At 60.8% G+C, this 46,207-nt stretch carries 44 protein-coding genes and 1 pseudogene (1 of these 45 cut by a window edge); 25 read left to right on the top strand and 20 right to left on the bottom strand.

Annotated elements, in window-relative coordinates; all coding sequences use genetic code 11:
- Nucleotides 1–330, bottom strand: a pseudogene (locus AC1DNW_RS24700) (TIGR03808 family TAT-translocated repetitive protein); the annotation flags it as partial.
- Between the two features lie 226 nt (nt 331–556).
- On the opposite strand from AC1DNW_RS24700, the gene AC1DNW_RS24695 reads away from it, so the two are divergent.
- Complete coding sequence (locus tag AC1DNW_RS24695) at nt 557–2,854, top strand: EAL domain-containing protein (RefSeq protein WP_113309923.1); 2,298 nt, start codon at nt 557–559, stop codon at nt 2,852–2,854.
- Here AC1DNW_RS24695 and AC1DNW_RS24690 read toward each other — a convergent pair whose 3' ends face one another.
- A complete protein-coding gene (locus AC1DNW_RS24690; RefSeq protein ID WP_477854627.1) occupies nt 2,855–3,826 on the bottom strand; it encodes a glycerophosphodiester phosphodiesterase family protein in 972 nt (323 codons plus the stop codon).
- Between the two features lie 139 nt (nt 3,827–3,965).
- Between AC1DNW_RS24690 and AC1DNW_RS24685 the strand changes: the two genes are divergently transcribed.
- Complete coding sequence (locus AC1DNW_RS24685; RefSeq protein ID WP_113309925.1) at nt 3,966–4,532, top strand: dienelactone hydrolase family protein; 567 nt, start codon at nt 3,966–3,968, stop codon at nt 4,530–4,532.
- A 5-nt stretch (nt 4,533–4,537) separates the two neighbouring features.
- On the opposite strand, the gene AC1DNW_RS24680 is transcribed toward AC1DNW_RS24685, so the two are convergent.
- On the bottom strand, nt 4,538–5,134 hold the full coding sequence (locus AC1DNW_RS24680) for a DUF922 domain-containing protein (protein ID WP_113297119.1): 597 nt from the start codon (nt 5,132–5,134) through the stop codon (nt 4,538–4,540).
- Nucleotides 5,135–5,292: 158 nt separating this feature from the next.
- On the opposite strand from AC1DNW_RS24680, the gene AC1DNW_RS24675 reads away from it, so the two are divergent.
- The 5 genes from AC1DNW_RS24675 (at nt 5,293) to AC1DNW_RS24655 (ending at nt 11,003) form a co-directional block, all read left to right on the top strand.
- The gene (locus tag AC1DNW_RS24675) at nt 5,293–6,303 is read left to right on the top strand and encodes a ligase-associated DNA damage response exonuclease (RefSeq protein ID WP_113297118.1); all 1,011 of its coding nucleotides are present in this window, start codon (nt 5,293–5,295) and stop codon (nt 6,301–6,303) included.
- A 175-nt stretch (nt 6,304–6,478) separates the two neighbouring features.
- Nucleotides 6,479–8,104, top strand: a complete 1,626-nt coding sequence (locus AC1DNW_RS24670; protein ID WP_477854624.1) for a cisplatin damage response ATP-dependent DNA ligase — start codon at nt 6,479–6,481, stop codon at nt 8,102–8,104.
- Nucleotides 8,105–8,219: 115 nt separating this feature from the next.
- Nucleotides 8,220–9,143 (top strand): alpha/beta hydrolase family protein, encoded by a 924-nt coding sequence (locus AC1DNW_RS24665; RefSeq protein WP_113300314.1) that lies wholly within the window; start codon nt 8,220–8,222, stop codon nt 9,141–9,143.
- A gap of 145 nt (nt 9,144–9,288) precedes the next feature.
- The gene (locus AC1DNW_RS24660; RefSeq protein WP_113300230.1) at nt 9,289–10,101 is read left to right on the top strand and encodes a L,D-transpeptidase; all 813 of its coding nucleotides are present in this window, start codon (nt 9,289–9,291) and stop codon (nt 10,099–10,101) included.
- Between the two features lie 176 nt (nt 10,102–10,277).
- Nucleotides 10,278–11,003, top strand: a complete 726-nt coding sequence (locus tag AC1DNW_RS24655; protein ID WP_477854623.1) for a L,D-transpeptidase — start codon at nt 10,278–10,280, stop codon at nt 11,001–11,003.
- A 143-nt stretch (nt 11,004–11,146) separates the two neighbouring features.
- On the opposite strand, the gene AC1DNW_RS24650 is transcribed toward AC1DNW_RS24655, so the two are convergent.
- Complete coding sequence (locus tag AC1DNW_RS24650; RefSeq protein ID WP_477854622.1) at nt 11,147–12,109, bottom strand: LysR substrate-binding domain-containing protein; 963 nt, start codon at nt 12,107–12,109, stop codon at nt 11,147–11,149.
- A 123-nt stretch (nt 12,110–12,232) separates the two neighbouring features.
- On the opposite strand from AC1DNW_RS24650, the gene AC1DNW_RS24645 reads away from it, so the two are divergent.
- A complete protein-coding gene (locus tag AC1DNW_RS24645) occupies nt 12,233–13,633 on the top strand; it encodes an MFS transporter (RefSeq protein WP_113509693.1) in 1,401 nt (466 codons plus the stop codon).
- A gap of 62 nt (nt 13,634–13,695) precedes the next feature.
- Here AC1DNW_RS24645 and AC1DNW_RS24640 read toward each other — a convergent pair whose 3' ends face one another.
- Complete coding sequence (locus AC1DNW_RS24640) at nt 13,696–14,172, bottom strand: MarR family transcriptional regulator (RefSeq protein WP_113300315.1); 477 nt, start codon at nt 14,170–14,172, stop codon at nt 13,696–13,698.
- Nucleotides 14,173–14,299: 127 nt separating this feature from the next.
- Between AC1DNW_RS24640 and AC1DNW_RS24635 the strand changes: the two genes are divergently transcribed.
- On the top strand, nt 14,300–14,722 hold the full coding sequence (locus AC1DNW_RS24635) for an organic hydroperoxide resistance protein (RefSeq protein WP_007818814.1): 423 nt from the start codon (nt 14,300–14,302) through the stop codon (nt 14,720–14,722).
- Nucleotides 14,723–14,781: 59 nt separating this feature from the next.
- Here AC1DNW_RS24635 and AC1DNW_RS24630 read toward each other — a convergent pair whose 3' ends face one another.
- Nucleotides 14,782–16,080, bottom strand: coding sequence for a cytochrome-c peroxidase (locus AC1DNW_RS24630; RefSeq protein ID WP_477854621.1), 1,299 nt, complete (start codon nt 16,078–16,080; stop codon nt 14,782–14,784).
- Nucleotides 16,081–16,293: 213 nt separating this feature from the next.
- Here AC1DNW_RS24630 and AC1DNW_RS24625 point away from each other — a divergent pair, with 213 nt between their 5' ends.
- Nucleotides 16,294–17,838: an acid phosphatase gene (locus tag AC1DNW_RS24625; RefSeq protein WP_113312136.1), complete on the top strand. Its 1,545-nt coding sequence runs from the start codon at nt 16,294–16,296 to the stop codon at nt 17,836–17,838.
- Between the two features lie 63 nt (nt 17,839–17,901).
- Here the strand turns inward: AC1DNW_RS24625 and AC1DNW_RS24620 are convergent, their stop codons facing one another.
- The 3 genes from AC1DNW_RS24620 to AC1DNW_RS24610 all read right to left on the bottom strand — a co-directional run bounded on the left by AC1DNW_RS24620 (nt 17,902) and on the right by AC1DNW_RS24610 (nt 19,831).
- Nucleotides 17,902–18,897, bottom strand: a complete 996-nt coding sequence (locus AC1DNW_RS24620; protein ID WP_477854626.1) for an aldo/keto reductase — start codon at nt 18,895–18,897, stop codon at nt 17,902–17,904.
- Nucleotides 18,866–19,273: a MerR family transcriptional regulator gene (locus tag AC1DNW_RS24615; protein ID WP_113509697.1), complete on the bottom strand. Its 408-nt coding sequence runs from the start codon at nt 19,271–19,273 to the stop codon at nt 18,866–18,868. The genes AC1DNW_RS24620 and AC1DNW_RS24615 overlap by 32 nt, the downstream gene beginning before the upstream one ends.
- A 111-nt stretch (nt 19,274–19,384) precedes the next feature.
- Complete coding sequence (locus tag AC1DNW_RS24610) at nt 19,385–19,831, bottom strand: MarR family winged helix-turn-helix transcriptional regulator (RefSeq protein WP_113312139.1); 447 nt, start codon at nt 19,829–19,831, stop codon at nt 19,385–19,387.
- A 90-nt stretch (nt 19,832–19,921) separates the two neighbouring features.
- On the opposite strand from AC1DNW_RS24610, the gene AC1DNW_RS24605 reads away from it, so the two are divergent.
- The 3 genes from AC1DNW_RS24605 to AC1DNW_RS24595 all read left to right on the top strand — a co-directional run bounded on the left by AC1DNW_RS24605 (nt 19,922) and on the right by AC1DNW_RS24595 (nt 22,051).
- Nucleotides 19,922–20,665, top strand: coding sequence for a DUF899 domain-containing protein (locus tag AC1DNW_RS24605; protein ID WP_113312140.1), 744 nt, complete (start codon nt 19,922–19,924; stop codon nt 20,663–20,665).
- Nucleotides 20,666–20,698: 33 nt separating this feature from the next.
- Nucleotides 20,699–21,163 carry a DUF1579 domain-containing protein gene (locus tag AC1DNW_RS24600; RefSeq protein WP_113300240.1) on the top strand — a complete coding sequence of 155 codons (465 nt, stop codon included), beginning with the start codon at nt 20,699–20,701 and terminating at the stop codon, nt 21,161–21,163.
- 111 nt (nt 21,164–21,274) lie between these two features.
- The gene (locus AC1DNW_RS24595; RefSeq protein WP_113312141.1) at nt 21,275–22,051 is read left to right on the top strand and encodes a VOC family protein; all 777 of its coding nucleotides are present in this window, start codon (nt 21,275–21,277) and stop codon (nt 22,049–22,051) included.
- Nucleotides 22,052–22,337: 286 nt separating this feature from the next.
- Here the strand turns inward: AC1DNW_RS24595 and AC1DNW_RS24590 are convergent, their stop codons facing one another.
- Nucleotides 22,338–23,864 (bottom strand): ABC-F family ATP-binding cassette domain-containing protein, encoded by a 1,527-nt coding sequence (locus AC1DNW_RS24590; protein ID WP_477854620.1) that lies wholly within the window; start codon nt 23,862–23,864, stop codon nt 22,338–22,340.
- Between AC1DNW_RS24590 and AC1DNW_RS24585 the strand changes: the two genes are divergently transcribed.
- The 3 genes from AC1DNW_RS24585 (at nt 23,863) to AC1DNW_RS24575 (ending at nt 25,788) form a co-directional block, all read left to right on the top strand.
- Complete coding sequence (locus tag AC1DNW_RS24585) at nt 23,863–24,774, top strand: GNAT family N-acetyltransferase (RefSeq protein ID WP_477854619.1); 912 nt, start codon at nt 23,863–23,865, stop codon at nt 24,772–24,774. The genes AC1DNW_RS24590 and AC1DNW_RS24585 overlap by 2 nt on opposite strands.
- 30 nt (nt 24,775–24,804) lie before the next feature.
- Nucleotides 24,805–25,371, top strand: a complete 567-nt coding sequence (locus tag AC1DNW_RS24580; protein WP_113311691.1) for a metal-dependent hydrolase — start codon at nt 24,805–24,807, stop codon at nt 25,369–25,371.
- 114 nt (nt 25,372–25,485) lie between these two features.
- Nucleotides 25,486–25,788 (top strand): alkylphosphonate utilization protein, encoded by a 303-nt coding sequence (locus AC1DNW_RS24575; RefSeq protein ID WP_113311692.1) that lies wholly within the window; start codon nt 25,486–25,488, stop codon nt 25,786–25,788.
- Nucleotides 25,789–25,801: 13 nt separating this feature from the next.
- On the opposite strand, the gene AC1DNW_RS24570 is transcribed toward AC1DNW_RS24575, so the two are convergent.
- Nucleotides 25,802–27,367 (bottom strand): helicase HerA-like C-terminal domain-containing protein, encoded by a 1,566-nt coding sequence (locus AC1DNW_RS24570; RefSeq protein ID WP_113300246.1) that lies wholly within the window; start codon nt 27,365–27,367, stop codon nt 25,802–25,804.
- A gap of 233 nt (nt 27,368–27,600) precedes the next feature.
- On the opposite strand from AC1DNW_RS24570, the gene AC1DNW_RS24565 reads away from it, so the two are divergent.
- From AC1DNW_RS24565 to AC1DNW_RS24545, 5 genes are all read left to right on the top strand, one after another.
- Nucleotides 27,601–27,996 carry a hypothetical protein gene (locus tag AC1DNW_RS24565; protein WP_113311693.1) on the top strand — a complete coding sequence of 132 codons (396 nt, stop codon included), beginning with the start codon at nt 27,601–27,603 and terminating at the stop codon, nt 27,994–27,996.
- An 86-nt stretch (nt 27,997–28,082) separates the two neighbouring features.
- A complete protein-coding gene (locus tag AC1DNW_RS24560) occupies nt 28,083–29,441 on the top strand; it encodes a metallophosphoesterase (protein ID WP_113311694.1) in 1,359 nt (452 codons plus the stop codon).
- A gap of 82 nt (nt 29,442–29,523) precedes the next feature.
- Entirely contained in the window at nt 29,524–30,402 is an 879-nt protein-coding gene (locus AC1DNW_RS24555; RefSeq protein ID WP_113311695.1) for a MurR/RpiR family transcriptional regulator, read from the top strand.
- A 345-nt stretch (nt 30,403–30,747) separates the two neighbouring features.
- Nucleotides 30,748–32,913, top strand: coding sequence for a TonB-dependent receptor family protein (locus AC1DNW_RS24550; protein ID WP_477854618.1), 2,166 nt, complete (start codon nt 30,748–30,750; stop codon nt 32,911–32,913).
- 251 nt (nt 32,914–33,164) lie between these two features.
- Nucleotides 33,165–33,452 carry a hypothetical protein gene (locus AC1DNW_RS24545; protein ID WP_113311748.1) on the top strand — a complete coding sequence of 96 codons (288 nt, stop codon included), beginning with the start codon at nt 33,165–33,167 and terminating at the stop codon, nt 33,450–33,452.
- Nucleotides 33,453–33,485: 33 nt separating this feature from the next.
- On the opposite strand, the gene zwf is transcribed toward AC1DNW_RS24545, so the two are convergent.
- Nucleotides 33,486–34,994 carry a glucose-6-phosphate dehydrogenase gene (gene zwf, locus AC1DNW_RS24540; RefSeq protein ID WP_113300252.1) on the bottom strand — a complete coding sequence of 503 codons (1,509 nt, stop codon included), beginning with the start codon at nt 34,992–34,994 and terminating at the stop codon, nt 33,486–33,488.
- Nucleotides 34,995–35,140: 146 nt separating this feature from the next.
- On the opposite strand from zwf, the gene AC1DNW_RS24535 reads away from it, so the two are divergent.
- Nucleotides 35,141–35,758: a LysE family transporter gene (locus tag AC1DNW_RS24535; RefSeq protein WP_113300253.1), complete on the top strand. Its 618-nt coding sequence runs from the start codon at nt 35,141–35,143 to the stop codon at nt 35,756–35,758.
- 59 nt (nt 35,759–35,817) lie between these two features.
- Here AC1DNW_RS24535 and AC1DNW_RS24530 read toward each other — a convergent pair whose 3' ends face one another.
- The 4 genes from AC1DNW_RS24530 to AC1DNW_RS24515 all read right to left on the bottom strand — a co-directional run bounded on the left by AC1DNW_RS24530 (nt 35,818) and on the right by AC1DNW_RS24515 (nt 40,941).
- Complete coding sequence (locus tag AC1DNW_RS24530) at nt 35,818–36,525, bottom strand: hypothetical protein (RefSeq protein WP_113311698.1); 708 nt, start codon at nt 36,523–36,525, stop codon at nt 35,818–35,820.
- 220 nt (nt 36,526–36,745) lie between these two features.
- Nucleotides 36,746–37,516, bottom strand: a complete 771-nt coding sequence (gene tam, locus AC1DNW_RS24525) for a trans-aconitate 2-methyltransferase (RefSeq protein ID WP_113311699.1) — start codon at nt 37,514–37,516, stop codon at nt 36,746–36,748.
- A 16-nt stretch (nt 37,517–37,532) separates the two neighbouring features.
- Entirely contained in the window at nt 37,533–39,092 is a 1,560-nt protein-coding gene (locus AC1DNW_RS24520) for a TerC family protein (RefSeq protein ID WP_113311700.1), read from the bottom strand.
- A gap of 442 nt (nt 39,093–39,534) precedes the next feature.
- Nucleotides 39,535–40,941 carry a hypothetical protein gene (locus AC1DNW_RS24515; RefSeq protein WP_477854617.1) on the bottom strand — a complete coding sequence of 469 codons (1,407 nt, stop codon included), beginning with the start codon at nt 40,939–40,941 and terminating at the stop codon, nt 39,535–39,537.
- A gap of 111 nt (nt 40,942–41,052) precedes the next feature.
- Between AC1DNW_RS24515 and AC1DNW_RS24510 the strand changes: the two genes are divergently transcribed.
- On the top strand, nt 41,053–41,373 hold the full coding sequence (locus AC1DNW_RS24510; protein ID WP_477854616.1) for a hypothetical protein: 321 nt from the start codon (nt 41,053–41,055) through the stop codon (nt 41,371–41,373).
- Between the two features lie 53 nt (nt 41,374–41,426).
- Here AC1DNW_RS24510 and AC1DNW_RS24505 read toward each other — a convergent pair whose 3' ends face one another.
- The gene (locus AC1DNW_RS24505; protein ID WP_113311702.1) at nt 41,427–41,891 is read right to left on the bottom strand and encodes a cupin domain-containing protein; all 465 of its coding nucleotides are present in this window, start codon (nt 41,889–41,891) and stop codon (nt 41,427–41,429) included.
- Nucleotides 41,892–42,176: 285 nt separating this feature from the next.
- Here AC1DNW_RS24505 and AC1DNW_RS24500 point away from each other — a divergent pair, with 285 nt between their 5' ends.
- Entirely contained in the window at nt 42,177–42,995 is an 819-nt protein-coding gene (locus tag AC1DNW_RS24500) for a sugar phosphate isomerase/epimerase family protein (protein ID WP_477854615.1), read from the top strand.
- Between the two features lie 55 nt (nt 42,996–43,050).
- Here the strand turns inward: AC1DNW_RS24500 and tet are convergent, their stop codons facing one another.
- Nucleotides 43,051–44,229 carry a Tet(A)/Tet(B)/Tet(C) family tetracycline efflux MFS transporter gene (tet, locus tag AC1DNW_RS24495; protein ID WP_113311704.1) on the bottom strand — a complete coding sequence of 393 codons (1,179 nt, stop codon included), beginning with the start codon at nt 44,227–44,229 and terminating at the stop codon, nt 43,051–43,053.
- Nucleotides 44,230–44,306: 77 nt separating this feature from the next.
- Here tet and tetR point away from each other — a divergent pair, with 77 nt between their 5' ends.
- Nucleotides 44,307–44,918, top strand: coding sequence for a tetracycline resistance transcriptional repressor TetR (gene tetR, locus AC1DNW_RS24490; RefSeq protein ID WP_113311749.1), 612 nt, complete (start codon nt 44,307–44,309; stop codon nt 44,916–44,918).
- Between the two features lie 3 nt (nt 44,919–44,921).
- On the opposite strand, the gene AC1DNW_RS24485 is transcribed toward tetR, so the two are convergent.
- A complete protein-coding gene (locus tag AC1DNW_RS24485) occupies nt 44,922–45,830 on the bottom strand; it encodes an adenylate/guanylate cyclase domain-containing protein (protein ID WP_113311705.1) in 909 nt (302 codons plus the stop codon).
- Between the two features lie 106 nt (nt 45,831–45,936).
- A protein-coding gene (locus tag AC1DNW_RS24480) for a zinc-dependent alcohol dehydrogenase family protein (protein WP_477854614.1) crosses the window boundary here: on the bottom strand, nt 45,937–46,207 show its end. The gene runs 770 nt beyond the window's last position; only the last 271 of its 1,041 coding nucleotides appear in the window; the start codon falls outside the window, past its right edge; its stop codon occupies nt 45,937–45,939.

Genomic DNA, 46,207 nt, shown 5'->3' with positions numbered 1-46,207 from the left:
GGTATAGACGATCCGCGTCGCACCGGGCACGCCTGTGATCCGCGTATTGTCCGGCAGCGTCAGGTTGGAGATGCGATAGGTCCCAGGCGGCAGGAAGACCGGTACGTTCTCGAGCGCCGCTTTCTCGATCATCTGCTGCAGATTGCGGTTCTTCTTGTCGCCGCTTTCGGGAATGGCGCGATACTGCACAGCATCGATCGATCCGCGCAGGTAGGGCTGCCCTGCGCCGACGGGACCCGCAAAAGCGCGCGGCGCCATCATGGCGGCTGCAGAAGCAGCTGCCATGCCAAGTATATCCCGCCGGGAGATTTTGCTGAAATCTTTCTTCATGTCACAGCCTCACGCAGGAATCATGCCAGCAGAAATGTTTCTTTTCGACACATATCCGCAGAAGAAGAATAACCATCGGTCGAGTAGCAAACGCAACCTCTCGAATATTGTCGTCTTGTTCACCTTTCCATTTAAACACCCCGAAGGAAATGCTCGTTATTTTAGAAAGCGGTTTCAATTATGACTATTGTGGATAGGCCTGCGGTTACCGGGAGAGAACAGCGTCATGAATGGAATGGGTGTCCGACGTTGGGAATCTGGTGATAACTTCAGTGCCGAGACACAACGTATCGTAGCTGCCACAGAGGCAATGATGGCGGCGACTGCCCATCATCTTTCCGAAGGCATAGAGAACCTCCGCCTCAAGGCGATCGTCCACGAGCTTCCCGATTTTCTTTACGTCAAGGACCGTGACGGCCGCTTCGTCTTCGCCAATGCTGTCATGGCGCGCAGCCACGGGCTGGAGAACGCTGCCGAGATCGCCGGCAAGCGTGACTTCGACCTGTTCGATTTTGAGACGGCCCGCCGATATTTCGATGTCGAGCAAGACATCATGTCGGGCGGCGAGCCCCGCATCGACATGGAAGAATTCGTGCCGCTGCCGGATGGCGGCATCATGTGTCGTCTGACCTCCAAGATACCGCTGCGCAACGACCGCGGCGAGGTGGTTGGCCTCATTGGCGTGTCTCGCGATATTACCGAGCGCAAGCGGCAGGAGGAGCTCTATCGCGGCCAGGCGAACCTTCTGGAAATGATCGCCCGCAACGAACCGTTGCCGATGATCCTCGAGGCGCTGGTGCTCATGATCGAGCGCCAGATGACCGGCATTTCCGGCTCCATTTTGCTGCTCGACAGCGAGGGTACGCGGCTCTACCACGGCGCGGCTCCCAATCTGCCCGGCGCCTATAGCCGCATGATCGACGGCGTCGCTATCGGCCCGAAAGTCGGCTCCTGCGGCACGGCAGCCTGGCGCGGCGAAACCGTTATCGTCGAAGACGTCATGGCCGATCCGCTCTGGGAGGATTTCCGGGCAATGGTCAGCCAGTTCGGCTTCCGCTCCTGTTGGTCCACGCCGATCTGCACGTCGCAGAAGAATGTGTTCGGCACCTTCGCGCTTTATTCAAAAGAGACGCGACGCCCGACCGAACACGAGATGACGCTGGTGGCACTTGCCACCCATATCGCCGGCATCGCCATCGAGCGCAAGCGAGTGGATGACCGCATCCATTTCATGGCCCATCACGATGATCTGACGGGCCTGCCGAACCGCGCTTTTCTCAAGGAGCGAATGGCGAAGATCCTCGATCAGGCTCGCCGCAACAACCGCAAGGTCACTGTCGCCTATATCGATCTTGATAATTTCAAGGAGATCAACGACACGAGCGGTCATGCCGCCGGCGACGAGGTGCTCAAGGAGACCGCTGCCCGCATGGCGAATTGTTTGCGCGCCTCTGATATGGTCGTGCGCCTCGGCGGCGACGAATTCCTCGTCGTGCTCGTCCACCAGTCCAGCCACGATGCCGGCATGATGCGGCGATTGCGTGAACTGCAGAAGGCGATTTCCAAGCCGGTCCGCTCCGAGGTAGGTGAGATCGCCGTTACCTCCAGCATCGGCATCGCTGCCTTCCCATGGGACGGCGCCACACCGGACGAGTTGCTCACCAACGCGGATCGCGCCATGTACCGTGCCAAACAGCTAGGCCGGAACACGCTGCAATATCACGACGGCGTCGTGAGCAATTCCGCCGGCCTGCCACTCAGTGAACAGGAGGAACTGCGCCAGGCGATCGTCGCCAACCAGCTTTTCCTGCTCTACCAGCCGCAGGTCGATGTCGCGACCGGCCGCATTACCGGCCTCGAAGCTCTGGTGCGCTGGAACCATCCGGAGAAGGGCGTGATACCGCCTGTCAATTTCATTCCGCTTGCGGAAGAAACCGGTCTCATCGTGCCGCTCGGTCTCTGGGTGCTGAACGAGGCCTGTCGCCAGGCCCGCACCTGGCAGGATATGGGCCTGACGCCACTGACCATGGCCGTCAACGTCTCGCCCAAGCAGTTTGCCGATCCTGATTTCGCCTCCCACGTCGCCGAAGCGATCGATAGCCATAGGCTCAATGCGCGCTGGCTGGAACTGGAGGTGACTGAAAGCGTCATCATGCAGGATGCCGCCCGCGCGCTCGCCATCATGCTGTCGCTGCGTGCGCTCGGCGTGCGCCTGTCGATCGATGATTTCGGCTCCGGCTATTCCTCGCTTGCCGCGCTGAAGACCTTTCCCTTCGACCGGTTGAAGATGGACCGCTCATTGGTCGAGGCCCTGCCTGCCGACAAGACCGCCGTCGCCATTGCGTCGGCCGTCATTTCGCTCGCACAGACGCTGAAACTCTCGGTGCTCGCCGAAGGCGTGGAAACCGATGCGCAGCTGGAATTCCTGCGCCATGTCAGATGCGAGGAGGCGCAGGGCTATCGTTTCTCCAAGCCTGTCGCGCCGGAAGAGATCGTCGTCATGCTGCTGGCGCGTGGCGCCTGATCACTTCATCAGATCGGCAATCGTCTCGATCTCGTTCGTCCATATGCCGCCGGAGTAATTGGCTGGCAATTGCGCGAAGCGTTMGGCATTGTCGATACCGGTCGAAAAGCCGCCGCCGTGATAGGGGCCGATGACGAAGACCTGTGTATTTGCATCCTGCATGCGGTTGAGGAACCTGTCCGGCCAGCCCCAGAGCCATGGCGCATAATTGATCGGAACCAGCATCATAACATTCTTGCAATCATCAGGCAGAATGCCCGTCCAGCCGTAGCCGATATAGCCGGTAAGGCAGCCCATCAGGCTGGCGCGTGAAGCCGTGCGGATATCGGACGCCAGTTGCCGGAGCTGGTCGATCGGCTCATTGCCGCCATAGACGATGATCTTCGCGCGCCGTTCGGCAGGAAGGCCGTTCAGCACGGCAGCCAGCTTCTCGCCCTCCAAGGGGTCGCGGCTTTTGACATTGATGAGCAGATGTTTGTCCKGGAAGGTGGAGAAAACCTCGTCGAGCGTCGGCATCAGGCCGATGCCCTTGCCGCGGAAGKGGAAACTCTTGCCGCCATCGGCCGTATAGCCATAGCCGATGTCGAGTGTCTTCATCTCGGTCATGGAATGTTCGCGCGTGACGCCATGTCCGTCCGTGCGGCAGTCGAGCGTCCAGTCGTGGAAAACGGCGAATTGTCCGTCCGTCGTTGGGTGCACATCGATCTCCACTACATCGGCGCCGGCATCGAAGCCCGCCTGCATCGAGCGGATGGTATTCTCAAGATAATCGTGCTTCGGCGGCAGCATGCGCGTGGCCGTGCAGGTATCGTTCTTCAGATCCGTCTCGTCGAAGCGCTGGGCGATGCCGCGATGCGCCAGAAGCAGTGGCTTGCCCTCTCTATGTTCGGCTAAAAAGCTGGTATTATTGAGATAAACTGCGGCGGCAAAGGCGAGAACCGCCACGCCTGTATATTTGAGCTTCCGTCCCATCATCCCCTCCGGTCGTGCCTGGCAAATGGCTAGAAAGCGATTCCGGTGGATCTTTGGCTCATTTGGGGCTTTTATGGGTAAAGGCTCGCCTTCACGTTGCAGAAACCCTATGTTGACCCCGCAAAGCAGGGAGGTAGCGATGGCGGCGATTGTACTTTTTCATTCGGTCTACGGATTTCGGTCCCTTGAACGCGATGCTGCGGAGCGTCTGCGCGCGGGCGGCCATCAGGTGATCACGCCCGATCTCTATGAGGGCAGGGTAGGGCGCACCCTCGAAGAAGGCTTCGCCTTCAAGAAAGAGATTGGCTGGGCCGAACTTTGCAGGCGCGCTGAAAAGGCGGTCGCCGACTTGCCGTCCTCGGCCGTCCTCGGCGGCTTCTCCATGGGCGCAGGCGTAGCCGCAAGCCTCTGGTCGGGCCGACCGCAAGCAGCCGGCATTCTCTTGCTGCATGGTATCGCAGAAATTCCGGCCAATGCGCGCGAAGGCATTCCCCTGCAGGTCCATCTCGCAGAGCCCGACGAGTTCGCACCGGCGGACGAGGTAGCTCCGTGGCGCGCGCATGCTGCAAGAGCCAATATCGGCCTGGAGATTTTCCTCTATCCCGGCGTCGGTCATCTCTATACCGATCCGTCGCTGCCTGACTACGATGCAAAGGCGGCGGAGGCCACCTGGAGCCGCGTCGACGCTTTCCTCGCCGCGCTCTGAACCGGTCAGGAACCGTTCACCAGCTTCAGGATGAGCTGTTGGATGTTGCCGCCTTCGCTCATTTCCACGCGGTCGAAATCCCGGCCGCGCTGGCGCTGCTTGTTGGAGAGTTCCCCGAGCCGGACCGTCAGTTCGGGCCTGATCTTCTTGCAGCCGGGATCGTCAGGCACCGAGAAGCCGTTGCTCAGCGTCTCGATCTCCTTGACCATTTCGATGATCGTCTCGCCATGCCAACGCTCATGCGTGCGCACGCCGGTGATGAAGCTATCCCAGCTTGCCTTGGTGGCCGCCGGCAGGTCGTTTGGCGCTTTCGGCAGCGTGTAGATGATGGTGAGCTTCGGCTTTGCGAAAGTCAGCGTGCAGGCACTGCCCTGCTGTTCATATTTGCGCGTCCAGGTCAGCTTGAAAGTCGTATGCGCGATGACCCGTCCCGGCCCGACCTGCGGCCCGCGTTCGCCGATCGACCGGTAAAGCTCCATGCCGGTGCGGCCGGTGATTGCGTAAGCCTTCACTTCCTCACTCGGCTGCCAGTCGTTTGCCGCGGCCGCGGCAGGCAGCATCAGCCCGAGCGCCACCAATGCATATCCGAAAACAGTCTTCATACGCCTCTCGTTTGCTTACCCGCTGCAGCGCGGGCGAAGCTAACGAGGCTTGTGGGCGGATGCAATGGCGGGGCGACGCGCATGGCCCGCCTTCACTGCTAAATTTGGCGCTGCGTATCCCACTGGCGCAAAACACATTTCCCACTATCTTTGCTGTCATGAGACCAGACGCGCTGCTCTATCCCGCCCCCGAAGGGCTCTATTGCCCGGAAGGCGGCTTCTATGTCGATCCGGTGCGGCCGGTGGAGCGGGCGCTGATCACTCATGGCCATTCTGACCATGCTCGTCCGGGCCATGTGAACGTGCTCGCCACCCGCCAGACGCTGGACATCATGCGCATCCGCTACGGCGACGGCTTCTCGGCCAGCGAACAGCCGGTCGCTTTCGGGGAGGAACTCGTCGTCAATGGCGTGAAGGTGAGCTTTTATCCCGCCGGCCACGTGCTGGGCTCGGCCCAGATCGCCATCGAGAAGAATGGTACACGCATCGTCGTATCAGGCGATTACAAGCGCCGCCCGGACCCGACCTGCGAAGCCTATGTGCCGGTGCCCTGCGATGTCTTCATCACCGAGGCGACCTTCGGCCTGCCGGTCTTTCATCATCCCGATCCAATAGACGAGACCGGCAAGCTGCTCGCCTCACTGCGCCAGTTCCCCGAACGCACGCATCTCGTCGGCGCCTATGCGCTTGGCAAGGCGCAGCGCGTCATCCGCCTGCTGCGCGATGCCGGTTACAGCGAGCCGATCTACATCCACGGTGCCATGGAAAGGCTTTGCGATTATTACGTGAGCCAGGGCATCGATCTCGGCGAACTCCTGCCGGCCACCATCGAAAGCCGTGATAAGTCCGTCTTCAAGGGCGCCGTCGTCGTCGGCCCGTCCTCTGCCTTTGCCGACCGCTGGGCACGTCGCTTCAACGACCCGCTGCCTTCCTTTGCCTCTGGCTGGATGATGGTGCGCCAGCGCGCCAAGCAGCTCGGCGTTGAATTGCCGCTCGTCATATCAGACCATTGCGATTGGCCGGAACTGACCGAGACGATCACCGAACTTGCCCCGCAGGAAGTCTGGGTTACTCATGGCCGCGAGGAGGCGCTGGTCCGCTGGTGCGAGCTGCAGGGCATCAAGGCCAAGCCGCTGCATCTGGTGGGTTATGAAGATGAGGGGGATTGAGGATGGCGTTTGCGGCTGAAAACCCCTACCCAACCCCTCCCCACAAGGGGGAGGGGCTTTCGTGCCGCACCCTCGGCATTCCGTTTGCAGCGACCTGGAAGCATCTGCAGTTTAGCCCCTCCCACCTGTGGGGAGGGGTTGGGGAGGGGACTTTCTCCGAAGTCGGAGGTTCAATATGAAAGCCTTCGCCGACCTCCTAGACCGCCTGGTCCTCACCCCCAGCCGCAACGGCAAACTGAAACTGCTGACCGACTACTTCCGCGACACGCCGGACCCCGATCGCGGCTACGGCCTTGCCGCCATCGCCGGCACGCTCGAGGTGCGCGACGTCAAGCCCGCCATGCTGCGCGAACTGGTTCTGGAACGCATGGACGACGTGCTTTTTCGTTATTCCTATGACTATGTCGGCGACCTTGCCGAAACCATCTCGCTGGTCTGGGACAATGAGCGCGATATCGACCGTTCCGCGCTTGCCCAGCCGCGCCTGGGAGAAGTCGTCGTCAAGATGAACTCCCTCGGCCGCACCGAGGTGCGCAGCTTCGTGCGCGACCTGCTCGACCGTCTCGATTCCTCCGGCCGCTTCGCCTTCATCAAGCTTGCGACCGGGGCGCTGCGCATCGGCGTGTCCGCCCGCCTCGCCAAGCAGGCGCTGGCCGATCTCGGCAATAAGGATGTCACCGAGATCGAAACGCTTTGGCACGGACTGCAGCCGCCCTATGAAAGCCTCTTCAAATGGCTGGAGGGCGGGGAAGAAAAGCCGGTGCTTGCAACACCTGCGATTTTCCACTCGGTCATGCTCGCCAATCCGGTGGAGGAGGGCAATCTCGATGCTCTCGACCCCGCCGAATATGCCGCCGAATGGAAATGGGACGGTATCCGCGTCCAGCTTTCCCGCTCCGGTGAGACGCGCAGGATCTACTCCCGCTCCGGCGACGATATCTCCGGCGCCTTCCCCGATATACTCCAATCGATCAGCTTTGCCGGCGTCGTCGACGGCGAGCTTTTGGTCGGCGGTACGGCGCGCTCCAACAACCCGACCCGCACCTTCTCCGATCTGCAGCAGCGCCTCAATCGCAAGACGGTGACGGCAAAAATGCTGGAGGAATATCCCGCCTTCATCCGCGCTTACGACATGCTTTTCGACGGTGAGCAGGATGTGCGCGGCAAGAACTATATCGAGCGCCGCGACCGTCTCGCCGAAATCATCGAACACGCGCCTCACGACCGATTCGATCTGTMGCCGCTGGTGCCGTTCTCGACCTGGGAGGAGCTGGACGATCTGCGTGCCGCCCCGCCCGATCCCGTCATCGAAGGCGTGATGATCAAGCGCCGGGACAGCATCTATCAGGCCGGCCGCATGAAGGGGCCGTGGTTCAAGTGGAAGCGCAACCCTTTCAATGTCGATGCGGTGCTGATGTACGCCCAGCGCGGCCACGGCAAGCGCTCCAGCTATTATTCGGATTTCACCTTCGGCGTCTGGGCGGAAGGGGAGGACGGCGAACAGCTGGTTCCCGTCGGCAAGGCCTATTTCGGCTTCACCGATGCCGAGCTCGAAGTGCTGGACAAGTTCGTGCGTAACAACACGACCGAGCGCTTCGGACCGGTCAGGGCTGTCAGGGCCGACAAGGAATTCGGCTTTGTGGTGGAAGTTGCTTTCGAGGGAATCAACCGCTCTACCCGCCACAAGTCCGGCGTTGCCATGCGCTTCCCCCGCATCGCAAGATTGCGTCCCGACAAGCCCTCTTACGAGGCCGATCGCCTGCGCACGCTCATTGCTATGATCGACGCCAAGGCGGGTTGATGACATCTGCCTGCGCAACAATGACGCAGGCCCCCCGTTTTCAACAGCATGTGTATTGGCGGCAACGCGCTTCCGGTGCAGATTTTTTGAGCCGGGAAAATGATGGATGCCGCGTATGAACTCGCAAGAACGAAATGCTTTTTTCCGTCGACGCCGCGGTCTGCTTGCAGGCATGGCGGGCTCTCTTTTGCTGCCCAGCCTTGCGAATGCCTTCGATGTTCCCGACGTTCCAAGACTCGCCAAGCATGACTATGCTGGTGTCCGCCATCACTTCCGCACCAAACTGCTGCAGAAGGGGCCGGCGCCGGACAAATACGAGCCGCTGACGGCACCCGCCGATGCCGACCGGATCTTCTACCGCTCCGGCTACGGCGGCGAGCTGGAACTGACGGCCTGGGTTTCCAGATACAAGCGGGAGCATAAGGCCAAGCCCGGCATCCTCTTCCTTCATGGGGGCAATGCCATGGGCATGGGCCACTGGCAGCTCATGAAACCTTACGTGGATGCCGGTTATGTGGTGATGATGCCGTCCGTGCGCGGCGAAAACGGCCAGATGGGCAATTTTTCCGGCTTCTATGACGAAGTCGACGACGTGCTCGCCGCGACCGAGCGTCTGCGCCATCTGCCGGGCATCGATCCCGAGCGTCTCTTTATCGCCGGTCACAGCATCGGCGGCACGCTGACCATGTTGACGGCGATGAGTACGCGTCATTTCCGGGCGGCCGTGCCGATTTCGGGTAACGCGGACGCCTTCCGGTTCTTCAACCGCTACCCCGAAGACATTCGCTTCGACGATTCGAACGCGCATGAGTTCGAGGTGCGCACGGCGCTTTGTTATGCGCACAGCTTCAAATGCCCGGTGCGTGTGCTGCACGGCACGGAGGAATCGCATTTCAACGACCGGGCTGACCTGCTCGTCGCGCGCGCCCGTGCGGCGGGCACGCGTATCGAAGCTGACCTGGTCACCGGCAACCACACCTCGGCGCTTCCCGCCGAGATCGAACAGAGCATCCAGTTCTTCCACGGTGTCGCGGCCTGACAGCCGCCGGATGCTGATCCGGCAAGGGCCTGCATCCACTGCTTATTGGTGCCGTTTCGGCCTCTGCCACCAGCCTCGCGCCAGCCGCGAATGCCATCCTGCGAGCAGATATGCTGTCTCTGTTATCGCTGATGAGGGTGGTTTCATGAATTTTCTGCGCCGGGCTTTCCCGTTTGCCGGGCTCGCGGCTGCTGCAATGACGCTCAGCGGCTGCAATATTCTCATTCCGGATGTCGCAGCCGATTCGCCTGCGCGCTTCGTGCAGGAAATCTCCCCCGTCTTTTACGAGCCGCCGGGCGTCGATCCGCGCCGCGTCAAGCCGATACCCGACCAGCCGGTGCCGCAGACGCGCGAACTCTATAAGACCCAGTTCCACCAGACCTATGGCCTGCCGGTCAGCAATCCGCTGAACCTCAACATGGGCATGTACGGGCAGGTCAGGGACGGCGATTTCACGCTGCCGGCCATTCCCGCCAGCCGCATCCAGCCGGAATATCTGCGCCAGGAGGTCGATTACCAGACCAATGAGCGCCCCGGCACCGTCGTTGTCGATACCAAGGATCGCTTCCTCTATTTCGTCGAAGGCAATGGCAAGGCGATGCGCTACGGCGTCGGCCTCGGCCGCGAGGGCTTCGCCTGGAAGGGCCGCGGCGTCATCCAGTGGAAGCAGAAGTGGCCGCGCTGGACGCCGCCGGTTGAAATGGTTTCGCGCCAGCCGGAAGTCCGTCCCTTCTCCGCGGAAAACGGCGGCATGAATCCGGGCCTCGCAAACCCGCTCGGCGCCCGCGCCATGTATATTTTCAAGGACGGCCAGGACACGCTCTATCGCGTCCACGGCACCCCCGACTGGCAGTCCATCGGCAAGGCGGTTTCCTCCGGCTGCGTACGCATGCTCAATCAGGATGTGGTCGATCTCTATGACCGCGTGCCGGCCAAGTCCGAGATCGTTGTGATGTAGGGCTGCAACAGGGCAGGCGAGATCGTCTGCCCGGAGCCGGACACGTCTGCGTGATGCTATGGTTTATTCAGCATAAGCCGATAGATTTTTTCCTTGTCGATTTCGGCATTGGACGAATCAGGGGTCAGCTGCGCTTATGGCGAGCCCCGTATCACGAAGGAAATTAGTTCCGCGTCATGAGCCTCGATAAATCCCTCTMCCGTCGTAGTTTTCTTTCCTTTTCGGCTTTGACAGCGGCTTCCGCGCTGGCAGGCTGTGCCTCCACCTCGAATACGGTCGAGAATGGCGGCATGTCGATCAGCTACCGTTCGCCCTTCCGCGCGTTCCAGACGACGAGCGCGCCCGGCGAAGCAGAACTTGCCGTCATGTACGGCCCAATCGAAGACGGCGGTTTCCTGATCCCCGCCGTTCCCTACCAGCAGATCGATCCGCGCTACTATCGCCAGCAGGTCGTGGATCCGACCGGCCTGCCGCCCGGCACCATCGTCGTCGATACGCCTTCGCGCTTCCTCTATCTCGTTCAGCCCGGCGGCATGGCGATGCGCTACGGCGTCGGTATCGGCCGCGAAGGCTTCGCATGGGCGGGCAACGGCGTGATCCAGTGGAAGCAGAAATGGCCGCGCTGGAAGCCGCCGAATGAGATGGTCGCCCGTCAGCCGGAACTTGCGAAATACTCGATCGAGCGTGGCGGCATGGAGCCTGGCCTCTTGAACCCGCTCGGTGCGCGTGCGCTCTACATCTTCTCGAACAATGAAGATACGCTCTACCGCCTGCACGGCAACCCGGAATGGCGCTCTATCGGCAAGGCCGTCTCGTCGGGCTGCGTGCGCCTGCTCAACCAGGACATCATCGACCTCTACGATCGCGTTCCGAACAAGACCCCGATCGTTGTTTGGCAGTGAGGAACGGTCGGGCGAAGCCCGAGCAATCGATCCAGTGAATCGATTGCAGTGACGAACGCCCGAAGCGCAAGCGCAGGGCCGGAGGGTGCCTCGCCCAAAACACAAAACCGCCCAACACGGGCGGTTTTCTTTTGACTTGATAGTTACGCCGCCTCAGCGCAAATCCCAGCCTTGCACCCGGAAGCAAGCAGCGCCTTATCCGCCACCTMGACAAACAGCCGCCGAAACCACGCCGCCCGCTCATCGGCCCGGTCAACCCGCCGATAGAGCATGGACACCGGATCAGCCGGCAACTCGATCGGCGGCATCGAAACCTCGAGATGATGGAGCTGCGCCATGCAGCGCCCAAGCGATTCCGGCACGACGGCGATCGACGGCATGGCTCTGAGCGCCGGGGGAACAGCCGAATAGCGCGGCACGGTCGCCACCACATTGCGGCTCAGGCCCACCTTGTCGAGGGCCGCGTCCACTGCGGTGGTTGCACTGCCGACGAAGGAGATGGCGATGTGCGGCGCGGCGGTGAAATCCTCGACGCTGAGCGGTGGCTTCAGCTTCAATTGCTGCGGATCGTAGATGGCGATCGAACACTGCTCGAAAAGCGGCATGCGGACATGCCAGGAGGCCGGTTCGCTATGAACGGAAATGCTGAACTCGTACGCGCCGTCATCGAGCATCTGCGCCGCATCGCGCTTGTCGGCTGCGACGCCCACGAGCCGCGCAGCCGGCGCAAGCTCACGCAGCCGTGCGACCAGCGGGCCGAAGAAGGCGGTCTCCAGATTGTCGCACATGCCGACGCGGAATTCGCCCCGCCAGGTTGTCGGATCGAAACTCATCGGTGGGCGGATGGCCCGTTCGATGCCGGAGAGCGCATCCTCGATTGCCGGTGCGATGGCCAGCGCCCGAGCCGTCGGTTGCAGGCCGCGGCCGACCCGCACGAACAGTTCGTCGTCCAGTGCTTCGCGCAGCCGCTTGAGCGCGGCCGAAAGCCCTGGCTGGCCGAGCAGCAGCCTTTCGGCTGCGCGGCTGACATTGCGCTCCTGCATCAGCACCGAGAAGGCGAGCAGAAGGTTCAGGTCGATTTTGCGAAGGGTGGCGTCATTCATCATTATTGGTAATACCTGGCATGGCTACTATCAATTTGCAATAGGATTTGAAGCTGTACATTTTCTCGTTCCCTGCCGCCCGCCAGCCTCCCGGCGAAGGCGGCAGCAAAGAAGGAACTGAGATCGATGACCAATTCCCCATCTCGACGCGGAGCCAGCTTGGCATTGCTGCTGCTCTGCGCTGCGAACTTCCTTGACGCCATGGATGTTTCCACCATCGGGGTCGCCCTGCCTGCGATCCAGACCGAACTTGGTATGCCTGCAACCTCGCTTCAATGGGCCGTCAGTGCCTATGTGCTGGGTTATGGCGGCTTCCTGCTACTCGGCGGCCGTGTCGCCGACCTCTTCGGCCACCGCCGCGTCTTCCTTTGGTCGCTCGGCATCTTCGCGGCCGCCAGCATCGCCGGTGGCTTCGTGGACAGCGGGCCGACGCTGATCGCTGCACGTCTGGTGAAGGGCATTGCTGCCGCCTTTACCGCGCCGGCGGCACTTGCCTTGCTGCTCTCCGTCTTCGGCGAGGGCGAGAAACGGGCAAAGGCGCTCGGCGTCTTCGCCTCCACGGGCGCCACCGGCTTCGTGCTCGGCATGGTGCTCGGCGGTGCCGCCACCCTCGTGAGTTGGCGGGCAACGCTCGTCATGGGCGCTCCGGTCGCAATCCTCACGCTGGCGATCGCCCCCTTCGTCCTGCCTCCAGATGAACGGCGCGGCGAGGGACGCAAGCACTTCGACTGGGCTGGCGCGCTGACGATTACCCCCGGCCTTCTGCTTTTCGTCTTCGGCATCACCAATGCTGCGGCCGCAGGCTGGAACGATTTCTTCACCTGGGGTTCGCTCGTGGCGTCACTGGTGCTGATCGCTCTCTTCCTGATCGTGGAATCGCGCCATGTCGATCCCATGGTGCCGCTGCATATCTTCCGCAAAGCGAAGCTCAGCCATGCCAATGCCGTCGCCGCGCTGTTTCAGGGGGCCTATGTCGGCTTCCAGTTCATCGCAACGCTCTATTATCAGGATGTCATCGGCTGGTCGGCCTTTGCCACCGGCTTCTGCTTTGCCTTCGGCGGCGTCTGCGTCATGTTCCTTGCGCCGCGTTTTGCCACCGTTGCGCAGAACCGCGGCACGACCGGCCTGATGGCGGTCGGCGTCGGCCTGCAGGCAACGAGCTATATCCTCTGGGTGGCGCTGGTCGGCCACATCGATCCGATCATCCTGGTTGCTCTCAACCAGATCCCGCTCGGCGTCGGTTATGCCATGACCTATCCGGCAATCCAGGTTGCCGCTCTCTCTGATGTCGAAGAAGACAAGTCCGGTCTTGCCTCCGGCCTGCTCTTTGCCTCCTTCCAGATCGGCGGCGGCATCGTGCTCGCGGCGGCCTCCGCAATCTTCGCGGCTGCCCCGCATTTCGGCTGGGATCCTTACGTCGGCGGTATCGTGTTCGTGGCGCTGCTGGCGATCCTGATCACTCTGCTTGCCGCTGTCGGCCCGAAGACCGCAACAGTTCGACCGCAAGCCTATCAGGCAGCCGAGTGAGGTAAACTGCCCGCGCCGGCTTGGCGCGGGCATCCCGTTTCAGCCGGTGATCATGTCTCGGCCTATATGCTTGCGTTGAGATTGCCCCGCAGCCGGTGCAGCATGTCGCGCATGACGGCCATTTCCTCCAGCGTGCAGCCGATCGCCTCGCCGATCGAAGACATGATCGTATTGATCTCGCCCTTCATCGATTGACCTTTCGGCGTCAGCGACACGATGACCTGCCGCTCGTCGCGGGAATCGCGGGTGCGCCTGATAAGGCCGTTCTGCTCCAGCCGCTTGAGGAGAGGGGAGAGCGTACCGGAATCGAGATCGAGCTGCTCGCCGATCGTTTTCACCGGCAGTTCTGCCTTTTCCCAAAGCACCAGCATGACGAGATATTGCGGATAGGTGAGGCCCACCTTGTCGAGTATGGGCTTATAGGCGCGGGTAAAGGCGTGCGCCGTCGCATAAACTGCGAAACAGAGCTGCTTCTCCAACCGCTTTTCCTCTTCCGGTATCTCGATCACTTTCGCCGTTCTCGCCTTCATGTCTGCCATCCCCGAGGTCTTCATTGTCCTCTTTTCAAATTCCGAATGCAATTTGCAAAATTCACTTGCGTACAATTTAATTGCGCGTTATTAAAAACTCAACCCGAACGAACGGGGCCAACCAAAGGAGATTGTCATGCCTATTCTCTATACCACCAAAGCTTCCGCCACTGGTGGCCGCGCAGGCCGCGCCGTTTCCGAAAACGGTGTTCTCGACGTCACGCTGACCGTGCCGAAGGAACTCGGCGGCGACGGCGCAACAGGCACCAATCCCGAACAGCTTTTCGCGGCCGGTTACTCGGCCTGCTTCCTTGGTGCCTTGAAATTTGTAGCCGGCAAGGAAAAGGTCAAGATTCCCGAGGAAACAACGGTTTCCGCAACCGTCGGCATCGGCCCGCGTGAAGATGGCGGTGGCTTCGGCATCGAAGTTGCGCTGACGGTCAACATCCCCGGCGTCGATCGTGAAACCGCCGAAAAGCTCGCTGCCGCAGCCCACATCGTTTGCCCCTACAGCCACGCCATGCGCACCTCGACCGAAGTTCCGGTCACGGTTGCCTGATTATTCTGTGATATCGATCGACAAGGGCCGGGGCATCGCTCCGGCCTTTGCTTTTGAATTCAATGTATTGCTTGCCGCGTCGGGCCTGGAAGCTGGTCCGCATCGGTCAGCGTGCCCAAGAAGGCGACGATATCGTCGATTTCCGATTCCGTCAGTGCGGGTGGATCGCCGGGCTTGCGGCCGAAGGGCGGGTCCTGGTTGAGATTGTCCCAATAGACCTGCGGAACGTCATCATATTTGCGGATCGTGCCGTCGGCATTTTTCGGGTACCAGCGGCCGGGATCGCTGTCGCGCGTGGCGTAGAAGGAAACGACGTCACGCAGCGAATGGAAGTAGCCATTGTGGAAGAAGCTCTTCTTCAGCGCCACATTGCGCAGCGTCGGCGTGCGGAACAGCGCGCAATAGTCCGCCCGGTCCTTGAAGTCGGTACGCTCAGGTCCGCAAAGGCCGAGATCATGATAGTTCGGATTGCTGTTGGCCGGGATCGCCATGTTGCGCGGCACAGCCAGCCCTAGGAAGCCGAAATCGGAAAATTGCGGCGGCTCGCCGTCATTGGCGGGCTCGCTCAGATGGCAGCTTGAACAGTTGCCCTTGGCCGGATCTTCAAAGAGTTCGCGGCCATGCAACTCCTGCGCCGTCAGTGTGCCCTTGCCGGCGAGGAAGGCGTCATAGCGGCTGGAGTAGGGGTAGAAATCCGGCCCGCTCTGCTCGAAGGTGCTGAGCGCCTCAACTGCACCCTGAAAGGCATCCCCGGCATTGCCGAAGACATCCTGGCCGAAAATCGCCCGCAAATCCTCGGCATAGGACGCCTTGTTGAGCGAGGCGACGACCTCAGCTTCATCCTTGTTGCCCATTTCGAAGGGCGACAGCAGCGGGATCTTCGCCTGATCGGAGCCGTGGTCCACGCGCCCATCCCAGGTCAGGCCGCCGGTCGGCCYGTTGTCGATGCTCTCGTCGCCTTCGTCCTCGGAATCGTAGAAGTGTTCGGTGAAGGAGGGTGTGGCCTGCAGGTAGCGTAGCGTCGGCACGGCACGCATGCCCGGCTGGTCCATATGCGGCCCGCCCATTTCGACCGGCGTTGCGCCAGCCGGAGCGAAGCCATGATGTGGATCGTGGCAGGAGGCGCAGGCCTGCACGCCGGAGGCGGAAAGCGAGGCATCGAAGAACATTTTGCGGCCGAGCTCCGTAAGCGCTTCGGCGCGCGCATAGGCGTCGGCTCGCGACATGGGGCCGGGGTGCACGCCCCCGATGACGGTCGCGCTGCTTTGCCGCAGGGGCAGAAGGCTCAAACCGAGCGCGGTGGCGGCCAAACCGAGCGCCAGACCGGATCGCAAGAGCCAGATAATCTTTGCCGCCATATGAAAGATTCCAATGAGTTAACATCGTCTACCCCCATGATCGAACCTGACTGCAACAGATTGATGACGCGCGCCTTTCGACCGCAGGTGCGACCTGCCCAATGTCACAAAGTTGATAGACGGCGGGAATAGCGTCTCGCTTGCGCTCGGTCTTTCTATTTCCGCCGGGCGCTCCTCTAGCCACGCCCCCTTAGCCATGAGGTATCCCCCGCCATGACCAGACTGAAGTTCCTGCGCAATCTTTCGCTGGCCGGTTCGGCCCTGCTGCCGCTGGTATCAGCCACAGCCGCCCTTGCCGCACCTGCAGGCATGGACAAGATCGAGAATATCGTTGTCATCTACGCCGAAAACCGCAGTTTCGATAACCTCTATGGCAGCTTTCCGGGCGCCAATGGCCTCGCCAATGCCAGCGAAAGCCAGGCACGCCAGCTCGATCGCGACGGCGCGCCGCTGGCGGAGCTGCCGCCTTCCTGGGGCGGCCTGACCGCCAAGGGTGTGACGCCCGCAATCACCGAGGCGCAGTCCGCTCACCTCGCCAATGCCGTCTTCTCGATCGACGATCCCAGAGGCTTCGCGCAGGCGACAAATGTCATCACCCGTGACCTCTGGCACCGCTTCTATCAGGAGCAGATGCAGATCGACGGCGGCAAGAACGACAAGTTCGTCGCCTGGGCCGATTCCGGCAGCCTCGTCATGGGCCACTATGACGGCTCGATCCTGCCCATGTGGCAGGTCGCCAAGAAATACGTCATCGCCGATAATTTCTTCCAGGGCGGCTTCGGCGGCTCCTTCTTCAATCACTTCCAGTTGATCTGCGCCTGCGCGCCCTATTATGCCGATGCGGACAAGAGCCCGGCCAAGCCGACCATCGCCAAGGTGGATGCTGACGGCATCTCGCTGATCCCGGCCGACAACGGCCCGAAATCGGCCCTCGACGGCGCTCCGAAATTCGTCTCCGACGGCAACCTCACGCCGGATTTCTACGCCGTCAACACCATGCAGCCGCCTTACCAGCCGAGCGCCAACGCCCCTGCCAAGGATGGCGATGCCGCCTACGCCGATCCCTCGCAGCCGAACACCTTACCACCGCAGCACGAGATCACCATCGGCGACCTGCTATCGCTGAAGGGCATCACCTGGGCCTGGTATGGCGGCGCCTGGCAGGCAGCCCTCGACGGCAAGAACGCCACGCCTGTGCCGAACTTCCAGTTCCATCATCAGCCGTTCAACTATTTCGCCAATTTCGCGCCGGGCACGCCCGCCCGCGCCGAGCATCTGAAGGATGGCGGCCTCGGCGGCGAAGCCTTCACGAAGGATATCGACGACGGTAAGCTGCCGGCCGTTTCCTTCTACAAACCGCAGGGCAACCTCAACGAGCATGGCGGTTATGCCGATGTTTCGAGCGGCGACCAGCACCTCGCGGACTTGGTCTCGCATCTCGAAAAGAGCCCGCAATGGGAGCACATGCTGGTCATCGTCACCTATGACGAAAACGGTGGTTTCTGGGATCACGTTGCCCCGCCGAAGGCCGATCGCTGGGGGCCGGGCAATCGCATCCCGGCCTTCGTCATCTCGCCCTACGCCAAGGGCGGCATGGTCGATCATACCCAGTACGACACGACCTCGATCTTGCGCCTGATCACCGCCCGATACGACCTGCCGGTTCTGCCGGGCCTGCTCGCCCGCGACAAGGCGCTTGCGTTGAACAATGAGCCGCCGATGGGCAACCTGACGGCAGCGCTTGATCTGACGCGCTGATCGTCGCGACAACGCTATGTCTTCTCCCCACAGATTGGGGAGAAGACTTCGACTTCCGGATGTTTATCCGTTGAGCGTCCGCATGCCGATTTCGCCGTAGCGATCTCCGACGGCGCGGGGCAGGGCCCTGGCGATTTCCTCGATATCTCCAGGTGTAAGATCAACGCCAGCCGCTCCAAGATTCTCGTCCAGTCGCGCGCGGCGGCGGGTGCCGGGAATGGGCACGATATTTTCGCCCTGAACCATCACCGACGCGAGAGCCAGTTGCGCCGGTGTAGCGCCCTTGCGGCGCGCAATCTCTTCGAACACGGCGACGAGTTCGAGATTGCGCCTGAAATTGTCACCCATGAACCACGGCGAGGTCCGCCTGTAGTCATCGGGCGCGAGTTCATCGACGGACTTGATCGCGCCGGACAGGAAGCCGCGTCCGAGCGGMGAATAGGCCACAAGCCCAATCCCGAGTTCACGAAGCGTCTGCAACACGCCGTCTTCCGGATCGCGCGACCATGGTGAATATTCGCTTTGAACGGCGGTAATGGGATGTACGGCGTGTGCCCGGCGGATTGTGTCAGCGCGGGCTTCCGACAGGCCGATATGTCTGACCTTGCCGGCTTCGACGAGCTCCTTCATCGCACCCACTGTCTCTTCAATCGGCGTATCGGGATCGACACGGTGGAGATAGTAGAGATCGATATGGTCGACGCCGAGCCGCCATAGAGACCCTTCGCAGGATGCTTTTGCATATTCGGGCCGTCCGTTGGCCGTCTGGGCGCTGACGCCTGGTATCGCTCCAGCTGCGCGCACGATGCCGAACTTGGTTGCCAGCACCACTTGGTCGCGCCGGTCCTTGATCGCCTCCCCCACGAGTTCCTCGTTGGTGTGCGGGCCATAGCTATCGGCCGTATCAAGCAGGGTTACGCCACGATCAAGCGCATGGTGGATCGTGGCGATCGCCTCGCCCCTGTCGGCGGCGGTCGCGCCATAGGCCMAGCTCATACCCATGCAGCCGAGTCCGATCGATCCGACCTCAAGTCCTTGCCCGAGCCGGCGTGTCTGCAACGTTCCGTTTGTCATCTCTCATCCTTTCATCTGCCTCTTCGTAGGAGGCGATTTTGCCGTCGAGGACGCGAAGGCAGGTTTCGAGATCKGCCACATGGGCCCGGACACGCTCACGATGCTCCCTAAGCATCTCGCGACGCTCGCTGAACGTTGCTTTCCCGCGACCGGCAAGCTTTGCATAAAGCAGCATGTCGCGGATCGGCATTCCGGTCGTCTTCAGACGGCCGAGAAACTCGATCCAGGAAAGGATTGAAGCGTCGTAGTCGCGTTGTCCGGATCTGTCGCGGTCGGCATAGGGGAGCAGGCCGATACGCTCGTAGTAACGTAGCGTATGAGCCGACAGACCGCAGCGTTTTGCGAGGTCACTGATCTTCATGAGACACCTGTTCTCGTCACGACGCCAAGGAAGCTACGGCTTCGAGCGCACTCTAAGTCAAGAGGCTTTTTGCAGCTGATTTACAGCCGTCTTATCMCGAGCTTTGTAAGATCACGCGAGAAACTGCAGGTCTCGCCTCAGTCCATCCGCATCGCCATTTGGCAGCTTCGCTTCCAGTGTCGCATGCGTGTTCTCCCATATCGGCAGCGCCTTCTGCAGCGCAGCCCGCCCATCATCCGTCAGGCAGAGGAGGCGACCGCGCCGGTCTCTCGGGTTCGGCACCACATTGACAAATCCCTTGCGCTGCAGCGGCTTCAACGCCGCCGTCAGCGTCGTCTGGTCCATGGCGAGCAGGCTTGCGACCGGCCCCATCGGCGGCGGCTCCGGCCGGTTGAGGGACATCAGCAGGGAGAATTGGCCGTTGGTCAGGCCGACAGGCCGCAGCGCATCATCGAACAGCCTAGCAAGCGCACGTGCGGCGCGCTGCACATGCAGGCACAGGCACGTGTCCCGCACCAGAAGCGTCGTGGAAAAAGGAATCGCGATCGGGTTTGACATGATCTATTTCTATTGATATCAATCTATTTAGTCAAGAAGAGGAGACTATCTGCCGGAAAATGCCGGCAGCGCCGGAGGAGGGCGCAGATCATGTTGAACAAGGTGACTCAAAATCCCGTCGTTTCCCGCGAGGAGTGGCTTGAAGCTCGCCGAGCTTTGCTCTTGAGAGAGAAAGAGGCGACCCATCTGAGAGACAAGGTGAATGCCGAACGCATGGCTTTGCCCTGGGTGAAGGTCGACAAGGACTATACGTTCGACACGCTGCAGGGGCCGAAATCGCTCGCCGACCTTTTCGATGGCCGCAGCCAGCTGATGGTCTACCACTTCATGTTCGGCCCCGAATGGGAGGCCGGTTGCCCCGGCTGCTCATTCCTCGGCGATCATCTCGATGGCACGCTGCCCCACCTCAACCATCACGACGTGACACTCGTTTCCGTAGCCCGCGCGCCGCTCGCCAAGATCGAGGCCTATAAAAAGCGCATGGGCTGGAATTTCCCCTGGGTTTCGTCCTTCGGCAGCGATTTCAACTTCGATTATCACGTATCTTTCACGCCCGAGGATCTTGCCAAAGACAAGGTCTTTTATAATTTCTCTCCGATAGCACCCGCTGACGCCAATGATGAACTGCCCGGACTTTCGGCCTTCTACAAAAATGAGAAGGGCGAAGTGTTCCATACCTATTCGAGCTATGCCCGAGGCGCGGAGGAAATCCTTGGAACATTGATGATCCTGGATCATGCCCCCAAGGGTCGCAACGAAGATTCGACCATGGATTTCGTGAAGCGTCACGACGAATATGAGAAAGCCACCCAAGCTTCATCCTGCTGTCACTAGACCCAGCCAACCATCATCCGGAGGAGAAGGACGATGAAGACTGCAGAAGTGCTGAAGGAGCATGCTTTCCTGGAAAGAATGGTGGGTGATTGGACCGTCGCCGCTTCAGACATGACCGGAGATAAGCCTTGGGACGAGACCGTGCGCTCCCTGCAAGGTATCTGGTTCATTGCCGAAGGGGCCGGTGAAATGAGCGACGGCAAGCAGGCAACGACGATCCTTACCCTCGGCTACGACTCGAGTAAAAGCAAATATGTCGGCAGCTGGATCGGCTCGATGATGGACTACATGTGGACCTATGAGGGCGAGATCGAGCCCCCGGGTAACGTTCTGTCGCTCTACACCAGGGGCCTGGCTTTCGAAGGCGATGGCCTTGCCGACTATCGCGAGCAGATCGCCTTTCTCGACGACAACGTCAGAACCTTCACATCGAGCGTCAAGGAAGCTGACGGCACCTGGAAGCAGTTCATGGAAGTCAAATATACCCGCAAGGGCTGAAATCGCCGGGGCACATCAAGGCCAATTCCAGCAAGAGTGCGAGAGCGGTTTTGCGTCCGGAATTGCTTGAAAACAAGAGACAGAACTCAAGCGTGGACCGAGGAGGACACGATGTCCAATACGCATGGCAAGTTCATATGGTGCGAACTGATGACGCCGGATCCGGATGCGGCGGCGAAATTCTACGGCTCGGTCGTGGGCTGGACGTCGGGTAAAATGCCGGCGGCAGACCAGCCGGAATACACCATCTTCGAAGCAAACGGCGTCAGGGTCGCCGGCATGATGCCCTTTCCGGCAGAGCTGGAAGGGCAGGGCATTCCGCCGAACTGGACCGGTTATGTCGCCGTAGACAATACTGATCAATCGGCACGCGACTTCTCGGCAAACGGCGGTACCGTCCGCCGCCAGCCGGCGGATATTCCAGGCATAGGCCGCTTTGCCGTCGTAGCCGATCCTGATGGAGCAGTGCTCTGCATCATGACGCCGCTGCCGATGGAAAATCCGCCGCCGGAACTGCCTTACGACACGCCCGGCCATGTCGGCTGGCGCGAGCTCTACGCCAATGACGGCGCCAAGGCCTTCGACTTCTATTCCAAGCGCTTCGGCTGGACGAAGGATCAGGACTTCGACATGGGGCCGATGGGCATCTACCACATTTTTGCCGCGCAAGGAAAACAGACCGGCGGCATGATGACCCGTCCGCCGGAAGTCGGCATGGCCTTCTGGTCCTATTACTTCACAGTGCCGACACTCGACGCCGCGATCGAGCGCGTCAATGCCGGCGGCGGCAAGGTCGTCAACGGCCCTATGGAGGTCCCCGGCGGCTGGGTCTGTCAGGCGATAGATCCGCAAGGCGCCTATTTCTGCCTATCGGCGGGCAAGCGGTAGGTGTTGTGTTAATGGAGGCACGCATCTCGCGTGCTTCCTCGTTTCTGTAACGAATACAGGAACGAGGGCAGGGAAGGGTGTGCTGTGTGGCCCCCTCATCCGCCTGCCGGCACCTTCTCCCCGCTGGGGAGAAGAGACTCGTGGAGAGGGCTTACCTAGTTCAGCCCGGTGCCTGGGGCAAAGGCGGGCGGCATAACCCTTCTCCCCAGCGGGGAGAAGGTGCCCGAAGGGCGGATGAGGGGGCCACACGGCACACCAGAAGACGAAAACCCGTCTCCAAGCCCAGTTATCCCGCCCCACCCACACTCGCAAAGAACCCTTCCGGGCTTTCCACTTCCACCAGTTTCTTCCGCTCGATCAGCCAGAAGCGGTTGCCCACCGCCCGCACAAAGCTACGATCGTGAGAGACGAGCAGGCAGCTCGCCTCCTGCGCCATCAACTCGCCTTCCAGCGCTTCCTGCCCCTCGATGTCGAGGTGGTTGGTGGGTTCGTCCAGCAGGTAGAAATTCGGCTGCGTCAGCCGCAGCACCAGCATGCCGAGCCGTGCCTTCTGCCCGCCGGAGAGCAGCTTCACCGGCTTGCCCTGCATCTCGATCGTCATGCCGGCACCGGCAAGCAGCGAGCGCGCCCGTTGGTCGCCGACATCGAAGCGGCGGATGATCGTCTGCAGCGGCGTATCCGCATCGCTGAGATCGGCAAGCAGCTGGTCGCCATAACCGAGCACAAGCGAGGGCGTCGCCTTGATGCCCGCCTTTGCCGTTTCCGGCTCGGCGATCGCAGCCCGCAGCATGGAGACCAGCCGCGACTTCCCGGCGCCGTTGAGGCCGAGCAGCACGATGCGGTCGCCTTGGCAGATGAACTGCTTTCCCGTGCGAAAGAGTAGCGTGCCGTCAGGCGTGGTGACCTCCGCGTCCTCAAGTGTGACAAGAACCTTGGCATGCGTGCCGCGATTGGCGAGGCGGATTGCGCCTGCCGAACGTTCGAGATGGGCAGGTTTGGTGGCCTCCTCCAGCTTCTCGGCACGCTGCTTCAGTTGCTTCGTCTTCACGACCAGCAGATCGCTGCCGGAATTGATGCCGATATTGTTGAGCTTCGCCGCCTGTTTGCGAAGCTGCTCGACCGTCTTCATGTCCTTTTCGTATCGCCGCGCATCGGAAGCATCCGCCTCGTCGAGCGCGGTGCGCGCCCGGCTGTAGGGCAGGGAGAAGACAGGCGATTGCTCTGGCCGCAGGAAGAGTGTCCGGTTGGTGGTCGCATCGAGAAAGGCACGGTCGTGGCTGCAGATGATAACGGGCGTGTCCCGCGGCAATGCGTTCAGCCAGCCTTCCAGCCGCGCGATCTTTTCGAGATCGAGATGGTTGGTCGGCTCGTCGAGCAGCAGCACGTCCGGCTCGTTCACCCATGTGCGGGCGATCAGCGCCAGCCGCTGCCATCCGCCGCTGAGCTGTTTTAGCGGTCGCTCGCGCAGCTCCTCCGGCACTTCGAGCGATTCCAGCACGACGTCGGCGCGCCAGCTCTCGCTTTCGGCCTGCTCAGGCGGAAGGGCCAGAAGCACAGCGTCACGGAAAGTGGCGTCGAGAAGGGCCGGCGACACATTCTGCTCCACATGGCCGATGGTCAGCCCGCGCGCCTTGGTGATCTCGCCTTCGGTCGGCTCCAGCGTCGCGGTCATGAGCCGCAACAGCGTGGATTTGCCGMGTCCGTTCGCGGCCACGAGGCCAATCCGGTCGCCGGCATTGACGACGAGATTGAGCTTCGAAAACAGCGGCGCCGACAGCACGATACCGAGATTGCGGATATTGATGAGGGTCATGATCGTATCCTGGTCTTGCCAATCGATCGCACCTATCCGGGGCTTCAGCCATCAACGGAAAAGCGCGTTTTGCTTGGCGGATTATGAAATGCTTGCAGCTCGAATGGCGGGCATTGAGGTGCAGCAGTGCCACAAGGGGCGGACCAGGAAGAGATTTGCGAGAAACGGTCTCTGGTCAGCCCTGCAAACGCATCTGCAGGGCGTTGACTGGGCCACGCTGGCGATGATGCCGGAAATACATATTCACGCGCGGCCCTCCTTTCTTTCTCGATTTCAAGACGGAAATACCATTGCTCGCGGTTGGAAACAAGGGATCATKATAGCAGTAAACACGCTCAGATGGTATGAAAGGTCATCATCATCCGGGATTGGGGGACGCGGGATGATTTCCATTTCGAGGGCAGGCAGTACAGAGGATTTCGTGGTTGCCGCCGGCTTCTGCGAGGCGCTCGGTGCCCTGGATGTTGAGATGGGGCGTGATCATGGCGTTCCTGCCGAGATCGTCATGACGCTTTTCCACGGCGAAAATCATGAAAGCCTCGCCCGGAAATACAGTTCCAACGAAGCGATGATGTTTCTCGCCAGATGGGAGGGAGCACCGGCAGGCTGCATCGCGCTCGCACCATTCGAGGCCGACGCCATGGAGATCCACAAATTCTACGTGGATCCCGCCTTTCGCGGCCGGGGCATCGGCAATGTGCTGATGCAGCGGGTGTTCGACGAAGCGAAGAAGATGAGCAAACGCACCACCATGCTCGTCAATACAGCCGCCTATTTGAAGAGCGCACTCTCCCTCTACGAAGCCTTCGGTTTCGTCCACTGCCCCCGTTTCACACCGTGCCTGCCGAAATCAGCCACACCGAAGTCTTCATGTCGCGGCCGCTTTGATCCCGACACAATCGCTGCCTAGCGATGTCAGGATATTTTCAAGGGAGGCGGCATGCTCATCGCCCATCTGCCGGCAGGCTATATTCTTGGAACTGCCGCGCGACGCAGAGCGTCGTCCCCTGCCATCATCGCGGCGGCTCTGATCGGCAGTGTCGCGCCGGATTTTGACATGGCCTATTTCTACGCGTCGGGCGGCAAGATCCATCATCATGCCTATATCACGCATTGGCCGCTCTTCTGGCTTGTCTCGGCGATCCTGATCCTGCCGCTCCTGAAGTGGCTGCGCCCGGCCTGGCTTCCGGCAGGTTGCGTCTTCTTCGCAGCCGCCATGCTGCACATGGTCATGGATACGGTCGCGGCACCGCTCTATTGGTTGGCTCCTTTTTCGTTCCGTGAATTTGAGCTAGTTCGAGTAACGGCAACCCATTCCAACTGGATCATCAGCTTCCTGCTCCATTGGACATTCCTGCTGGAAATTTCCATCTGCCTTTCGGCGCTCGCACTGTTCCTGATGCGCCGTCGCATATGGCCGCCGTGTCGCCGACATCTGCCCACCGGCCCCATTCCGGAACATGGCGCGCAAGTTAGCGGTTATCGCAAAGGCCGGAACGCGCCCTGATCCCAGCCGGATGCATTTCGCCTGGCTGTTTGCCACACTAGTTGCACAGCATCGTGTGATCGTTATAAGCGGCCGTCGATGGACTGAGGAAATTCCTGATCGAGGGCGAATGCAATGGCGGGTGGTGACGACGAATATGTTTATGACGAGGCGACGGGCGAATGGCGCCCGGCTTCCGAAATGGCCGCAGCTGCACAGGCTGCGTCCGAGGTTCGCGACGCCGCCGGAAACGTGTTGAAGGACGGCGATTCCGTCACGTTGATCAAGGATCTCAAGGTAAAGGGCGCCAACCAGACCTTGAAGCAGGGCACGGTCATMCGTTCCATCCGTCTGACGGATAATCCGGAAGAGATCGACTGCCGTCACGATACGATCAAGGGCCTCGTCTTGCGGACGGAATTCGTCCGCAAGCGCTGACCTGACCTATCTGCTACCGCTTCAGGCTTCCCAATATGCCCCGCACCAGCGCCCGGCCGACCTGGGTGGCCACCGTACGCGCCACACTCTTCATGGCTGCTTCCACGACTGTTTCGCGCTGGTAACCGGAGCGGCCGCGTGATTGGCCGCGATCTGTAGGCTTGTCGTCATCGCTGCCGCCGAAGCCGGGCAGCGTCCAGCCGGAGGTCGTGCTGCCCTCCTGCGGCGCCGGGGCCTCTTCCTGCGCCCGCTTGGCAGCCTCGGAATCGGCGGCTTTCTTGGCACGTGCTGCGAGCAACTCGAAAGCAGATTCGCGGTCGACATCCTCGTCATAGACGCCGAGCACGGGGCTATGGTCCATGATCTGCTGGCGCTCGGCATCGTTCACAGGTCCGACGCGGCCTGACGGCGGCCGGATCAGCGTGCGTTCGACGATCGAAGGTGCCCCCTTGGCTTCGAGCGTGGAGACGAGCGCCTCGCCGGTGCCGAGATTGGTGATGACGGTCGCGCAGTCGAAGGCCGGATTGGGGCGGAAGGTATCGGCCGCCGTCTTCACCGCCTTCTGCTCGCGCGGCGAATAGGCGCGCAACGCATGCTGCAGGCGGTTGCCGAGCTGGGCGAGCACCGTTTCCGGCACGTCGAGCGGGTTCTGCGTCACGAAATAGACGCCGACCCCCTTGGAGCGGATGAGGCGCACCACCTGCTCGACGCGCTCGGTCAGCACCTTCGGCGCGTCGTTGAAGAGCAGATGAGCCTCATCGAAGAAGAAGACCAGCTTCGGCTTGTCGGGATCGCCAACCTCCGGCAGCTCTTCGAAAAGCTCGGAGAGCAGCCACAGCAGAAAGGTGGCGTAGAGGCGCGGGTTCATCATCAGCTTGTCGGCGGCAAGCACCGAGATCTGCCCGTAGCCATTGTTCGAGGTGCGCATGATGTCGGAAATCTTCAGCGCCGGCTCACCGAAGAAATGCTCGGCCCCCTGCTGCTCCAACACGAGAAGTGCGCGCTGGATCGAGCCGACGGAAGCCTTGGAAATCAGGCCGAACTGGTTGGAAAGCTCGGAGGCATTTTCGCCCATGTAGTTGAGCAGCGCCGTGAAATCCTTGAGATCGAGCAGCGGCAGGCCGGCCTTGTCGGCGATCTTGAAGGCGATATTGATGACGCCTTCTTGCGGCTCGGAGGCATCCATCAGGCGGGCCAAGAGCAACGGCCCCATCTCGGCGACGGTCGTGCGAACCCGGTGGCCTTTCTCGCCGAAGAGATCCCAGAAGATGACCGGAAACTGCTCGAATTCATAATCGGTAAAGCCGATCTGCTCGGCGCGCGTGGTGAGAAAATCCTTCGGCTCGCCCTTGGCGGCGATACCCGAAAGGTCGCCCTTGATGTCGGCGGCGAAAACCGGCACGCCGGCCCTCGCAAAGCCCTCCGCCAGCACCTGCAGCGTCACCGTCTTGCCGGTGCCGGTGGCGCCGGTCACGAGCCCGTGGCGATTGCCGAATTTGAGGTCGAGATATTCGCCCTTGTTGATGCTGTCATCAGGATTGCGGCTTGCGCCGATGAAAATCTTGCCGTCCTCGAGCATGTAAAAATGTCTCCTCGGTCGATGCCGCAGCTCAGTTCCAGAATATGCGAGGATCCTCTTTTCGCACATTCATGCAAATATCGTTTCTCTGTTATAAGCAGGCGACGGGAGACGGACAACTGTCTGCGTTAAAAGGAAAAGCAGAAGCGGATACCGCAAAGAGAGCCGCTTGAGTTGCCGCCTCGATTCGATTACGTTGACGTTGACGTTAACGTCAAAACAGGAGGCAGACGATGAATGAGATTGTGACTGAAATCGCCAATCGCGTGGGTATTGCGCCTGATCTGGCCGAAAAAGCGCTCGGCATGATGCTCGGCTTCCTGCAGCGCGAAGCGGCCGACGGCCCGGTCGCCGAGATGATCGAAAAGATCCCCGGCGCCACCGAACTCGTTGCCCAGTTCAACGGCGAAGGCTCCGGCGGTGGCGGCGGTCTGCTCGGCGGCCTGATGGGCGCGCTCGGCGGTGGCGGCATCATGGGCCTCGGCCAGCAGCTGATGAGCGAAGGCCTCGGCATGAGCGAGATCACCTCGCTCGCCAAGGAAACCATCGCCATTGCCAGGCAACATGCCGGCGACGATGTGGTCGACCAGGTGGTCGCCTCCGTGCCAGGCCTCAGCCAGTTCGTCTAGGACGATCCATCATTTCGATAAGCCCCCGGCTCCGTCCGGGGGTTTTGTTTTTAAAGCTTTTCCATCTTTCATTTTCGTGTGTTTTTATGACCGACGCATCCTCCATCAAAGCGCTGCTGCCAAAGGCTGCCGGCCATCAATTCGTGCTCTATGGCGATTCCTGCTCGGGCGTTGCCGGCGCCCTGCACGAGCGGACCTTTGCATCGGTGAATGCCGTCCTGCGCAGGCTTGAACCGCAGCCGCAATTCATTCTCTTTCCCGGCGATGAGATCATAGGCCTGACGGCGGATGAAGCCTCGTTGCATGCCCAATGGCGGCATTGGCTTGATGTCGAGATGGCCTGGCTCGACCGCACCAAAATTCCGATGTGGCACACGACCGGTAACCACACGACCTATGACGAGATGAGCGAGGCAATCTTTCGCGGCACGCTCGGCCTTCCGGCAAACGGACCGGCGGGGCAGGAGGGGCTGGCCTATTGGGTTCGCCGCGGCGATCTGCTCATGGTCTTCGTCCATACGCTATGCAGCGGTCTCGGCGGCGAAGGTCATGTTGAAACGGAGTGGCTGGAAGCGACGCTGAAGGCGCATGCCGATGCCCGCTACAAGCTGGTGCTCGGCCATCACCCGGTCTTTCCGGTCAATGGTTACGCCGGCGCCTATCAGCGCGAGATCGGCCATGAATATACCGAGCGCTTCTGGGATATTCTCGTAGAGGCCGGCGTCTTTGCCTATTGCTGCAGCCATATTCTGGCCTTCGATGTCCAGGCCCATCGCGGCGTGCTGCAGATCTGCACGGCGGGTGCCGGCACGGCGCACCGGATGCCGGAAGGCGTCGAATATCTCCATTGCATCCAGGCAGCGCTCGATGAGGATGGCTTGCGCTATCAGGTTCTCGATACTGAAGGCACGGTACGCGAACGCCTGCAATGGCCTCCTATGCCTGCGGGCGAGGACAAATGGCATGGCATTGTTTACGGGATAAGCGAAGCGCGCTGGTCGGGCCCGGTGGGCACGGACCGTATCGTCGAATTCCGCCTGGGTGGCCGGACGGCGCCTGAGCCCTGCGCATCGCAGCAGACGATCTTTTCGGCTTTCGGCGAAAAAGGGCTGGCACCGCTATGGCTTGGCCTGCGTGGCAGGCAGCAACAACTGACGCTCATCCTCGGCCGCGATCCCGGCCGAAGCCCCTACTATTTCTTTGGCCCAGACCTGCCACCCGGCGAGGATTTCACTCTTCAACTCCTCCTGCATAGCGGCATGGGGCCAGGTGGGGTGCTCTGGCGCGGGACAGGCAGCGAGGCCTGGTCGTCCTCTGAAGCAATTGCCTCGACAGGATTCGAGCGCCTTGTCTGGCCGTCTCGCTGGAGCGTCGGTCATGGCCAGAAAGGTGAGGGTGATCGGCCGTTCATGGGGGAAAGCCTGAACCTGCATATTGCAGGTTGAGGAAGACACGGGTGGTTTCCTGTTCCTCTCAGCTCTAAAGTCGGTTATTCGGCCTTTCTGAATATCATCTAGGGAAGGGCGGATGAACGGAAGCGATCGATCGTCATCGGTGCTGAGAGAGCATTTCGAGCAGCACAGGACCAAACTGAGCCGTTCAGAGCTGGCCGTGGCGGAGCATCTGGTGAAGATGCCGATCGACGTGCTGATTTTTCGCAGCGCCGAGGAGATCGCCGCCGAGACCGGCACCAGCGATGCGACGGTCATCAGGACTGCCAAGCGTCTGGGTTTTACCGGCCTGCCGGAGCTGAAGCGGGTATCGGGCCGGGTCATGGCGCGCACCATTTCCACCAGTGAGCGTCTGGAGCAGCGCTTTCGCGCAACCGGTGACGATCTGGAAAAGGTTGCCGGGCAGATGTTTGCGACCGCCCGCGAAGTGCTGAGCTCCACCGAGGAGCAGATCGACGGCGCAATGCTCGCCTCTGCCATTTCGGTCATCGAGGAGGCCGACACTGTCTGGTGCATCGGCATGGGCACCGCCGAGGTCGAAGCACGCCATTGCGCGATTGCTCTCAGCCGCGCCGGCGTGCGGACCCGCTGTTCCGGGGCGTCGGGCTTTACGCTTGCCAATGAGCTGATCGATGTCAGGCCTTCTGATGTCATCGTCATGTTCCATGCCGTGCGCGAGACCGCTGAACTCAAGCTCATCGTCCGGCAGATCCAGGATATCGGCTGCAAGATCGTTCTGGTCTGCGGCGTGCAACTGCGCGCGACATATGCCGATAAGGTTTCGGCCGTTTTGACCTGCATCGGCGCGCCCTCCAGGCTTGCAAGCTGGAGCATCGGCGCCATCGTCATCGCCGATCTCCTTGTTTATGGAGTCGCGGTCCGCAACCAGCAGCGGGCGACGGATGCCAAGCGCCGGCTCGCCGACCTGCGGGATCAGGCACTCAGGAACGATTGAGTTTCCCGGCAAATTCTCGGCATTCCCGGCGCATGAAAATAAACATGAGGAATAGAGTTATGTTTATTGAAATGCGCACTACAATATTGTAGTGAACGCGACATTGACGTCGTGAGCGGCGTCGACTGTCGGGGTTATCGCATGACGTGCCTGTTCAATTGCAGCAAGACGGCGATACGCCGTCCTTTCGCCTATGAGACCGTGCCCAGACACCGGCGCCCGCCGAGCGGCTAATATCAGATAATCCTTCAATAAAAACCGTCACTTGCACTGGAATGCCCGGCATTTCCGGCAAGGCGGCCTGTTGTCGAAATTCTCCTTTTCAAACGCCTACGGAAAATCCCCATGTTTGCCCCCAAATTCCAAGGAAAGCATCTCGCTCTCACCGTCGCCCTTCTGGCCTCCGCTACATCGACACTCGCACAGGAAGCTGCCAGCGGTGTGACCCAGCTCGAAACGATCAAGATCACCGGCAACTGGCTGGAGGAGCCGAACGAGGACAAGGTGCTGAAACATCCGGGCGCCCGCACGATCCTGGATCGCGAGCAGTTCGAAGAGCGTGGCGCACAGGATATTCGCGATGCGCTGAATCAGATCCCCGGTGTTCAGGTACAGGAGGCCAACGGCACGGGCGGCAGCGATGTGTCGCTGAACCTCGGCGTGCGCGGCCTGACTTCGCGCCTTTCGCCGCGCTCCACCGTGCTGATGGATGGCATTCCGCTGGCCTATGCGCCTTATGGCCAGCCGCAGCTTTCGCTCTTCCCGCTGACACTCGGCAACGTCGAAACGATCGACGTCGTCCGTGGCGCAGGTTCCGTGCGCTACGGACCGCAGAATGTCGGCGGCATCATCAATTTCGTCACCCATCCGATCCCGGAGGATTTCACCGCACGCTTCTCCTCGGGCGCAGAGATCGCCGGTAACAACGGCCACGTGAAGGCGACCCCGAACTTCCTGATCGGCGGCACGAATGATGACGGGCTCGGCGCTGCGATCCTCTATTCCGGCATCCATGGCGAGGGTTATCGCGACGCCAACGACCGCACCGATATCGACGATATCATCGCCAAGGGCAGCTACGAGTTCTCAGATACGGACAAGCTCGGCATCCAGTTCCACCACTACGAGGGTGAGGGCAAGATGCCCGGTGGCCTGACGAGCGCCCAATATGATGCCGATCCCTATCAGTCCACCCGTCGCTATGATGATTTCAGCGGCCGCCGCAACGATATCTCGCTGCGCTACCAGCATGATGACGGCGACAACAATTTCGAAGTGCTGACCTATTATGTGGATTCCTTCCGCACCAGCAATGTCGAGCAGCAGKGTACGGGCGCCAGCGCCGGCCTCTACCGCCTGACCTCGGCCCCGCGCAGCTACAGCTATTTCGGCATCGAGCCGCGCTATTCGCGCCTGATCGAGCTCGGCGGCATTACCCAGGAAGTGACGGTCGGCTATCGTTATCTCTGGGAGGAAAGCTCTGAAGTCGCCGCCCGCTCGGCTTTTTATAACAGGGCTTCGGGCATCAATCCGACCACGCGTGCCGCACCGACCTATCAGACGAGCGACGGCGGCACGATCGCGCATGCCTTCTACATCGACGACAAGATCGAGATCGGTGATTGGACCATCACACCAGGCATTCGCTATGAGATGATCAGCACGCACAACGATGTCGTGAATTTCGCCACCAGCGGCGCAGTCACCAGCGCGATCTCTCCCTCGGTCGAGGCGAACGAAGCCCTGCCGACATTGTCGGCTTCCTACCGGCTCACCAACGAGCTGACCGTCTTCGGCAATGTCGGCGTCTCCTTCGGCCCGCAGCAATATAGCCAGCTTGCCTCCACCACCGACGGCCTGCATCCGGAGAAGGCAACGACCTACGAAATCGGCCTGCATTATGAAGGCGACAACTGGAATGCCGAGCTGACGGCGTTCAATATCGATTTCGACAAGGAGCTTTATCTCGGCCGTACAATCGTCGGCGAAGGCATCTGGACCGATCTCGGCGCCACCCGCCACCGCGGCATCGAGTCCGCCATCAACTACGATATCGGCGATGTCGTGCCGGCGCTCGACGGCCTGTCGCTGTCTGCAAGCTATACCTATACGGAAGCGACCTATCAGGCCGGCGCCTTCGAAGGCCGCGACCTGCCGTTCTATTCGCGTCAGGTCGCCTCGCTCGGCGCGCGTTACCGCTACGACGACTGGATCTTCAATGCCGACCTGCAGGCGCAGTCAAAGCAGCATTCGCCGGGATCTGCCGATGCCGGCGCGACCTATGTGACGGAAGAGGATGCGACGGGCCGCCTAGGCGATATTCCCGGCTACGGCACCGTCAACCTGCGCGTCGCCTATCAGCCGGAAGACAGGAAGAATGCGCCGCAACTCGCCTTGGGCGTGAAGAACCTGTTCGACAAGGAATATTTCACCCGCTCGACGGACAATAATGGCGGCAAGTTCGTGGGCCAGCCGCGCACATTCTTCGTCAACGCATCAATCGCCTTCTAAGCATGTCGCGCAAAAGTGTGCAGCGGTTTTGCGGTAACGACATGCGAAAACAAGAGCCTAAAGCGTGGCAAGCGAATCTGAAAGATCGCGACACGCTTTAATGGTCTGATCAATCCATTCGCCGGATGGAAATCAGCGCTAACCTTTCCTAGATTAGATGATGCCGGATCTTTTCACCGACGGCMGGATCGGCTGGAACGATGGATACCCAAATCCCGTTTCATATCGGCCAGATAAGAAGGAATATGATCATGCGTACGGTTATTGCAGCAGCCTCGATCATTCTCCTCGGGTTCGCCGCTCCGGCCTTTTCCCAGGCCCTCGGTGATATGGACTATTCCGGCCGCTTCGGCGGCATGCCGCCCGGCACGGTGCCGGACGCGGAATCAAGTAATACTTTTTCGATTCCGCTCGATCCCGTCGAGAGCGACAATATCACCGTCGTCATTCCGTCCGACCGGACGGATTGCCCGCGGCACGGCACGCGCGCCTACCGCACGGCCGAACGCGACGGCACGTTGACAGCAGCGTGCCGCTGACGGGATAGTATAGAATGAAAGAAGCAGGAATGGCTATTTGCCGTCCCTGTGCAGGATCACGCCCAGTTCATGCCACTCGCGGCCGTCGCGCTGAATAAGCTCGTCGGCGCAAGTGGGTCCCATGCTGCCGGGAGCGTAGGGGTCCGGGATACGGTCATCCTTTGCCCACTCTTCCAGAAAGGGCTGAACGGCGGCCCAGCCGGCCTCGATGCCGTCGGCGCGCTGGAACAGTGTCTGGTCGCCGATAAACAGATCATAGAGCAGGGATTCGTAACCGGTCGTCTTGCCGATATCGAACTTGTCGGCATAGCGGAAATCGAGAGACACCGGCACGGTATCGACCGATTGCCCCGGCGACTTGATGGAGATCTCCATGCTCATGCCTTCGTCTGGCTGAACCTGAATGACCAGCCTGTTCGGCGGCAGGTGGCGGTTGGCTTCCGTTTCACGGAACTGCGCGAAAGGAACGCGCTGGAAGGTGATGACGATTTCCGTATCGCGCGCCGTCATCGCCTTGCCGGTGCGCAGATAGAAGGGGACGCCGGCCCAGCGCCAGGTATCGGCATAAAGCTTCAAGGCCACATAGGTCTCGGTCTTACTGTCAGGCGAAACGTCCTTTGTCTCGCGATAAGCGGGCAGGTCGTTGCCATTGAGCGGACCCGCGGTATAGGCGCCACGCACGCCATTCGCCTTGGCTTCTTCCGGTGTATAGACGCGCAACGCCTTGAGCACCTTGCTCTTCTCGTTGCGGATCGCTTCGGCATCGAAACTGTTCGGCGGCTCCATGGCGATCATCGCCAGAAGCTGGAACAGGTGGTTGGGGATCATGTCGCGCAACGCGCCGGTCGCATCGTAGAACTTGCCGCGCGTGCCGACATCGACGATCTCGGAAGCAGTGATCTGAACGTGGTCGATATAGCGGTTGTTCCACAGTGACTCGATCATCATGTTGGCGAAGCGCGCCGTCATCAGATTCTGCACCGTTTCCTTGCCGAGGAAATGGTCGAGCCGGTAGACTTGGCTTTCTTCGACCTGAGCGAGGATGCGCTCGTTCAAGGCACGGGCCGAGGCAAGGTCAGTACCGAAGGGCTTTTCGATCGCTACACGGCGGAAGCAGCCCTCGCTCTCGTTCATCAGCCCGAGACCGGCAAGTTTCTCGACGATCGGCCCGAAGAAGGTCGGCGGCACGGCGAGATAGAAGGCGGCATTGCAGGTCTTGCCAAGGCGCTTGCCGATTTCGAGGAAGATGTCGTCTTTGGTGAAATCACCCTGCAGATAGGAAATCCGCGACCGCAGGCTCTCCCAGGCTTCATCCTTGTCAGTCGCTTCATCGCCCTCGAGATGGCTGAGAAAAGCGTCGAGCCGCTGGCGCAGGAACTCGTCGTCACCGGGCTCGATGCCGACGCCGAGAATGTCTAGGTCCTTGCCGACAAGGCGACTGCGCGTGAGGTTGATGATGGCCGGAACCAGCAGTCGCCGTGTCAGGTCGCCTGTGGCGCCGAAGATGACGAGAGTGACGGGCGGGGTGGGGTGAGCGTCCATGTGCCATCTCCTGCTGGATTGTCCGGCCGAATATAAAGCGCTCCGGCTGCGCCGCAAGCACCTTGCGGTTCAACGATAACAAGCGTTTGACACCACGTCGAAATCACATAAAGATATACAGATATCATTATGTGATTGAGGGCTCTATGATCGATCTCGTCAGTGCAGGCTTCTTCGTCATGGCCGCCTTGGCGCTTCTCGGTTCGCCGGGCCCTGCCATCGCTGCCCTTCTGGCGATTGGACGTCTCCACGGGATGGTGACGGGCCTGCGTTTCTATCTCGGTCTGCAGATCGGTTTGGCCGTTGCCGCCGCCGCGGCCGCCGCCGGCCTGCTATCGTTGATTGAGGCAATCCCACTGGCAATGCTGGTGATGACGGTCGCTGCCACCCTCTATCTCGTCTGGCTGTCCTGGAAGATCGCCTCTGCGCCAGTCGGCGCCGATCTCTCGGCCACACGGCGGCAAGCCTCGCCGACCATCGCCGGCGGTGTCGTGCTTGGCCTCACCAATCCCAAGGCCTATATCGCCTTCGCCTCTCTTTTCGCCGCATACCGGCTCTCGCAGGATGGCGCGCTGGACATGCAGGCCAAATGGGCACTCTGCGTCCTCGTCATGATCGTCGTCGATATTTTCTGGCTGTGGCTCGGCGTTGTTCTCGGCAAAGTGCAAATGGAGCCGTCGAGCGAACGGGTGCTCAACATCTGCTTTGGCCTCGTTATTCTCGCGACCGCGATCTTGTCGCTGATCGAGCTTTTGGGAGCCTGACATGAAAAGGCCATTGCGGAAGGTCTTTCCGCAATGGCCCTCTTACGATGATGGATGGCTTACGCCTTGGTGGCAGGCTTGTCCGTGGTCGTGTCGGTGGCCGGCTTGGATGCAGATGTGTCAGTCGCGGGCTTGTCACCTGTGCCGCTGGCCGCCTCCGTCTCGGTCTTTACCGGCCAGGTGATGTAATAATTCTGCGTGCCGACCTGGCCGAAATAGACCTCGTTGCCGGTGCCTTTCTCGATGAAGCTGCCGTTTTCGCTTCTGACGAGGCGCGCATGGGAGTCGCGCTGCAGATGGTCGCGCAGGAAGTTATTCCAGTCGTCGGTCTTGATGTCGGTGCCCTTCTTCTGGTCGACATCGGCTTCCTTGGGATCGGTCACGTCCCAGGCCTTGATGGAAACGCCCTGGGTCGGATCGGTGACCGTCAGCTGGCCCTTCTTGAAGGCGGCAAGCATGGCGGCTTCCTGGCTGCCGGGGCCCTTGGCATCTGCCGCAGCCGTCATGTTCTGGCGCAGCAGCGCCATGAAGGAGGCGGTGGTGATATCGGTGCTGGCGGTGGTGTTGCCGGATGCGTCCGTGGACCCCGTCTTGCCGGAGTTGATCTTGTCGAGCATGACCGACAGCGCCGAGCGGGACTGCGAGGGAAGGCTGGAATAGTCATGATCGGTCGAGCTGCTGGAACTGCTGTCGGAGGAGCCGCTCTTGATCACCTGCAAGGCTATCTGCGCTGTCTGCAGCCGGATGTTGGAAACAGAAGAAACCATCTCAAAATCTCTTTGTCAGGCCCCGCACATGATGGCGCAAAGGCGTTTAATGGATAGCGATCGATGTCGGTAACATCGCGAAAGCACGTCTGGATTGAGAAACCCCAGGACGAACCGCTATACTTCAAACTTTGCGTGTGGCTTGCGGATGGCTGAGAAAGCTTCGCCGGCAGCAATCACGCAGATCGCTGCCGGCGCTAAAAATGCTGGGGCTTCCCGGTCAGGCCTTTACGGCCACCATGAAGAGCCGCGGGAACTTGAGCAGCACCTTGCCATCGGCTGCCTTCGGATAGACCCGGTCGATGCGTTCGAGATAGTCGGCGAGAAATGCCTCGCGATGCTCTTCACCGGCATGGTCGAGATAGGGGCGCAGGCCCGTTGCCTTGACCCATTCGACGATCGCAGCGGCATTGTCCATCGGATGATTGTAGATCGTGTGCCAGATGTCGACGCGGGAAGACTTGGCGATCAGCCGGCTGTAATAGGTCGATGGCGGCGGCAGCATGTTGCGACGAGCGCTCTTCTTCTCGAAGGCGGCCTTCCATGAACCGGCATGTGCCGTTTCCTCCATCATCAGATGGCTCGGCTCGCCGAGATTATCTGGCATCTGCACGGCAAGCACGCCACCCGGTGCCAGTCCGTCCATCAACCGGTCGAAGATGTCGAGATGGTTGGGCAGCCACTGGAAGACGGCGTTGGCAAACAGCAGGTCTGCCGGTTCGGAGGGCTGCCAGATGGAAAGGTCGGCTTCGACGAAAGCCGTGCCCGGCAGGCGCTTGCGTGCCGCCTCCAGCATGTTCAGGTCGCTGTCGAGGCCGGATACATTCTGCGCGCCGTAACGATCGATGATCAGCTCGGTCGAATTGCCCGGCCCGCAGCCGAGATCGACCGCGTGGCGAAGCTCCGTCAACGGCACCTGCGCCAGCAGGTCGCGCGCCGGGCGGGTGCGTTCATCCTCGAATTTCACATATTGGCTGGCTGACCATGCCATCGTTTTTCTCCTGATATCAGGCCACGTCCTCGACGCGGCGGATGCGAACTTTGTCGATGTTGCGGCCATCGAGCTTGACCACCTCGAAGGCCAGATCGCCGGCGGTGAAGGCCTCGCCTTCATGCGGCAGATGCCCGAGACGCCAGAGGATGAAGCCAGCCAGTGTCGAATAGCGGTCGGCATCGTCAACGAGGTCGTCATCGAGCAGCTTGGAAGCGTGGCGGATGTCGATCCAGCCATCCACCGTCAGCGCGCCGTCACCACCGCGCTCGATGGTCAGCTTCTCCTCGTCTTCGTCGGGGAATTCCCCGGCGATCGCCTCCAGAATGTCGGTCGTCGTCACGATGCCTTCCAGATCGCCATACTCGTCGAGGATGATGGCGATTGCCTGACCGGACTGACGCAGCAGTTCCATGAGTTTCAGGGCGCTGAGGCTTTCATGCACCACAAGTGGCTGGCGAATGGAACGCTCCGGATTGATTGCGCCCTCCTGGATGATATCGCGCATCAGGTCGCGGGCGCTTGCCACACCAATGAATTTGTCGAGACTGCCGCGACCGACGGGAAAGCGCGAATGGCCAAGCTCGACGATCCGGTGCTGCAGTTCCTCCGCCGGCGCATCGAGGTCCAGCCACTCGACGTCGATGCGCGGTGTCATGATCGATTTCGCCGGCCGCCCGGCAAGCGCCAGAACGCCCTGGATCATGTCCTTTTCCTCCGACGAGAAGACATCCTCCTCTGCCGTCTGCTCGCCGATCAGTTCGGCGGTCGAGCCGAGCGTCACCTGCGGGCGCTTGCCGCCGAGCAGGCCGAGCACGGCATCGGCGGTACGCTCGCGGATGTTGGTCGGGGTGATCAGCCGCTCGCGGTTGTGGCGCGCGAGCTGATTCAGCGCCTCAATGGTCACCGAGAAGCCGATCGCCGCGTAGAGATAGCCCTTCGGCAGGTGGACGCCAAAGCCTTCGATGATCAGCGAGAAGCCGATCATCATCAGGAAGCCGAGGCAAAGGATGACGACGGTCGGGTGCTTGCCGACGAAAGAGGTGAGCGGCTTCGACAAGAGCAGCATGACCCCGACGGCGATGATGACGGCGATCATCATGACCGGCAGATGCTGCACCATGCCGACGGCGGTGATGACGCTGTCGAGCGAGAAGATCGCATCCAGCACGACGATCTGCACGATCACCTGCCAGAAGACGGCATGGATGATCTTCTTGTCGTCATGCTCGACATGGCCTTCCAGCCGCTCATGCAGCTCCATCGTACCCTTGAAGAGCAGGAAGAGGCCGCCGACGATCAGGATGACGTCGCGCCCCGAAAGGTCGAAACCCAGAATGGAGAAGAGCGGCGTCGTCAGCGTCACCACCCAGGCAATGGAGGCAAGCAGCCCCATGCGGATGACGAGCGCGAGCGCGAGGCCGACGAGCCGCGCCTTGTCGCGCTGATGCGGCGGCAGCTTGTCGGCGAGGATCGCGATGAAGACGAGATTGTCGATGCCGAGAACGATCTCGAGCACGATAAGCGTGGCCAGACCAACCCAGGCGGAAGGGTCGGATATCCAGTCGAAGAACATCAGGTGTTAAATGCGGCCGCTGTCATAAAGGGCCGCTCCTCTGAGATGAAAACAATAGGCGACCGGCCCGATGTCGACGACATCGGGAGCTTGATCTGTTGCGATAGCCTGGAGATGAGCCGCGCCCTGCGCAGCCTTGATATGCCTGAACCGAAGCGGGAAGAAACGCGCTTGCTACAACAGTAATCTCCGCCATCGTCGGCCGGAATCTCCCGGCTGGTTGAGGCGGGATTGGTACTGGAAGGGTCGTTGTCAGGCATGCCGCAATTCTGTCGATGAAACGTATCCGGCGCAAGAGGCGCCGGGCAAAATCCTTATAGGGCCGTTCTATGACAGTTTTCAGAGGAGAGGGATCGGCCGCAAGGGCCGACCCGATCAGGCGACAGTCGGATCACCGCGTCGACGCTTCGAGATTTCCGACCCTCGACATGAATCGGTAAGTTCAGCGAAGGTTTTCCTCTATCGGCTTGTAACAGACTTCGGTGTCGCCGATCTCAGTCTTGCTGATGGGCTTCCACGTATTGCCGTCGAAGTCGAAGAATTCGACGAAACATTTATTGACATCGTAATTCAGCCACTGAGTGGCAACAAGGCGGCTGTCCCGGCTATATTCCAAATTCAAATACAGGTTGTCTTCGCCACCACGAGGGAAAGATCCCGGGCGGCCTGTCTGGTTGTTGGCGACTATGACGAAGGAGCACCCGGTACCGCAACCAATCTGAATAAGCGTGTAGCGTCCGGCAAAATTCGGTCCTTCGCGCATTCCCTCGCGGATGCGTGTTCTGAAATTGTTGAAGTCTCGGTCACGCCCTTTGAAGTCCGGCAACACTGTCTTTCCGGTAAACCGGCTTTGAATTGGGAAGTCGGATGCGTTTGGCCGCTTGACCTTAGTTGCCGCAGACGTTGCGGCGACCGCTCCGTTTTCTTGAGATGATGCGACGTCGCAAGCATGCCACTCCATCTGATACCCGTACTCGCCTTCACGGCCATAACACCAGCCCACAGCCTGGAGCTTCGTCCCGATGGCCTCGCGCTTGTTACAAGCGGCCAGCGTCTCAGCAGAATCCCCGCTGCCGCCTCGGCACGTAGTATTCTGCTCTTGCCATTGCGATATCAGGCGAATGGGTTGGGACGCGCCCTTGTYGGTCTCTATGACTTTGCCCGTCTCCGAGATAATAGTTCCGGCCCTCTGGTCCCAAACCAGAGAGAATTCCGCCGTTCCCGAAGATACGCGGTCACCCACATCGCGCTTTGCGTACCAATCAACGACGCCGTCTATCCTGCAGGTCTCGGAGCAGGTTATCCGCGCCGACCCGGGTTTTATACTATAGGCCCGGATCGGCCACCCTGATGCGAAGTCCCGCTTTTCACCGATAACGACCGCCTTGGGGGTCGGCTTCCCATAAAAGTCCACTGTATCGGCGTAAGCCTCCTCCATAAAAACAACCGCTTCGGCGTTCCCGTGGGACCATGCGCTGTAGTAGGCAGTAACAAAGACGAGGGCCCTCTGCTCTATCGTCAGTGGAGCGAATTCAGCATTTGCCGAGGGCGGGACGGTGGTCGGAGCAGCTCCGGGCGATGCCGCCCGCTCCGGCAGGGCGGGCAGGCTGCCCCAAGTGACCTTGTAGTTCTGCATTTCTTTTGCAGTGAGATATCGCATGTCATCGCTGGGAACCGATAAGCTAAGCTGGAGCAGCTTGGGATCGACATCCATCTCGATGAGGTATGTCATGATCTCTGCGGTCATCGCCTGAACCGCGGCGACGGCGGCATTGCCTTCGATATTGCTTTCTGGCGAGAAGGAAGACTGGTGGACGCCGATCGCGCCTGGGTCCGCTTCGCGGTTCACGCCGCCGACAAACGCCAGCGCACAGGCAGAGGCACATTATGAGGACCGGAGCTGCAGAGTTGATAATCCTAGCGAGCGGATCATTCTCCCATAGGCCATCGCAGAGAGAACGTGGCCGCCATTACTGTCGAAGGTGATTACTCTGGCTCCGCTTGCCGCAACTTCGCGGGCAAGCAGTTCTGGATTGTCGGATTTGCTAAATTCACCTTTGAGGAGGAGAACTGGAACGGAATTATCAATCGGCACACGCTCTATTGTAATGTCTGCGCATGCGTTTCCGAACGAGGTAAGGAATGCGAAAAACCCAAAAACGACACTGCGCAGAAACACGATTACAAATCCCCAACCACGGCGAAGTATATGCTAGCGCATCAACTGCTGCGCGCAATATTGAAAGCAGCGGTTGGGTCGTCAAATGGGGAATGTGTTTAACGCCGGCGTGATGCCTCGACGATCTCTTTGCCTGCAGCTGCGGCGCATGCGACCTACGCCGCCAGGATCGTGATCCCATGGGCGTTTGCGGCCGCCCGCATACGAGCCACCGTTTCCGGCGACGGGCTGTCCTGCGGCTGTTCGGTGACACCCTCGGTCTCGATGAATTCGGCCATGTCGTGATCGACGATAGCCGAAAAGACCGCGGGGACGGTTCCGTTGTTGGAATAGCCATGCACCATGAAGGGCGCGATGGTGACGATGTCGCCTTCGCTCGCTTCGATCTCTTCCGGCCCGGTATCTGTGAGCCGCCAGATCGTCAGCGTACCCTCGATGATCCGGAAGACTTCCGGGCTTGCATGGGCGTGGCGCGGCGTCTTGCCGCGGGGCTCCACCGTCACGTCGAAGATGTTGAGCCAGTTGCCTGTGAGGCGAGCCCGTCGCTCGACCTTGTCGCCCAGCACGAAGAAGCTCTTTGCCTCCGTCCGGGCATCTGTTTTCACAAATGAGTTGGACATGATGTCACTTTCTTGTTCTTGCGGGGCGGTCCGATAGACCTTTGCGGCCGTTTTGGCAACCGCCGTAAAATCAGGGAAGGGCGAGCGGAGGTGGCTTTTGCGCGCTCTCGAGCCCTGAAACCGACGACGATCATATCGGTATGGCCTTCCCGCTTCGCAAGTGCGACAGGTTGGCAGCCGCTGTTTCTGGGATACCGGCCTGTAATATCGGCGACACAGAAGAGGCGCATAGAACGCGCCGATCCTTCCCCGCCAATCAGGCCATACCATCAGCGGAGCAACCCCATGTCTTCACTTCCCGTCGTCGGCGCAGCCATGACGATCGACGAACTCGAAAACCATCGTGACTGGCTCTTCGAAAAGTCCCGCGATCTCGAGCTGCAGAGCTTCGTCAATGCAGAGGTGCTGAACGGCGACTGGACGCCGCGTGCCKATCACGTCAAGAAGCTGCTCGACGGCTACAAKGGCCGCGTCGGCATCCATGGCCCGTTCTGGGGCTTCATCATCGCCTCGCAGGATCCGGATATCCGCGCCGTCGTCTCCCGCCGCATGCTGCAGGGCCTCGATGTCTGCGCTGCGATCGGCGGCACGCACATGGTCGTCCATAGCCCCTACACGACCTGGAGCTACAACAACCTCGACAATAACGAGGGCGAACGCGAAAAGATCGTTGAATATTGCCATCAGACGATGCGCGAGGCGGTGAAGCGCGCCGAGGAAATCGGCTGCACCCTTGTCATCGAGAACATCGAAGACAAGGATCCGCATATCCGCGTAGCCTTGGCGGAAAGCTTCAACTCGCCGGCAGTCGCTGTCTCCATCGACACYGGCCATGCGCATTACGCTCACGGCTATACCGGCGCTCCGCCGGTCGATTATTACGTTCACGCCGCCGGCAACCGCCTCGGCCACGTCCATCTGCAGGATGCCGACGGTTATGCCGACCGACACTGGGCGCTCGGCGAGGGCACCGTCAACTGGCGTGCGGTTTTCGCAGCGCTTGCCAAGGTCGAAAGCAATCCGCGCCTGATCATCGAGATCAAGGACAAGTCGAAGATCATCGCTTCGGCCGAATACCTCGCCTCGATCGGCGTCGCCCAATAACAGCATCAAGTAATCGGAACAGGCGGCGGGATGATTATCTCGCCGCCATCCACTTTCAGGCCGTGGCATCCTTCGGCCGGCGGGTGAAGGCGACCGGCAGGCAGAGCACGTAGAAACCCGCGCCCAGCACCCAGACAAGCCCCGGAAAGATATCCCGCGAAGCGAAATAGATCGTGCTGATCGCCAGTGGCCCGATAATCGAGGCAAGGCTCGTCGTGCTCGCGAGCAATCCCTGTACACGTCCCTGATGATTGCCGTCGACGCGCGCCGTCACCAGAGATTGCAGGGCCGGCGCACCGATACCGCCGAGGCAGAAGAGCGGCATCAGCAGGAATGCCATCCATCCCTCCGTCAAAAGCGCGATGATGATATAGGCCGCACTGTCGGCGACGATGCCGATCAAGAGCGTCCGGTGCTCGCCCCATCTTTCGCTGATCGGCCCGGCGATGAAGGCCTGCACGATGGCATGGAAGAAGCCGAAGGCGGCAAGCGAGATGCCGATCATCATCGGCGACCAGGAAAACTTGTCCTGCCCGTAGAGAACCCAGATCGTGCCGCCGACTTCGCCGACGAGCGCCAGAATGAAATAGGCGCCGGCAAGCGGCAGCAGCAGCCGGTAGCCCATTAGCCAGCGGAAATGGGCAAGCGGCGAAAACTCCTGTTTCTCCGCAGCCGTGCCAGATCTACGCGTCTCCGGCAGCAAGAATAGCGCCATCAGCAGGTTGGCGGCATTGAGCGCGGCAGCGGCGATGAAGGGTAGGCGCACGGAGAACTCTCCGAGCACGCCACCGATCGCCGGCCCGGCAATGAAGCCGATGCCGAAGCAGGCGCTGAGCTGGCCGAAGCGGCGCGTGCGCTCCGCATCGTCGGTGATATCGGTCACGCATGCCGCGGCCACCGCATTGCTGGCGCCCGTAATGCCGGCGATCGCCCGGCCGATGAAGAGCAGCCACAGCGACGGCGCTGCGGCCATGAACACGTAGTCGATCGCCGCGCCACCGAGCGATAGCATCAGGATCGGCTTGCGGCCGAAGCGGTCCGACAACGAGCCGAGCACCGGCGAGAAAATGAACTGCATCAGCGCATAGAGGGCCAGGAAGGCGCCGAATCGCCATCCGAGATCGTCGGTATGGCCGACATCCTGAAGCAGCCGCGGAAAGATCGGCAGGGTCAGGCCAATGCCGGCGGCATCGAGGATTACGGTGGCATAGACGACGACTAGCGCTTTTTTCATCGGATCGGCTGAAAATTTATCACTGATAAGTTCCTTATCGCTGATAAATTGAGATGGCAACAGGGAATTCGAAAACGATGAAAGTGGATCGGGCGCAGATCGTCGACGAAGCGCTGAAGCTCTTGAACGAGGTGGGCATCGATGCCCTTTCCACCCGCATGCTTGCCGAGCGGCTGAATGTGCGCCAGCCTGCCCTCTACTGGCACTTCAAGAGCAAGCGGGCGCTTGTCGAGGCGATGGCTGAGGAGATCATGGCGCGGGGCCACACACACGACTGGCCGGCCTCGGCAGATGACTGGCGGGAATTCATGCTCGACAATGCCCGCAATTTCCGCCGCACGCTCTTGAGCTACCGCGACGGTGGTCGGGTGCATGCCGGTACTGAAGCCGATCCGCAGGATCTTGCCAATATCGAAGCCCATATCGCGATCCTCGTCAAATCAGGCATGGAGGTGGAATTCGCCATGGAATTGCTCGTCGCGGTCGATCGCTACACCGTTGGCTGCGTCATCGAGGAGCAGGCCGACCCGCCGCCGGAGCAGGAAAAGCTCGATGCCGCTGCAATCGCTTTCCCGCTGACGCGCCGGGCGATTACGCATTACCGCAACTACGGGCACGAGGCCTTCTTCGAAGCCGGGTTGCAGATGATGATCGACGGCGCCGCATTTCGGTTGGCGCGACACGCCTGAGCCTCAGTCGCGCATCGCCCAGCGGATGCCGGCGGCGACCGAGAGCCCCAGCAGCGGCCATATTGCCCAGAAAGTTCCTTGCCATGTCAGCATGTTGATGGCGATCAGGCCAACCCCAACGATGGCAAGTGCTGCGATGCGCTGATCGAACCGGTCTTGAATACGCACCCATGTCATGGCCGCCAGAAAGGCGAAGGCAAGTAGCGGCCAGACGGCCCAAAACTCACCTTCCCAGCTGGCAATATTGATGACGACGAGCATGGCGCCGATGACGGCGAGGATGCCGCCGAGCTTGTTCAGCCTGCCGCGCGGGGCTGGCGCTGGTCTGGACCTCGGCCTCTCGACGGGGCGGTCAGGAACGGCTGCCGGCTTCTGCGACTCTGCACTGACATGGCCGATGCGCACGGCATAACTGGGCACGGCATCGGCGACATTCTTCATATCCAGAGGCCCCAGAAAGTCGAAGCCGACGGCCACCTTGTTTCGCACCTGGTCATAGACAGTGTTCGAGATCACGATCCCGCCGGCCGGTGCCGAAGCCTGCAGCCGCGCGGCGATATTGACGCCATCGCCATAGATATCGTCGCCTTCGACGATGACATCGCCAAGATTGATGCCGATGCGGAAGAGCATCCGCCCATCCGTGGGTCGCGCCGCATTCTTGCCGGCAAGCTCATTCTGTACGTCGATTGCTGCCCGAACCGCTTCGACGACGCTTGGGAAGTCTGCAAGCAGCCCGTCTCCCCAGGTATTGACCACCCGTCCGCCATGCGAGGTGATCAGGCGGGACATGGCGTCGCGATAATGCTTCAACATCGCGAGCGTGCCTTCCTCATCCTCGCCCATCAAACGCGTATAGTCCTGCACGTCGGCAGCAAAGATCGTCGTCAGCTTGCGTTGTGTTTCGCTCATGGACTCCCCCATCGCCGCCGGCGGGCCGGCGGCTTCGTCACAAATAGGTGGGGCCGCAACCTCGTATCCGGTAGTCCGCCCAGGCGCAAACTGCCGTCCCACCGTCCTAGAACTGCGTAATCACGCTGATACCGGTACCCTCGGCCTTGTCGAGCGCCATCAGCGCCGGCACTCCCTCCGCAAGGCTGATACGCCTGCCGATCAGTTTCTGCGGCGCAATCCTGCCTGCGGCGAGCATCGCTAGCATGGCGTCATAGCGCCACGCCTGCATGCCATGACTGCCGTAGATTTCCAGTTCGTGGCCGATCACCTGCGCCATCGGGATCTGCGGTGTGGAATGCTCGCCGAGCATCAAGCCCACCTGCACATGGCGGCCG

Source organism: Rhizobium sp. 05L429, assembly GCF_056397645.1.
The sequence above is the reverse complement of the archived record's forward strand: the minus strand, read 5'-3'. Positions and strand labels throughout refer to the sequence as shown.

Excerpts from the sequence above, each read along its gene's own strand:
- AC1DNW_RS24565 (WP_113311693.1), top strand. The coding sequence starts at position 27,601 with ATGAATGAGATTGTGACTGAAATCGCCAATCGCGTGGGTATTGCGCCT.
- AC1DNW_RS24680 (WP_113297119.1), bottom strand. The coding sequence starts at position 5,134 with ATGAAGACTGTTTTCGGATATGCATTGGTGGCGCTCGGGCTGATGCTG.
- AC1DNW_RS24530 (WP_113311698.1), bottom strand. The coding sequence starts at position 36,525 with ATGGTTTCTTCTGTTTCCAACATCCGGCTGCAGACAGCGCAGATAGCC.
- AC1DNW_RS24640 (WP_113300315.1), bottom strand. The coding sequence starts at position 14,172 with ATGGCAGACATGAAGGCGAGAACGGCGAAAGTGATCGAGATACCGGAA.
- tam (WP_113311699.1), bottom strand. The coding sequence starts at position 37,516 with ATGGCATGGTCAGCCAGCCAATATGTGAAATTCGAGGATGAACGCACC.
- zwf (WP_113300252.1), bottom strand. The coding sequence starts at position 34,994 with ATGGACGCTCACCCCACCCCGCCCGTCACTCTCGTCATCTTCGGCGCC.
- tet (WP_113311704.1), bottom strand. The coding sequence starts at position 44,229 with ATGAAAAAAGCGCTAGTCGTCGTCTATGCCACCGTAATCCTCGATGCC.
- AC1DNW_RS24665 (WP_113300314.1), top strand. The coding sequence starts at position 8,220 with ATGAACTCGCAAGAACGAAATGCTTTTTTCCGTCGACGCCGCGGTCTG.
- AC1DNW_RS24595 (WP_113312141.1), top strand. The coding sequence starts at position 21,275 with ATGTCCAATACGCATGGCAAGTTCATATGGTGCGAACTGATGACGCCG.
- AC1DNW_RS24580 (WP_113311691.1), top strand. The coding sequence starts at position 24,805 with ATGCTCATCGCCCATCTGCCGGCAGGCTATATTCTTGGAACTGCCGCG.
- AC1DNW_RS24625 (WP_113312136.1), top strand. The coding sequence starts at position 16,294 with ATGACCAGACTGAAGTTCCTGCGCAATCTTTCGCTGGCCGGTTCGGCC.
- AC1DNW_RS24570 (WP_113300246.1), bottom strand. The coding sequence starts at position 27,367 with ATGCTCGAGGACGGCAAGATTTTCATCGGCGCAAGCCGCAATCCTGAT.
- AC1DNW_RS24610 (WP_113312139.1), bottom strand. The coding sequence starts at position 19,831 with ATGTCAAACCCGATCGCGATTCCTTTTTCCACGACGCTTCTGGTGCGG.
- AC1DNW_RS24675 (WP_113297118.1), top strand. The coding sequence starts at position 5,293 with ATGAGACCAGACGCGCTGCTCTATCCCGCCCCCGAAGGGCTCTATTGC.
- AC1DNW_RS24660 (WP_113300230.1), top strand. The coding sequence starts at position 9,289 with ATGAATTTTCTGCGCCGGGCTTTCCCGTTTGCCGGGCTCGCGGCTGCT.
- AC1DNW_RS24685 (WP_113309925.1), top strand. The coding sequence starts at position 3,966 with ATGGCGGCGATTGTACTTTTTCATTCGGTCTACGGATTTCGGTCCCTT.
- AC1DNW_RS24645 (WP_113509693.1), top strand. The coding sequence starts at position 12,233 with ATGACCAATTCCCCATCTCGACGCGGAGCCAGCTTGGCATTGCTGCTG.
- AC1DNW_RS24555 (WP_113311695.1), top strand. The coding sequence starts at position 29,524 with ATGAACGGAAGCGATCGATCGTCATCGGTGCTGAGAGAGCATTTCGAG.
- AC1DNW_RS24600 (WP_113300240.1), top strand. The coding sequence starts at position 20,699 with ATGAAGACTGCAGAAGTGCTGAAGGAGCATGCTTTCCTGGAAAGAATG.
- AC1DNW_RS24535 (WP_113300253.1), top strand. The coding sequence starts at position 35,141 with ATGATCGATCTCGTCAGTGCAGGCTTCTTCGTCATGGCCGCCTTGGCG.
- AC1DNW_RS24505 (WP_113311702.1), bottom strand. The coding sequence starts at position 41,891 with ATGTCCAACTCATTTGTGAAAACAGATGCCCGGACGGAGGCAAAGAGC.
- AC1DNW_RS24695 (WP_113309923.1), top strand. The coding sequence starts at position 557 with ATGAATGGAATGGGTGTCCGACGTTGGGAATCTGGTGATAACTTCAGT.
- AC1DNW_RS24545 (WP_113311748.1), top strand. The coding sequence starts at position 33,165 with ATGCGTACGGTTATTGCAGCAGCCTCGATCATTCTCCTCGGGTTCGCC.
- tetR (WP_113311749.1), top strand. The coding sequence starts at position 44,307 with ATGAAAGTGGATCGGGCGCAGATCGTCGACGAAGCGCTGAAGCTCTTG.
- AC1DNW_RS24635 (WP_007818814.1), top strand. The coding sequence starts at position 14,300 with ATGCCTATTCTCTATACCACCAAAGCTTCCGCCACTGGTGGCCGCGCA.
- AC1DNW_RS24485 (WP_113311705.1), bottom strand. The coding sequence starts at position 45,830 with ATGAGCGAAACACAACGCAAGCTGACGACGATCTTTGCTGCCGACGTG.
- AC1DNW_RS24605 (WP_113312140.1), top strand. The coding sequence starts at position 19,922 with ATGTTGAACAAGGTGACTCAAAATCCCGTCGTTTCCCGCGAGGAGTGG.
- AC1DNW_RS24560 (WP_113311694.1), top strand. The coding sequence starts at position 28,083 with ATGACCGACGCATCCTCCATCAAAGCGCTGCTGCCAAAGGCTGCCGGC.
- AC1DNW_RS24520 (WP_113311700.1), bottom strand. The coding sequence starts at position 39,092 with ATGTTCTTCGACTGGATATCCGACCCTTCCGCCTGGGTTGGTCTGGCC.